Consider the following 56865-nt stretch of genomic DNA (forward strand, 5'->3'; position numbering starts at 1 on the left):
CTCGTCCGCATCGCCGCGAGATCGTGCTGCAGTTCATCGGCAGCAATCAGTAGCCGGCAAAACAAAACCGGCCGCGGAGACCGCGGCCGGTTCGTGTTGGTCGATCGCTGCTTGCGATCAGGTCGCCTTGATGTCGACGTCCTTGGTCTCGGGCAGGAAGAAGAAGCCGACCACGACGGTAATCGACGCGAAGATGATCGGGTACCAGAGGCCGGCATAGATGTCGCCGGTCGAGGCCACGATGGCGAAGGCGGTCGCCGGCAGCAGGCCGCCGAACCAGCCGTTGCCGATGTGGTAGGGCAGCGACATCGACGTGTAGCGGATGCGGGTCGGGAACAGTTCGACCAGCATCGCGGCGATCGGGCCGTAGACCATGGTGACGAAGATCACCAGGACGAACAGCAGGCCGATGACCGCGGCCACCTGCGGACGGAAGATATCGAACGGATTCGACATCTTCACGATGCCGGCGTCACCCGCCTTGGGATAGCCGGCCGCCTGCACCGCGGCGAGAACCGCCGGGTTGCTGTCCTTGGCGTTCGCGTAGGCCACGTCCTTGCCGTTGACGACGACCTTCACGCCGGACCCTGCCGCGCCGTTGCTCGTCGTGTACTTGACCGACGACTGCGACAGGAAGGCACGCGCGGTGTCGCAAGCCGAGGTGAAGACGCGGGTGCCGACCGGGTTGAACAGGTCGCCGCAGCCTGCGGGATCCGCCACCACATCGACCTTGGTCTGCTCGATCGCCTTCTCCAGCGCCGGGTTGGCGTTGCTGGTGATCATCTTGAAGATCGGGAAGAAGGTCAGCGCCGCGATCAGGCAGCCGCCGAGGATGATCGGCTTGCGGCCGATCTTGTCGGACAGGATCCCGAACACGATGAAGAAGCCGGTACCGAGCAGCAGCGACCAGGCGATCAGCAGGTTGGCGGTATAGCCGTCGACCTTCAGGATCGATTGCAGGAAGAACAGCGCGTAGAACTGGCCGGTGTACCAGACCACGCCCTGGCCCATCGTGCCGCCGAGGAGGGCGAGCAGGACGAGCTTGCCATTGGCCCAGTTGCCGAAGGATTCCGTCAACGGTGCCTTCGAGCTCTTTCCCTCGTCCTTCATCTTCTGGAAGATCGGCGATTCATTGAGGCGCAGTCGGATCCAGACCGAGACGCCGAGCAGCAGCACCGACACCAGGAAGGGAATCCGCCAGCCCCATGCCGCGAAATCGGCTTCGCCGGTCGCGGTGCGGGTGAACAGGATCACCAGCAGCGACAGGAACAGGCCCATCGTCGCGGTGGTCTGAATGAAGGAGGTGTAGTAGCCGCGCTTGCCGTTCGGCGCATGCTCGGCGACGTAGGTCGCCGCACCGCCATACTCACCGCCGAGCGCGAGGCCCTGGGCGAGACGCAGCGCGATCAGGATCACGGGCGCCGCAAAGCCGATCGTCGCCGCATTCGGCAGCAGGCCGACGATGAAGGTCGAAAGACCCATGATCAGGATGGTAACGAGGAAGGTATATTTGCGGCCGACGATGTCGCCGATGCGGCCGAACACGATCGCGCCGAACGGGCGCACCAGGAAGCCGGCTGCGAAGGCGAGCAGCGCGAAGATGTCGCGCGTTCCCGGCGGATAGGCCGAGAAGAACTGTGCACCGATGATGCCGGCGAGCGAACCGTAGAGGTAAAAATCGTACCATTCGAAGACGGTACCGAGCGAGGAGGCGAGAATGACGAAACGTTCGTCCTTCGTCATCCCTCCTGCGCCTGCTTGAGACACAGCCATTGTCGACATGTTGAGTTCGCTCCCCGAATATCGTTTCCTCGCGTCCCGGATGTCCGGAGCGTCCGGATCAACCTGGGTCTTGCCCGCAAGGTAACATCGGCGTGAAACCGGCCCCAATACGACTTTCGGCCTTGCGCACTGACACGCGCCTGACGGCCGGTATCAGGCGCCGGTGCTGAGCCGCGAAGGTTGCGGATTAACCCCTTTCCCGCAAAGGGATAATGTGTACTTGCATGCCACGGCCGCTCAGGGAAGAATTGACCTGCCGCGGCGCCGACTCGCCGGCCGGTATCGAACGACAGCAAGAGAACGATGAACGCTCCTTCGACCCATCTCGTCATTGCCGATGATCATCCCCTGTTCCGCGATGCGCTGCGGCAGGCGGTGGCGGGCGTCCTGACTTCGGCGAGGATCGACGAGGCCGGCTCGTTCGAGGATCTGACCAAGCTGCTGGAACAGACCTCCGACGTCGATCTGGTCCTGCTCGACCTCTCGATGCCGGGGATCTCAGGCTTTTCCGGCCTGATCTATCTGCGCGCGCAATATCCGGCGATCCCGGTGGTGATCGTCTCGGCCTCCGACGACGGCGCCACGATCCGCCGCTCGCTCGATTTCGGTGCCTCCGGTTTCATTCCGAAACGATTCGGCGTCGAGACCTTGCGCGACGCCATCCTCAAGGTGATGGAGGGCGACGTCTGGGTTCCCGCCGACACCGACCTCTCGGCCGCCGCCGACCCCGACATGACCAAGCTGCGCGATCGCCTGGTGACGCTGACGCCGCAGCAGGTGCGGGTGCTGATGATGCTGTCGGAAGGGCTGCTCAACAAGCAGATCGCCTATGAACTCGGTGTCTCCGAGGCAACCATCAAGGCGCATGTCTCGGCCATCCTGCAAAAGCTCGGCGTCGAGAGCCGGACGCAAGCCGTGATCGCCGCGGCGAAGATCGCCGGCGGCCAGTGGAGGGGCACCCCGACGGGGTGAGCGTCAAGCGTTGCGCGTTGCATGTATCAGCGCTTGCAATTCAGGCCGTTGTATCTTGCCGGCATATCCTCGCGGAATGGCGGCGACGGCGAACAGGCGGACCGCACCCGCGATGCCGCGCCGGCGCAGGATCTGCTGAAGCTTTTGAGGATCGGCGTCCTCGCAGTCGACCGTCGCGATCCAGATTTCGACTTCCCGGTTCGGCTCGCCAGCGTCGACGACCAGCGCCGCGGCGTCCACGGCGTCCCATTCAAGCCGCACGAGGTGTTCGATCTCGTAAACCGGCGATACCTCGCGCGAGACGGCGGAGGTAAAGTCGGCTGGTCTGGTGTCGGCAAGGCGGCCGACCACAAAGACCTCGCCGCCGGCGGAGATCCAGCCAACGTCGCCGTGATCGGTCCAGGGGTCCTCGCCACGATCCGGATTGGCCTTCACGCGGGCTCTGACGAAACCCATTTCGTCGGCAGCACAGGGCGTTCCATCCTCCCGGAACGCGGCCATTTCGAAGCCGGGGAATACAAAGCCGATCAGTCCCGGGCGCTCGAGGACCTTGCTGGCCGGCGCCTCGGCGAGCACTCCGAGTTCGGACGTGCCGTAGCGACACGCGATATTCTTGCACAGATGCACCGCCGCGCCTTCCAGCAGCGCGCGGGTGGGAATGCCACCGGCCACCACCGTCGTGCGCAGGCAGCCGAGTTGAGCGCCCGTCTTTCGCGCCACGCGAACCAGCGCCACGAGCTGCTCTGTCGCGGCGTACAGCATGTCGATGCCGAACAGCTCGATCATGCGAATTGCCTGGTACGGTGACTCGGCGAAGCAGAGTGTCTTGCGGCTGGCAAGAACGCCGCAGGCGATCCTGAAGCCGAACACCGAGCTCAGGCCCGGCATGCACAGAACCAGTCCGCATTTCGAGAAGCCCACGGTCGAACAGATCGAGCGGCCGAGCGCTCCGACGCTGTGATCGAGCACCTTGGGCGCGCCTGTCGATCCCGAGGTCAGGCTGTGACGGCAGATCCGTCGCTCGCCCGCAAAGGCCGGAGGCAGTGCGTGCGCAGGCACGGCCGACATTGCAGCGTACCAATCGTCGGTGACTTCAATGAACCCATCGTTCGGGCTGAAGACCGTTGCCGCTGCGGCATCGCCCAGCACGGCGGCGAGGGTGAGTCCTATTTTGCCCTTGTGTTCGGGCTCGATCGAAATCGCGCGAACGCCGATGCGGAACAGCGCGAGGCTCACCGTCATGTGGCGGACAGGATTGTCGATGCAGACCGCCACCAGGCCTTCGGGATTGAGCGCCCGCGCCGCGATCCTGTACGCGCAGGAGGTAATCGCGTCACCCAGCATCCCGTAGGTGATGACGCGGTCCTCCATCAAGATGGCGGAGGCTTCCGGCTGCGCACGCGTCGCGTAGAGGATGTGGTCGAACCAGTCGTGCATCGTCACGGCGTCCGATTGAATCAGGCCTGTTCGTAACCTGATCGTGCGATGGCTAGAATTTGCGATTGACCCCGAGGCGCGCGATGTTGGCGGTCAGGTCGGTTCTGGTGCTGAGGCCTTGGCTGTAGCCTAAGCCCATCCCATCCCGAATCGTTCCGCTGGAAAAGACGCTGCCGAAGTTGAGGTACAGATACTCCGCCTTCACCGTCCAGTTGTTGGCGAAGGCATATTCCGCGCCGATGCCGACGGTATAGCCGGTCTTCACGGCAGATCCGCCGTAGCTACCCGCGACGGGAGTCAATAAGGTATTTCCGTCTACATAAGTCGTGTTGGTCGCAATCCGCGTGACGGCCAATCCGCCAGTGACATAGGTCAGGAGGTTCGGCAGCACGGTGACGCCGACCCGCCCCCTGAACGTGAAGAGCCAGTCAGTGCTGGCCGTGTTGGTAACCGTAAACGGGACGCCGGGCCAACTGTCGACCAGGACGCCGCTGCCCTGCCTGGACCCTTGCAACCGAAAAGCGCCGAAGTCGCTTTCCAGACCGACCACGACACTGCTGACTTGCCAATTGTAGCCAGCCTGCAATCCGCCCGTGAAGCCGCTGGCGTCGAACGAGCCGGTGCCCGTCGCGCCAACCAGCGCTCCGTCGCCGGGGAAGCCGGTGCTGCAGAGGTAGGAGAAGCTGCCAGGAGGGGTGAAGCCGGGGACGTTGCAGTCCACGGCCGTGCTGGAGCCAAACCGGCCCCAGGCGCCGCCCAAGTTGGCGCCGACGTAGAATCCGGCCCAAGTGTAGGGTACGGGCGCCGGAGGGGCCGCCAGAGCGGGACCCGCCACCACAACAGGCAACATCGCAACGCCGCCCATCAAGCGCTTGGTTCTAAATAATGTCTTCATCGGCTTCGTCCGGCTCCACACGCCTTGGTAAATCATAGCGGAACCCGCCGATTTGCAGTAGTTCCAAAGCCGGAACTGGAGGCAGGGGCATCGCGTTCTCCGCGATGCGTACCCTTGGAGCCACACTTTCTGGCCCAAATGCTGCTTATTCCGCCGCCACCATCTGCCGGGCGCGCCATTGTCCTGAGTCGGGTCGGCAACGACGCCACCTCGGCGTCCCACGCGCCTTCGGCAGTGTGCGCATTTCCTTGAGGATCTTCGGCGTGTCCGCGGTCGGGGTCCTCGCCAGATGCGTTGCGCGGGTAACGCCTTGGCCGTGGGCACCGTCTTCGAGAAGACGGGCCCGCCGCTCGTCCGGGCTGCGGGTCTGTTTCGCCGCCACGTCAATCCCCTTTCGCAAAAAAATTCTACTTTACCGAAATTCGGAAACGGCGTATGTATCGCCCATCCCGGCTCATCCTTGAGGGGCGATCATGTCGTCGTCACGATGCGCGAGCCGGGCATGCGGTGGACGCGGCAGCGTCGGCATGAGAGGTGCGGGCAGGGCGGGTAGTCCCTGTGAGCTCGCGGCCGCATGCGAACGAGCGGCGCTGTCAAATTCGTCTCGTCGGTATTTCGATGGCTACGTGCACGATGCTGTCGGACCCTGCGGCGAAATGGCGAATGCGCGTACGGCAAAACCGTGTGGTCCTGGCCGTCGTCGCTACGGTCGAGCCCCTTGCGGAGATGCGCGCGAGCCCAACCGGGCGGACGGCATCGTCAATTCGCGGGGCGAGGGAGGCCAGAAGGAAAGTTCGGCTCCCGGGAGAGCACGGCATAAGCCGTCCGACCACTGCGCAGGGAAGGCCGAGTGATCGGCGACACCTGTATGCTGCTGTGCGGTTCTTCCTGCGTGTGCTTTCGCGCAGCGGACCGCGGGTGCCAGTCGGCACCCGGCCTTCCCTGCGCCCTCTTGGATCTGAGGGTGGAGTGACCAGGTAAAGCTCGGGCGAAATGCGCCGCGAGAATGCGAAGGCGTGTCTGCAAGTTGAAATGTCCGTCGAGATTTAGAATGTCGCCCCTTGCTCTGTCATCGTGAGGCGATCGCGATGACGCGTTCTTGACGGCTTCCCTCGAGTGCCTCGCAACGGCGTGAACTGATGCGGGCTTCCAAGGCCTAAGCAGACCGGCTAGCAGTCACGCGGTTCCATGCCGGCCTCACAACTTCTCACAAGTCCAAACGAGCCTATCGCGGCAGGCGCTGATAGGGAGTTGCGTGGGGCGAGAAGCGGAAGCGGTCCGCGCCAGGGTCGATCTGATCCCGACGACTCGCACGATCATCAACAAGGCAAAAGAGATGAAGCAGATTATCGACCAGCATCGCCGCAAGTTCTTCGGCGTCGCCGCAGGAAGCGTTGCCGCCGGACTCGGCGTGATCGACCTCGCACGCGCCGAAACGGAAGCGCCGCGACCCGCCGCATCGAATGCGTCCTTCGGCACGATCAAGCAGATCGACGCCGGCGTTCTCAATGTCGGCTATGCCGAGGCGGGTCCGTCGAACGGCCCCGTGGCGATCCTGCTGCACGGCTGGCCTTACGACATCCACGCCTTTGTCGACGTCGCGCCGATTTTGGCCAAGGCCGGCTATCGCGTGATCATCCCTCATCTGCGCGGTTACGGCACCACGCAGTTCCTCTCCAGCGAGACGCCGCGCAACGGCGAGCCCGCGGCAATGGCCGTCGACATCATCGCGCTGATGGACAAGCTCGACATCAAGAAGGCGGTTGTCGCCGGCTTCGACTGGGGCGCGCGCACCGCCGACATCATCGCCGCGCTGTGGCCGGATCGCTGTCGCGCGCTGGTGTCGGTGAGCGGCTATCTGATCTCCAGCCAGGCCGCCGGCAACGCGCCGCTGCCGCCACAGGCTGAGCTGCAATGGTGGTACCAGTTCTATTTCGCGACCGAGCGTGGCCGTGCCGGGTACGAGAAGTATACGCACGATTTCGCAAAACTGATCTGGAAGCTCGCCTCGCCGCAGTGGAAGTTCGACGACGCCACGTTCAACCGGAGCGCGGCGGCACTGGACAACAAGGATCATGTCGCGATCACGATCCACAATTATCGCTGGCGGCTCGGGCTCGCCCAGGGCGAAGCGAAGTACGAGGAGATCGAAAAGAAGCTGGCGGCGGCTCCGGTGATCAGCGTTCCCACGATCACGATGGAAGGCGACGCCAACGGTGCGCCGCATCCCGACCCCAGCGCCTATGCCAAAAGGTTCTCCGGGCGGTACGACTTTCGCCTGATCACCGGCGGCATCGGCCACAATCTGCCGCAGGAAGCACCACAGGCCTTTGCCAAGGCCGTCATCGACGCCGACGGCGCGTGATTCATTCGAGGCCTCGGTCCAGCGCGGCTGGACCGAGGACGTGTTGCGATCCCGGCATGGAGGAACGTCATGACGTCTGTCGAACCTGAAAAGAAAAGGCGATCCCGTGCCGCGGCCATCACGCTGGCCGTGCTTCTTCTCGTCGTTCTCCTGACCTGCGTGCCCTATTTGGTCTCGATCGCTCTTGCCGAAGGGCCGGCGCAAGGCAACACGGCAGACGCCTCGCCGATCTTCGGTGTCACGATTCCTGCGGGCTACAAGCAGTGGGAGCTGATCGCACCGGCCGAAGAGGCGACGCCGCTTAACGAACTTCGCGCGGTTGTCGGCAACCGGACGGCAATGGACGCCTATCAGGCCGAAAAACTTCCGTTCCCCGACGGCACCATTCTGGTCAAGCGCGCCTGGAAGCGGAAACCCTCACCGGACTTCGCATCCGCGACGATTCCCGGCGCCGCCACAACGGTCCAGGTGATGGTCAAGGATTCCAAAAAATACGCCTCCACCGGCGGCTGGGGTTTTGGACGCTTCGTCGATGGCAAGCCGGTGGACGAGGCCCAGCACCGCACCTGCTTCGCCTGCCATGACGCCCACGCCAAGGGACACGATTACGTTTTCACGCGGCTTGCGCCTTGAGCCGTGCCAGCGTCTCATTCCGCCGCCACCATCTGCTGTGTGCGCCACTGGCCGAGCAAGGCGCGCAGCGAGGCCGGCTTCACCGGCTTGTTCAGCACTGCGATCTTCTCGTCACGCGCAGCGACCTGCACGGCGGGGCTGCGATCGGCGGTGATCAGAATCGCAGGGATCGCGTCGCCGAAACGGCGGCGGATGTCGCGAATGGCGGCGATGCCGTTGCCGCGGTCGAGGTGATAGTCCACCAAAAGTCCGGTGACGCGCTTGCCGGCCGCCTCGATCGCGGCGATCGCGCCTTCGGGATCGGCGACCGCGATGACCTCGGCGTCCCAGGCCTTTAGGAGCGTGCGCATGCCGTCGAGGATCGCCGCATCGTTCTCGATGCAGACGATCAGCGCGCCCGCAATCGGCGTGCGCGCCAGCGGTGTCGCGCTGGTGACGGCGGCGGTGAGGGTGATCGCCTTCGCCGTCGGCACCGTGACCGAGAAGACCGAGCCGCGGCTCGCATTGGCGTCGATGGCGATGCCGTGGTTGAGCACCCGCGCCAGACGCTCGACGATGGAGAGGCCGAGGCCGAGGCCGCGCGCGATGCGCGCGCCCTGCTCGAGCCGGTGAAACTCCTTGAAGATCTCGCCGCGCTTGGCCGGCGGGATGCCGACGCCGGTGTCGTAGACGCAGATCTTGAGCGAGGGGCCTTGGCGGCGGCAGCCGACCAGCACGCGGCCGCGCGGGGTGTATTTGATGGCGTTGGAGATCAAATTCTGTAGCAGGCGCCGCAGCAGCAGGCGATCGGACTCGACCGGCAGCGAGCAGGGCACGAAGGCGAGCTCGAGGCCTTTGGCGCGCGCGATCGGCGCGAACTCGATCTCCAGCGACCGCATCAGATCGGCCATCTTGAAGCTCGAGATCGAGGTCGCCATTGCGCCCGCATCGAGCCGGGAGATGTCGAGCAGCGCGCCGAGAATCTCCTCGATCGCCTGGAGCGATTCATCGATGTTCTCGACCAACCGCGTTTCTTCGCCGCTGTGCTGGCGCTCGACCAGGCTCGTGACATAGAGCCGGGCCGCGTTCAGCGGCTGGAGGATGTCGTGGCTGGCCGCCGCGAGGAAACGCGTCTTGGAGATGCTGGCGTCCTCCGCCGCGCTCTTGGCCAGCGCCAGCTCCGAGTTCAGCCGCGTCAATTCCTCGGTGCGGTCGCGCACGCGTTTTTCCAGCGACGCATTGGCGCGCTCCAGCGCTTCCGCGGCTTCGAAGCTGGGCGTGACGTCGGTGAAGGTGATGACGAAACCGCCGCCGGGCATCCGGTTGGTCAGAATCTCGATCACCATATGGCGTTCCGGCAGGCGTTCGAGATAGGGCTCGCTGTCGGTGGTGTAGGCGGCGAGCCGCCGTTCCAGCATCGCCTCGCGCTCGACCGGGTCGGCGGGGTTGCTGACGTCCATAAATTCCAGGATCTCGCGAAGCGGCGTACCGAACTGGACGAAATGCGGGGGCACGTTGAGGAGATCGCCGAACTGCCGGTTGGAGCAGATCAGCTGCAGGTCGGCGTCGAACACCGCGATGCCCTGGCGCACATGGTTGAGCGCGGTCTGGAGGATCTCGCGGTTGAAATGCAACGCCGCATGGGAATCGTCGAGCAGTTTTAGCGCGGCCTTGGCGGAGACCGTGCGCTTGCGCAGCAGCAGCGACATCACGAGGCGCGAGGAGGCCGCGCCGATCGAGGAGGCGATCAGGTGCTCGGCGTGCTGCAACAGCTCGAAATCAGCGGGCGCTGCCGGTTCGATCCGCACGTTGCGCCGGGCCGAGAAGGCCTCGAACGAATGCCGGGCACGGTCAGGTCCGAGATATTGCGCGACGGTGGTCTGGATGTCCTGCACCGTGACGGTGGTGCGCCAGCGGCGGAAGCTCGGAGAGCTCGGCGCCAGTGTGTTGGGTACGAACAGATCGGCTTGCACAAGCTCGATGGACGACGGCTGCCGCGCCAGCGACAGCAGCACATAGGTGAGGATGTTCAGCGACAGCGACCAGACCACGCCATGCATCAGCGGCGGCAAATCAGCGCCGAACAGCGCCTGTGGCCGCAGCGCTTCGATCCCGAACGGACCGTGCTGAAGCAGCAGGATGCCCGCCGTTGACGAATCCATGAAGCTCGGAATGAACAGCGTGTAGAGCCACACCGCGAAGCCGACCAGCATGCCGCCGATGGCGCCGCGCGCGGTGGCTCGCCGCCACAACAGCCCACCGAAGAAGGCCGGCGCGAGCTGGGCAATGGCGGCAAAGGAAAGCAGGCCGATTGCCGCAAGCTGGGTATTGCCGAGCGCGCGATAGTAGAAATAGGCCATCACCATGATGGCGAAGATCGCAAGCCGGCGCGAGCGCAACAGGAAGTCACTGAAATCGGCGCCGCCGGTGCGTCCCTCCGGCCGCCGTTGCAGCACCAAGGGCACCACGAGGTCGTTCGAGACCATGATCGAGAGCGCGACGCATTCGACGATCACCATCGCTGTCGCCGCCGACAGGCCGCCGACGAAGACGGCGACGCTGAGCAGATCCGCGCCGCCCTCCATCGGCAGCGCCAGCACATACATGTCGGGATCGGCGGCGCCGAACGGGAAGCTGACGAGGCCGGCGAGCGCGATCGGGATCACGAACACATTGATGGCGACGAGATAGAGCGGAAACAGCCAGCGCGCGCGGCCGACCTCGGCATCCGAGGAATTCTCCACCACGCTGACGTGGAACTGGCGCGGCAGCAGCATGATCGCGCACAGCGACAGCAGCGTCATGGTGAGGAAATTGCCGATCGACGGCGAATAGTTGATCGCGCGCACCGCCTCCGGCGTTTTCATCGCGCGCTCGATCAATTCATGCGGCGAGAACATCCAGAAGGTGACGAAGATACCGGCGGTGATGAAGGCGACCAGCTTGATGATCGATTCGGTCGCAACCGCCAACATCAGGCCGTGCTGATGCTCGGTGGCGTCGGTCTGCCTTGTGCCGAACAGCACCGCAAAAGCCGCCATCGCCAGCGTCACCATCAGCGCCATGTCGCCGATGATCGGGATGTGGGAGAATGCCTGGTCCTCGCTCAGGATGGTTGCGAGCGAGGAGGCGACCGCCTTGAGCTGGAGCGCGATGTAGGGCACCGAGCCGATGATCGCGATCAGCGCCACGGTGGCCGCCACCGCCTGGCTCTTGCCGTAGCGCGCGCCGATGAAGTCGGCGATCGAGGTGATGTTGTGGGCCTTGGCGAGCTGGATCACGCGGCGGAGCACACCGGCGCCGAGCCCGATCATCAGGATCGGGCCGACATAGATCGCGAGGAAGTCGGTCGAGGTGCGGGTCGCAAAGCCGACCGAGCCGAAGAAGGTCCAGGAGGTGCAGTAGATCGCCAGCGACAGCGGATAGATCAGCCCGGACGCGCGGCCGGCCTTGGCCTGCGAGCGGCGGTCGCCGTGGCTCGCCACCAGGAACAGGAAGCCGATATAGCCGAAGGCGGCGGCGATCACGCCCCAGTCGTGCAGCATTGCGAGCGCGCTTCTCCCGGGGCGCAGGGGCGTCCTGCGCCGGATCTCATTTTTCGGGAGTAAATTTAGCGCGTTAGACCGCTGTAAGCGACTGCCATTTTCCTATCCATCCCACGAACTGGCATCGTCGTTAAACCACCCGGCAGGCTGCCCATGTTGTGTCTGTAGCGTGATCTTGCGGCCACTGACGATACTGGATATATTACTGGATATAGATGCGGGGGCCGGTGATGGGCAGCAAGTCTCAGAAGCGCGCGATTAAGAGCTATCGGTCTCGTTTGCGCACGCGAGGAATGGCCCGGTTCGAAGTCCTCGGTCTCGACGGCGACCGTGACCTGATCCGGTCGGTCGCGCGGCGTCTGGCGGAAGACGGGCCGGAAGCGTCGCGGCTCCGGGCCGCGGTCAGCCAGACAATGTCCGGTGAGCCGCCGCGGAAGGGCGGCATTCTCCGGGCACTTCGACGTTCGCCTCTTGTCGGCGCCGAACTCGCACCTGTCCGTCAGTTTGAACCCGGGCGTAAGATCGAACTGTGAGCCGCTATCTGCTCGACACCAATATCATCAGTAACGTCACCAAGCCGGTGCCTTCGGACGCGCTGCTGGCGTGGATGGGAGAGCAGGTCGACGAGGACCTGTTCATTGCCTCGCTCACGTTGGCCGAAATTCGCCGCGGTATCCTGGAAATGCCTGCGGGCCGCAAGCGTGAGCGGCTCGACGCCTGGTTTTCAGGGCCGGAAGGCCCCTCATTGCTTTTCCTTGGTCGCGTGCTGCCATTTGATGAGAAGGCGGGGCTGATATGGGCTCGCCTGATGGCTGAGGGAACGGCGCAGGGAAGACCCCGTAGCGCCCTCGACATGATGATTGCTGCGGTTGCGGAGGTTCACGGCTGTATCGTCGTCACCGACAACGTGAAGGATTTTGCCCGTATTGAGATCTTCAATCCGCTCCGGAATGCAGGATGATTGACCGTCCCCGTCAACCGAATTCGATATCTCCCCGCGAGCCGGGAGATGCGAAGAAATCCTACTCCGCCGCCAGCGACTTCTGTCGCAGTGGCAGGCCGAGACGGTCCCACACCTGCAACAGCGCTTCGGCGAGCTGATCGATCAGGCCGTCGTCGTGATAGGGCGAGGGCGTGATGCGCAGGCGTTCGGTGCCCTTGGCCACGGTCGGATAGTTGATCGGCTGAATGTAGATGCCGTGCTCTTCGAGCAGCATATCCGAGGCCTGCTTGCACTTCTCGGCATTACCGATGAACAGCGGCACGATGTGGGTCTCGTTCGACATCACCGGGAGGCCGGCGGCATTGAGGATCGCCTTGACCCTGGCGGCGCGGTCCTGGTGGCGCTCGCGCTCCCAGCTCGAGGTCTTCAGATGCTTGATCGCGGCGGTCGCGGCCGAGCAGATCGCCGGCGGCAGCGCGGTGGTGAAGATGAAGCCCGGCGCATAGGAGCGAACCGCGTCGATGATCTGGCCGTTGGCGGCGATGTAGCCGCCGAGGCAGCCGAATGCTTTCGCCAGCGTGCCTTCGAGAATGTCGATGCGATGCATGACGCCGTCACGCTCAGCAATGCCGCCGCCGCGCGGGCCGTACATGCCGACGGCATGGACCTCGTCGACATAAGTCATCGCGCCATACTTCTCGGCGAGATCGCAAATCTTGGCGAGCGGAGCGACGTCGCCGTCCATGGAATAGAGGCTCTCGCAGGCGATCAGCTTCGGCCGGTTCGGGCCGGCAGCCTTCAACAGCGCTTCCAGGTCGGCGAGATCGTTGTGGCGGAACACTTGCCGTTCGCAGCCGGACTGGCGGATGCCCTCGATCATCGAATTGTGGTTGAGCTCGTCCGACAGGATCAGGCAATTCGGAATGAGCTTTGCGATGGTCGCGATGCCGGTCTGGTTCGAGACATAGCCCGAGGTGAACAGCAGCGAGGCTTCCTTGCCGTGGAGGTCGGCGAGCTCGGCCTCGAGCTGCACCAGCGGATGATGCGTGCCGGCAATGTTGCGGGTGCCGCCTGCGCCGGTGCCGACGCGGGTTGCGGTCTCGACCATGGCGCCGACCACTTTCGGGTGCTGGCCCATGCCGAGATAATCGTTGGAGCACCAGATCACGACGTCGCGCTTGCCCTTGGGCGAGTGCCAGAGCGCATGCGGGAACCGGCCGGCGATGCGTTCGAGGTCGGCGAACACGCGGTAGCGCCGCTCGGTGTGGAGGCGATCGAGGGCGGAATTGAAGAACTGGCTGTAATCCATCGTCAAACCTGCAACGGAACTGACCAAAGGGCCGCATCTTCTTAGAGCTTTTCCAGCTCTAATGTCTATGCGCTATCCCACATTTGGACCTGCGGGGCATTTGGGCAAAATGCCCTATCGTGCGAATTGAAACTTGATCCCGATCAAGTTCGCGCGAGGTAAGATGCTGCTCTGCAACATCCGCTGAGGGGCCGCGTCGGCCTCTGCCCGTAAGCGAGGCGAGGCGAAGACGAACCTCAACTCGTCCTGAACTGAAGCACGCCGTCCTTGGTCTCGGCCGTCAGCCGGCCCTCGACGATCATGTAGTTGACGTGGGCGACCAGTTCGCCGGCGGCAAAGCCCATCTGGTGTTCGTCGAGCACGTGCTTGTTGAACACGACAGGCACCAATGCGCGCGAGGTCTGCGGCTCTTCGCGGCAGGCTTCCGCGATCAGGCGGCAGCGCTCCTCGTGGTGGTCGGCGAGCTGCTTGATGCGGGTCTTGAGCCCATAGAACGGCACGCCGTGGCCGGGCAGAACGAGGAGATCATAGGGCAGGGTGGTGGTGAGGCTCGCAAGCGAAGCCAGATATTCGCCGAGCGAATTCTGGTCGGGCTCGACCGCCCACACGCTGACGTTCGGCGAGATCTTGCTCAGCACCTGGTCGGCGGAGAGGAACAGCTTGTCGTCGGCGCAATACAGCATCACCTGGTCGAGCGCGTGGCCGCCGCCGGTGATCACCTTGAAGCGGCGCGTGCCGATCACGACCTCGTCGCCATGCGAGATGCGGTGGTAGGACGGCGGCAGCACCGACACCTGCTTGAGATAATCCTGGCCGCGGCCGAGCAGTTTTTCGGTGAGCGACTCGTCCATGCCGTGACGCCGGAAGAACAGCCGCTGTGCGTTGCGACGTTCCTCAGTGCCGCGATTCTGGTGATAGACTGATTGCAGATATTCGACCTGCGACATCACCAGCGGGCAGTTGAAGCGCTCGACGATCCAGCCGGCAAGACCGACATGATCGGGGTGCGAGTGCGTGACGATCAGGCGCGTGATGTTGACGCCCTTCAGCGGCCCCTCGAACAGTTTTGTCCAGGCCTCGATCGTCTCCTCATTGCCGAAGCCGGCGTCGACCATCGCGTAGCCGTCGCCGTCGGCGAGCAGATAGATGTTCACGTGGTTGAGGCGGAACGGCAATTTCAGCCGCGCCCACAACACGCCGGGGCGCACCTCGACGATCTCTTCGGGGCCGGGATGCTGGTCCCAGGGGTAGCGCAGGGCCTCGGCGGAGGACTGCACGGTGTCGGTTTTTGCGTTCATGTGACCGGCTTAAACCCACAGGCTGCGGCGCGCCAGCCGAAAAAGGACGGGCCGTGGTCTCCGCATGGCCGTCATACCGGGGCGTTTTTTCCGTAGCCCGGATGGAGCCAACTGACCGGCGTCCTTACGCCGCCCGCATGTTGTTGAGGAACGCGTCGATCTCCCCGCGCAGCATCTCGGCTTCGCGGCGGAGCGCGTCGGAGGCGCCGAGCACTTCGCTCGCCGCTGCGCCGGCTTCGGCCGAGGCCGTGGAGACGCCGACGATGTTGCTGGAGACCTCGCTGGTGCCGCCGGCCGCGTGCTGGATGTTGCGGGCGATCTCGCGGGTCGCCGCGCCCTGCTCCTCGACCGCGGCGGCGATCGTCGTCGTCACGTTGTCGATCTCGCCGATGATGCGGCCGATGCCCTGGATGGCGCCGACGGCGGAGGTCGTGACCGACTGCATGCTGGCGATCTGGGCGCGGATCTCTTCGGTCGCTTTCGCGGTCTGGCTCGCGAGGCTCTTCACCTCGGAGGCGACCACCGCAAAACCGCGGCCGGCTTCGCCCGCGCGCGCCGCCTCGATGGTGGCGTTGAGCGCGAGCAAATTGGTCTGCGACGCAATCGTCTGGATCAGGTCAACGACGACGCTGATGCGGCTGGCACTGTCGGCGAGGCTCTGCACCGTGGTGTCGGTGGCGCCGGCCTCATCGACCGCCTTTTTGGCGATCGCGGCCGAGGTGACGACTTGCTTGCTGATCTCTTCGATCGAGGACGACAGCTGCTCGGTGCCCGATGACACGGTCTGCACGTTGACCGAGGTCTCCTCGGCGGCGGAGGCGACCGCGTTCACCAGCGCGTTGGACTGGTCTGCGGTGGTCGACATGCTCTGCGCCGTCGACTGCATCGAATTGGCCGATTGCGCGAGATTGTCGAGCGCGTTGCGCACGGTGCCCTCGAACTCGGCAATCCTCGCCTCCATGCGCGCGGCCCGCTCGGCCTTGGAGGCGCGGTCCTTGTCCTGCTCGCTCGACATGGCACGGGACTCGATCATGCTCTCGCGGAACACTTGCAGCGTGTTCGCCATCACCGAGATCTCGTCATTGTGGTTCTTGGAGCGGTAGATCTCGGTTTCGAGGTCGCCGTTCGCCAGCAGCTGCATCGACTGCTGCAGCGCGCCGATCCGGCGCAGGATGTTGCGGCCGACATAGAGCCAGACGAACAGCGCCGAGCCGACCAGCATCAGCGCGCCCAGCGCCAGCATCGCGGTCGTCGCGAGCGAGATCTCCTGACGCGCCTGGAAGGTCGACGCATTGGTCTCCTTCTGCACGCCGTCGACGAGCTGCTGCACGCTGATGCCGAGCCCGACATTGAGCTTGCGGGTCTCGTCCAGGATGGTCTGGCCGTAGTCGAGGGCGTCGAGCTCCTTCTGGCGGATCTTGAACACGCCGGTCTTGCCCTCGCCGAAGGCGAACAGCTTTTGCACGGCGTCGCGCATCGCCTGCATCGAGGGCACCTTCGGCAGGTCCTCGAGGTTCGACTTGACGCGGTCGCGCGTCGCCTTGAATTCCTTCTCGATCACTTCCAGCGTGTCGCTGTTGTTGGCCGAGAGCGCCGCCATCATGTCGGCCGCCATCAGATTGCCGTTGGCCGAGATCGTCGAGATCTGGGCGACGGTGCGGGCAGCTTCAGTGGCATCGTCCGCGGACACGTCCGCTGCGCCCAGGATCGCGTTCAGGCGCGTCTGCGCATCCAGCATCGCTGGACCCGCGGCGCCGACGAAGGCGAGCTGGGCCTTGCGCAGCGCTTCATATTGCTTGTCGTGCAGCGCGCCGGTTTCGAGCCGTTCGCGTGCCGCCGAGACCAGGCTCTGGGTGGCTTCGTCGATGCTCTTGGCGGTGTCGCGCAGCGCGGTCGCGATCTGCTTGTCGGCGCCGAGCTCGATGATCTCGCCGAGCTTGGCCATGGCGAGCTGCTGGATGTCCTTCACGCTCTTGGTGCGTTCGCTCAGCGCCTCTTCAGAGGGCGAAGCGAGGAGGCCCGGGCCCTGCGCTGCGAGTGTTGCGCTCTGCGAAGCGAGCTGAAGGCTGGCGGAGAGGCGCGGAATGTCGCGCCCGCTCAGATCCATCATGGTCGCGCCGAGGTGGTTGAACACGAAGCCGGCGCCGGCCGCGATGACGAGCCCCATGCCGGCGATCAATGCGAAGGCGGCGAACAGGCTGCCGCGCACGCCCCATCTCGGCATCTTGAAACGAGGCTTGAGACGACCAAGAAGGCCACCAAGACGGATCGCCATCGTAATTCCCCCACGCATGATCTTTATGTTTTCGCTGCGGAGTATCCTTGGTCCCGGTTAAAAAATCGCAAGTTGCACAATTGCTTGGCTAGTTCCGCAGAGCGAAAAAAGAAAGGGCCGGCAGAGGTGCCGGCCCTTGATGGCGAAAGAGGGTTTTGGAAGCGCGATCAGTAGCGCGCGACCGTCGAGTTGGCCCAGTTGAAGCGGTAGTTGACGCCGGCCTTGATGGTGTGGTCGTCGGTGGTGAAGTTGCCCGTGCCCGCCAGCGGACCGCCGGTGAAGTGCGCGTCGCCGAAATTGTAGTACTGGTACTCGGCCTTGGCCGACCAGTTCGGGGCGAACATGTATTCGACGCCGGCGCCGACAGTGTAGCCGTTGCGGTGATCGCCGGTGATGACGAAGGCGGTCGGCACGCCGCCGACAGTCACCTTCTCGTTGTTGTCCGAATAGGCGTAGCCGCCCTTCACATAGAGCAGGCCCGGCCCCCAGGTGTAGCCGACGCGGCCGGTGATCGAGCCGAGGCCACGCTGGTCGTTGGTGTAGGCCACGCCGCCCGGGAACACCGCGCCAACGCTGCCGGAGAGCCAGGAATACTGGGCTTCGGCGCCGACCAGGAAATTCGGGTGGAACTGCCAGTCAGCACCGGCCTGCAAGCCGCCGAGGAAACGGCCGTTGCCGTTGTTGCCGGTGGAGAGGCCGCTGAAATTGTTGTCGCTGGAGAACGCGCCGCCGAGATGCGCACCGATGTAGAAACCGGTCCAGTTGTAGATCGGCGCGGCATAGGCCGGCGCGGGCGCCTTGTAGTAGTTGCGGTTGCCGAGATCGGCACCGATCGCCGGTGCGGCAGCGCCCGCCACGAGCAGCGCAACGGTCGCGAACAGAATCTTCTTCATGGTCTTGAACTCCAACACTTAGGTCCCCGGCAGGCGCGCTTTCCGCGCCGCGTTGGTTTTGCAGATAGCTCGCTTTTGACGAAAATGCTGTCACATCCGTGGCACAGCAGCAGCCAACCTAACTTATTGGGCTGTAAATGATTTTCGTACTTAATGGCGGCTTAAGAAGTGGTGAAGGAAGGCTTAATCGCGCGCGCCTCGGGTAACTTCCGCGCGCATCTCATTAACCAAGACGCCGCAGCGCTTCGTCGCGCATCTGTTCGCGGAAGGCCGCACGTTTTGCCGGACGATCTTCCTGGCGCACATCGTGACGATCGAAGACGTCGAACTTCTCCATGATCGGATAGCGTTCGCTCGCCATCGCGAGCACGCGCAGCACCTTGGTCGCAGATGGCGACGGACCGCTCACCTCCCAGCGCCGGATGGTGTCGGCGCCGCCCTTCTCCGGCAATCCGCACAGCCTCGCCATGTCGGCCGCGGTGAGCTTGCGCCCGAGGGCATCGGAGAGGTCGTTGCGGAGCTGCTTCAGTTCGGGGCCGGTCATGCTGTGCGCGTCCAGGGAAGTCACGGAAGGCAATGCACTAGCGCTGATTCGGGTCCATCCGAAGGCCGGGAGCGCGCGCTCCAATGGCGGCACCTTCGCGCGCGCACGGAGTTATGAACAGGAGGCCTATGGAAATCTGCCGATCAAGCAACAGATGCCACAACGGGAGCCGCTAGCTAAGGGATCAGACATGACAACCTTGAAACTCGCCATTGGCGCACTCATCACTGCTGGACTGCTTGCTGCGCCGTTCGCGGCTGAAGCGAAGAAGTACCGATCGAGCAGACATTATTACAACACGAGCGCGGTGGCGCCGGCCTATGGCGGTGCCGGTGTGTTGGCAGCGCAGCCCAGGGCCTCTTACGGCTCGTCCGGGCAGACGGTCGGGACGGTTACGGCGCCGTCGGTCGGAACGTACAATTGGCCGTCGGTCGGCGTGACCAATTCGGTCCCGACCTGGAGCAATACCAACCCGCGGTGAGCAACCGTTGCGGCCAGCCGTCAGCGGCAAGAACGAGTCAGGTGACCAGCATCCGCCGACATCCCGAGTTAGCGATGCCGTCTCGGATCAAGCGGACAGTGCCGCACGGATCAATGGCCTTTGGCTCAGGCGCCCCGGCCGGTCCGGTGGCCGGACGCGCATCGCCATCCTGCCAGCCGTTCGGCCGGATGCTGGTTCATCCATTCGGCGAGCTGCGGCGCGCCCATCAGGCAGGACTGCATGGAGACGTCAGCGAAGTCCGACGTGGTAACGATCTGCTCGTGACAATTCCCTGGAGAGGCGAGGCTGCAGAGCACAGCGATGATCTCGATCACGCCAAATTCCCCACGTCGCCCCCGGCCGCGCGTCCGAGCGTGGCCTTGTCCTCCTGCTCGCCGGCCGGGTCAGCCGGCGGGAAGATGCTGTCATAAATCGCGCGCGCCTCCTGAATGAGGCGAATTCGCTCGCGCTCGGATTTCGAGACAAACTGAATAACTTGGCCCATGGCGGTCTCCAAACAGATCCAAATCCATCATCAGATGATAGAGATCATTCTATGAGGATGTAGGCGACGGACTTCGGATACACAGCTGTGATGGCGGTCACGAGGGGATAAAAAGCCCGTGACCGTGCGATTGCGGAAGCGGAACCAGATACCGAGCCGACGTGCTGATTTTAGCCTGTCGGCGGGCGCTGCTTGCCGGGTTGAGCGCAGCGAACGCGTCGTTCTTCCGGAGTCGTTCGTCGAGGCATCGTGATGGCGTGCAAGTCCGCAGCACGATCGTGTCGCGGCACATATTAGCCGGGGCGGAGTTGTAGGATTGCTCGGCGGACAGTGGTTCGACTAGGCGAACGCCTGACGCAAATGAGAGACCGCGCCTGAAAGGATCAGCCATGACAAGAACGAGACGCTTCGTTGCCGCATTTATCGCTTTCGGATTTGCGGCATCGCCGCTCGCTGCAAGCGCGCAGACCTCCGCAACGGGCGCACAAACCAGCACGAACAGCACCCCGGGAGCGCCAGTCCAGCAAGGCACGATTGGAAGCTCCGGGCAAAGGGTCGGGACTGTGACGGCGCCGTCGGTCGGAACGTCCACCCAGCCCTCGGTCGGCGTGACCAACTCTGTCCCCACCTGGAATAACACCAACCCGCGGACGAAGTAGACACCGCGCTCGGCTCCCTCACGCCGCGGGCGCGCGTTCCTTGCGCCCCGGCACCGCCGCAAGCAACTCGCGCGTGTAGGCGTGCTCCGGCGCGGCGAACAGCTGCGCGGTCGGCTTCAGCTCGACGATGGCGCCGCGCTGCATCACCGCGATGCGGTCGCAGATTTGAGCTGCGACGCGCAGATCGTGGGTGATGAAGAGCATCGAGAGGCCGAGGCGCGCCTTGAGGTCTTCGAGCAGTCGTAGCACCTGGGCTTGCACGGAGACGTCGAGCGCGGAGACGGCCTCGTCGGCGACGATGATTTCGGGTTCGAGTGCGAGCGCGCGCGCGATGCCGATGCGCTGGCGCTGGCCGCCGGAGAATTCGTGCGGATAGCGCTCCAGCGCGCCGGCATCGAGGCCGACCATTTTGAGGAGATCGCGGGCGCGGTCGAATGCGACCTTCGGTGTGGTGCCGGCCGCAATCGGGCCGTCGGCGATGATGTGGCCGACCTTGCGGCGCGGATTGAGCGAGGCGAACGGATCCTGAAAAATCATCTGGATGCGATGGCGCTCGGCGCGCAGCGCCTTGCCCGAAAGTGAGGTGAGGTCGGTGTCGCCGATCCGCACCGTACCGCGGTCGGCCTCGATCAGCCGCATCACCAGCCGCGCCACCGACGATTTGCCGGAGCCGGACTCGCCGACGAGGCCGAGCGTCTCGCCCTTGAGGATATTGAAATTGACCGCGCGTGCGGCATCGACGCGGCGGTCCTCGCGAAACCAGCCGCCCGAGGTGACGTAGGTCTTGTCGAGCCCGATCACCTCGACGGCCCTGGCCTGATCGTCGAGCGGCTCGCGCGCCGGCGGGTTCATCGAGGGCACGGCGGCGAGCAGCGCCTTGGTGTAGTCGTGTTGCGGCGCGTTGAAGACGTTTGCGGCGGGGCCTTCCTCGACGACCTTGCCGTGGCGGAGCACCACGACCTGGTCGGCGATATCGGCGACCACGCCAAAGTCATGGGTGATGAACATCACCGCCATGTTGCGGTTACGCTGGAGGTTGCGGATCAGCTTGAGGATCTGCGCCTGCGTGGTGACGTCGAGCGCGGTGGTCGGCTCGTCCGCGACCAGCACCGCCGGTTCGAGCGCAAGCGCCATCGCGATCATGGCGCGCTGGCGCTGGCCGCCGGAGAGTTGGTGCGGATAGGCGCGCACGATTCGTTCAGGGTCGGGCAGGCCGACCTCGCGCGCCAGCGACAGCGCTCTCGCGCGCCGCTCCCTTGGCGTGAGCAGGCCGTGCGCCTCGAACATCTCCGCCATCTGCTCGCCGATCCGCATCAACGGATTGAGCGCGGTCATCGGCTCCTGAAAGATCATCGCGAGGCGGCGGCCGCGCAGATCGCGCCAGCTGTCGTCATCCAGCTTGAGCAGGTCGCGTCCCTCGAACTGGATCTCGCCTGACGTGACCGACACCGTGTCCGGCAACAGGCCCATCAACGCATGCGCGCACATCGACTTGCCGGAACCGGACTCGCCGACGACGCAGACGATCTTGCCGGGCCGCAAATCGAGCGAGATGCCGTCGACGGCGAAGGGACGCTCGGCACCCTCAGGCAGGGCGATCCGCAGATTCCTGATGGAGACGGCGGGCGGTGCGGTCATCATCAGCGGCCCTCCCGCGACAGCCGCGGATTGAGCGCGTCGTTGAGGCCTTCACCGATTAGGTTCAGGCCGAGCACCGAGATCAGGATGGCGACGCCGGGAAACACGGTGATCCACCAGGCCTGGCGGATCACGGTGCGGCCGGCGCCGACCATGTAGCCCCAGGAGATCAGATTGGGATCGCCGAGGCCGAGGAAGGCCAGCGAGGATTCCAGCAGGATCGCGGTTGCCACCATCAGCGAGGCCAGCACGATCACCGGCGACAGCGCATTGGGCAGAATCTCGCGCAGGATGATCCAGGTGTTGCTCTGGCCCGTAACGACGGCGGCCTGGACGTATTCGCGCGTGCGCAGCGACAGCACCTCGCCGCGGACGAGGCGGGCGACCGGCGGCCAGCTCACCACCGCGATCGAGGCCACGATCGAATAGATCGAGGGCTGGAGGATCGCGACCAGCACGATCGCAAGCGCAAAGCTCGGAATGGTCTGGAAGAATTCCGTGAAGCGCATCAAGGCATCGTCAGTCTTGCCGCCGAAATAGCCGGCCATGGCGCCGATGGGAACGCCGACGACCAGAGCGACCAGCGTCGAGACGAGGCCGACCAGCAACGAGACGCGGGCACCAAAGATCAGGCCGGCGAACACGTCGCGGCCGAGTGCGTCGGTGCCGAGCGGCACGGTCGAGAGCGTGAACGGCGGCAGGAACGGCCGCTGCACCATGCGCCAGGGCGAATTCGGAAACAGCATCGGTCCGAACACCGCGACCCCGATCGCGAGAACCAGGATGATGAGCCCGATGACGCCGCTCGGGCTCCTCAGCATCGATTTCCAGAACTGTTTCATGAGGCGAATTCGATGCGCGGGTCGACCAGGCGATAGACGAGGTCAGTGATAAGATTGAAGATCAGGACCATGATCGAGCAGGTCACGAAGACGCCGAGCAGCAGATTGTAGTCACGCTGGAGCAGCGCGTCGTACATCAGGCGCCCGATGCCGGGCCAGGCGAACACGGTCTCGGTGATGACCGCGCCGCCGATCAGCGTGCCGGCATGCACGCCGGCGAGCGTCACCACCGGCAGCAGCGCGTTGCGCAGCACGTGGCGGCGCTGGATCACGGCATCGCTAAGGCCTTTGGCGCGTGCGGTCTTGACGAAGTCGAGGCGCTTCACCTCCAGCATCGAGGCGCGCGTCATGCGGGTATAGGTCGCCATGAAAAACAGACCGAGCGTCATCGCCGGCATGATCAGGTGCGCGCCGACGTCGACAGCGTGGGCAAGGCCGGTGAGGTTGGCGCCGACCGTCTCGTAGCCGAAGCTCGGCAGCCAATCCATGGTGACCGAGAACAGCAGGATGCCCATCAGCGCCACCCAGAAGATCGGCATGGCGTAGAAGATCAGCGCGAACACGGTGATGGCCGTGTCGAGAAACGTTCCGGCAAAGCGCGCAGCGAAGGTGCCGAAGAGAACGCCGAGGATGAGCGAGATCGCGAAGGCCGTCAGCGTCAGCAGCAGCGTCGCCGGCAGCCGCTCGCCGATCAGCTTCGCGACCGGCGCCTGCTGGCGGAACGAGAAGCCGAGGTCGAGGGTGACGATGCCCTTGACGTAGATGAAGAGCTGCTCGGGCAGCGGCTTGTCGAGGCCGAATTTTTCCCGGAGCTGCTGGACGAAGACCTGGTCACTGGCGCCCGCCTCGCCCGCCATCACGGCCGCGGGGTCGCCGGGCGCAAGCCGGATCAGGAAGAAATTGAGGACGACGATCGCAAGCAGGACGATCACGCCCTTCACGATACGCTGGGCGACGAAGGAGAGCATCAGGAAGCCATAGCAGAGAGATCAGGCACGGTGCGACACCGCGGCAGGTCGTTGCCGCGGTGTCGCATGCGTCTCGTTACTTGTCGAGCCATGCGTCCTTGAAGCCGTCATTGACCCCGATCCCCGTGGTGATCAGGTTCTTGACCTTGCAGCGCATGATGGTCGGGAATTGCAGCTCGAGCATCCAGGCCACCGGCACGTCCTCGACCAGGATTTTTTGCGCCTTCTCGTAGATCTCCTTGCGCTTCGAGTCCGGCGTGGCGACCGCGCCGTCGGCGAACAGCTTGTCGATCTCCGGGTTCGAGTAACCCTCGACGTTGTTGAATACCTGGCCCTTGGCAATGGCGCTGGAGACGTAGTTGCGGCCGACGCCGAGCGCGGGATCGCCATACTGGTAGAGATAGGTGAAGGCGATGTCGTAGTCCCAATCACCGATCTTCTGGTTGCCGCCGGCGACGTCGGTGGCGATGGTCTCGATGTTCATGCCGACATCCATGAGGTTCTGCTTCACGGCTTCACCCCAGCGCTGCCAGGTCTCGCCATAGGCGAGCGGCAGCAGGCGGATCTTCTCGCCCTTGTAGCCGGCTTCCTTCAGCAGCGCCTTGGCCTTGGCGGGATCGTAAGGGTACTTCGGCACGTCGCCGGTGTAGTACTTGATGGTCGAGGCGGATGGACCCGTGGCAACCTTGCCAAGCCCGTTCCAGATCACGTCCTTGGCGAAGTCGCGGTCGATCGCATACATGATCGCCTGCCGCACCCGCTTGTCGGCGAGCGGGCCCTGGCGGTTGTTCAGCCACAGCCAGGCCAGCGGCGAGAAGAACTCCCAGCCGGCGCCGGAGACGCAGGTGTCCTTGAGCTTGGACAGGCGCGGCACGTCAAAGTTCTCGACCGAGCCGCCGGGCAGCACGTCGACCTTGCCGGTCTCATAAGCCACCGAGCGCGCGGCGGCGTCGGGGATGATCTGCCAGTAGATCTCGTCGATATAGGGCTTGCCCTTCTCGTAATAGTTCGGGTTCTTGACTAGGCGGATGAACGAGCCCTTCTGCCATTCCTTGAACATGAAAGGGCCGGTGCCGACAGGCGCGTTGTTGTAAGCGTTGGTCTTCCAGTCGGTGCCTTCATAGAGATGCTTCGGCACCATCGGCATCGAGCCGACTTCGAAGATGCCGAGGAACGGGCCGAACGGCTGCTTCAGCGTGAACACGACGGTGTAGTCGTCGGGCGCCTCGACCTTGTCGACCTGTGCGAGGTTGTTGCGGGCACGCGCATGCGTCTGCTTCAGCATCTCGATCGAGAACAGCACGTCCGCGGCGGTGAAGGGCTTGCCGTCATGCCAGGTGACGCCCTTCCTGAGCTTGAAAGTGTAGGTTTTTGCGTCCTCGCTGACGCTCCAGCTCTCGGCGAGCTCCGGCAGCGGCTCGAGCTTGGGGCTGTAGCGCAGCAGGCCCTCGAAAATGTTGCCCGACACCATCTGGGTCGGACCGTTCTGGATCATCGCAAGCATCAGGCCGGGCGGCTCGGGCTGGATCACGGCGTTGATCACGCCCCCCGTCTTCGGCTCTTGCGCCAGTGCCGGGGCCGTGAGGCCGCAAGCCAGGACGAGACCAAGCAACACTCGTTTTAACATGTCGTATCTTTCTCAAGCGAGACCAGCCGTAACCGCTTCGCACGTCATGGCGCGCAAAGCTACGGCCGGCCCATCCCAGTCCCCATCCGGTATCGAGGCTCACATAGTCCCGTTCGGCGCCGCAAGATGAAAGTCTCGACAGTGTTCGCACAAAAAATGTACAGCGCGTCCTGTTTTCACTTGATTCATTGACCCGTCACGGAGACAAGTCGGCCATGGATAATGCCACACGCTCGGAACGATCCCGCAACGCTGCGCTCGACGCGGCCATCGCGATCGTCGCGCGTGACGGGCCCGGCCGGCTGACGCTGGACGCGATCGCGCGCGAGAGCGGCCTGAGCAAGGGCGGCGTCATGCACCAGTTCCGCACCAAGGAGGCGGTGCTGAAGGCGCTCCTGGAGCGGCAGATGCTGCATTTCGAGCAGTTCTCGACGCCGTATCGCGCCAAAGCGCGCGCGGAATCCGAAAACCCCGAACTCGCCACCGAGATCGCCACGGTGCGGGAAGCCGCCAACACGCCGAATTCCGCAGCGCTCGCGCTGCTCGCGGCGATGGTCGAGAATCCGGACCTGATGGCGCTGCCGCGTGCGAGCGATGAGAAGACGATCGCAGCGATCAGGGCCGAAGCCACTGACCCGGATCTGGCAATGCTGCGCTGGGCGGCTGCGCGAGGTCTCCTCCTCGGCGAGCTGTTCGGCATGTCGCCGCTTCCCAAGGTGGAGCGCGAGCGCCTGTTCGCGCGCCTGCTCGACGACAGCCAGTGGAGGGCGCTGGAAAAGCCGGCCAAGCGGCGTGCCGCCGCGGCGTCCAAGAGCACCACGGCACGCAAGCGCGCCTGATTCACCGTTAACGAAATCCGACCATTAACTGTACAAAGCTGCGCCTGCGGCCAAATGCGTCAGGCCGCCGTTTCGGCACTTTACAAACCGCCCGGTCGGTTTTATAAATGGAAACACTGAGACGGCCCGAGCTTCTGACATGGCCCCGGACGAAGCCATGGGCCGGCAATGGTGAGCGCCGCAGTCACGTGTGGTCCCGTACGTGGCTGCGGTTCCCATAGCTTTTCCCATAAAGGCCTTTCCTGACATTGGCCTTTCCTAAAAGCCGCAAGAGGAGTCTGGAATGGATCGCTCGATCGCGCTGCGCGGTCTGGGAACGCTGGTGATTTGCGCGGCCATCGCCGGCTGCGCCTCGGTCGCGCCCGTGCCTTATTCGGGGATGGCGTCCTCGGCCTACATGGCCCCGGACAAGTCGGACACCTCCGGCCGCGTGCCCTACCGTTACTCCACGCAGGTTGACTGGCGCACGTATGACAAAATGATCCTCGATCCCGTCGTGGTCTACCGCGGCAAGGATCATCAGTTCGGTGACATGTCCGACAAGGACAAGGCGACGCTGGCCGCCTACATGCAGAACTGCTTCGCCGACCGGCTGCGCGGCCGCTTCGCGCTGGTGCGCGAGCGCGGGCCGAACACGCTGCGGATCAGGCTGACGCTCACCGGCGCCGTCACCAATACACCGGTGCTCGGGACGCTCTCGCGCTTCGACATGGCCGGCGCGGTTTACAACGGCGTGCAGGCCGCGCGCGACGGCGAGGGGACGCTGACCGGCTCGGTCGTCTACGGCGTCGAGATCTTCGACGCCACGACTACGCGGCTGCTCTCTGCCTACGTCACCAAGCAATACCCTGGCGCCTACGACATCAAGGCGACCGCCGGCGCGCTCGCGGCCTCCACGGCCGGCCTCGACAAGGGCGCCGACGCGCTGATGGCGCAATTGAACTGACGCCGCAACCCACCCAACCAAAGGTGCCGCTGATGAACATTCTGCTTCGCTTCGTGCTGCGCGTCGCGATCACCGTCGTGATGATGGTTTTGGGCGGCCGCGCCGGTGCCGTCGCGCCGACCGATCCCAGCGGCACGTGGCTGGTCGAGGACGGCCGCGCGCGCATCCGGCTCGAGCGTTGCGGTCCGTCGCGCGACCGCATCTGCGGCTTCATCGTCTGGATGAAGGAGCCGGTCGACAAGCGCGGCCAGCCCTATCGCGACAAGGAAAATGCCGATCCCGACAAGCGCGCCCGCGCGCTGCTCGGTCATCAGTTGATCATGGGTTTGCAGGCGACGCCCGAGGGACGGTTTGCCGGCGATATCTATAATGCCGAGGATGGCAAGTTCTACTCGGTCTCGATCTGGCGCGACTCCGCCGACCGCCTCAAGCTCAAGGGTTGCCTCATAAGATTCCTGTGCCAGACCCAGACTTGGCAGCAGACCCTCGACGCGTTGCCCGGCCAGCTCGTCGGCCTCACCGGCGATCTCAACGGTCCCCGCGCCGACAAGGAATGGGCGGCGGTGCCGGCGCCGAAGGCGACGCTGGTGAAAGCGAAGTAGGGGCGTCACATTGCGGCCGCTTGCCCGGCTTGCAATGCGTCGGGCGCCGTCGCCACAAATTCCGTCGCTGCGCGCGCAATGACGGCGTGGAAACAGTCGCACGCCAAATTTGATCCGGATCAAAGCCGAGTTACCATTTCTGCGATCCGATGGCGGGACCCCTGTCAACCGCGAGACGCAGTGGCGATGGACGTTCTCTCCAACCTTCACGAAGCCGATTCAGACGAAATCGCCGTGCCGGCCGAAGACGAGGCGGCGATGCGTTGCGTGCAATTGCTATCCGACGCGGGCCTGAGGCCCACGCGCCATCGTCTGGCGCTCGGGCAAATGCTGCTGCAGGGCGATCACCGCCACGTCACCGCGGAAAGTCTCTATGACGAGGCGATGGCCGCCAATTTGCGCCTGTCGCTCGCGACCGTCTACAACACGCTGAATCAGTTCACCGAGGCCGGCCTGTTGCGCCGGATCGCGGCCGATGGGGTCAAATCGTTCTTCGACACCGACACCTCCGTCCACCCGCATTTTTATATGGAAGGCGAGGACGTGCTGGTCGACGTCGCCGGCGGGCTCGCCTTCAGCAAGGTGCCGGAAGCGCTTCCTGGCCACGAGATCGCGCGGCTCGACGTCATCGTCCATCTGCGCCGGAAGCGCGTGTCGTCCTAAAGCGCGACGAGATTGGGATGGATCGTCATCGCGCTTTAGGTTGTCGGATGCGCATGGTCTTTTCGGAAAACCGCTTCGCACTTTTCCGGATCATGCTTTAGCGCAGCCCGGCCCGGCGGAATCCCTCCAGATAGTGCTCGCGATCGGCGTCACTGGCCCATGGCAGCTGCGTCGCGATCCAGTGCAGCGAGATATTGGGCTGGGTCCGGCGGAGCTCGCCCAGCGCCATCTCTGCAAGCATCCCGTCGCCGGTCATGCCGGCGGACACCGCGAGCACGCGATAGGCGCCGGTGAGGTCGCCGCGGTGGCGGATCGCCTCGCGTGCGAGCGTGATGGCCTCGTCATAGTGCCGTTCGGTGAAGCGCGCATAGCCGGCGATGCCGTAATAGATCGCCAGCGACGGATCGCGCGGTGAAAGCCGGATTGCCCTCTGTGCCGCGTCGAACGATTCCCGTGACCGCCCGGCGTAGGACAGCGCCAGCGCGTAATAACCCTGCGCCAGCGAGAAGTTCGGATTGAGTGCGAGCGCCTGCTCGAACTCGGACAGCGCGTCGGAAAGCCTGCGTGTCGAGAAGAAGACGCTGCCGAGGGCTGCGTGCGCCCAGGCATCCTCGTGGTCGTGGCGCACCGCGGCAAGGGCTGCGGCCTCCGCGATCGGCGCCGTCGTCGCAAGTTCCGCCCAGCCGAGATGCACGCCGAACATGTGGCTGGCCGCGAGCACCGACAGCGCCTGGCCGTAATTCGAATCGATGGCGATGGCGCGTTCGAGCAAGGCCTGCGCGGCTTCGTGGTCCTGCCGCGTCACCCGCCAGTAATGCGACAGCGCGCGCATCAAGAGGTCCCAGGCATCCAGGCTCGCCGGAGGCTTGCGGTCGGCGCGAAAATTCTCCGCGGCATGGATCTGCGGCTCGATTGCAGCGACGATCGCGTTGGTGATGTCGTCCTGCACGGCGAAGACGTCGATCAGCTCGCGGTCGTAGCGCTCGGCCCAGAGATGGCTGCCGGTGGTCGCATCGTTGAGCTGAGCGGTGATGCGCACCCGGTTGTCCACCTTGCGCACGCTGCCTTCGACGATGTAACGAACACCGAGTTCCTCGGCGATCTGCCTGATGTGAACCGCGCGTCCCTTGTAGGTGAAGGACGAGTTGCGGGCGATCACCATGAACCAGCGCTGCTTCGACAGCGCGGTGAGGATGTCCTCGCTGATCCCGTCGCCGAAATATTCCTGCGCGGGATCGCCGCTCATGTTCTCGAAGGCGAGCACGGCGATCGCCGGGCGGTCCGTCACCGCGCGCGCCAGGGCAGGGCTGGGGTCCGCCGGCGCAAGCGGTGTTGCCACATCTTCCCGGACGTCACCGACGAAACGAAAGCCCTTGCGCGGGATGGTTTTGATCAGCCGCTGCGTCGCGCCGTTGTCGCCGAGCGCTTTTCGTGCGGCGTTGATCCGGCTGTTCAGCGCGGAATCCGAGACGATGCGGTCGCTCCAGATCTGGCTGATCAGGTCATCCTTGCTGACCACACGGGCGCGCTGCGCGACGAGGTAAAGCAGCAGGTCGAACACCTGCGGCTGTAGCGGCACGGCGGAGCCGCCGCAGGTGAGCTCCCGCAGGTCGCCATCGAGCACGTTGTTTTCAAAGAGAAATCGCACGTTTCTGTCGTCTCAAGCAAAAATCAAAGTCGTCTCAGGCGAAAATCAACCGTCCGCGAAAGTCAGGGGACGTCCGATCCGGCATGGTGGGAAGACCAAACGGTGTCGATGCCTCGGCACAACGGAGTAGTCCATGTCCCAATTTGATCAACAGGTTCATTCCATCGGCCCGGAGGTTGCGGGCTCTCGCATTTTCAAGTTCATCGCCTTTCTGTACGGAATTGCGGCGTATCTCGTGTTTTTCGTCACTATTCTCTACGCCATCGGCTTCGTCATGGGGCTGGTGGTGCCGAAGACCATCGACACCGGAACTGACACGCCGACGGCCGAGGCCGTCATCATCAATCTTCTGCTAATGGCGCTATTTGCCGTTCAACACAGCGTGATGGCGCGACAGCAGTTCAAGGCGTGGTGGACGCAATTCGTCCCCAAGCCGGTCGAGCGCTCAACCTACGTGCTGTTCGCGAGCCTGTCATTGCTGCTCCTGTTCTGGCAGTGGCGTCCGCTGCCGTCAGTCGTATGGGATGTCGGAAATCCGGATCTCGCCGTGACGCTGGTCACGCTGTCGCTCGCAGGCTGGGTGCTGGTGTTCACCTCGACCTTCATCATCAATCACTTCGAGCTGTTCGGTTTGCACCAGGTGACCAACAATCTCGTCGGCAAGGAGGCCGCGCCACCGCGCTTCAAGACACCGCTGCTCTACAAATTCGTTCGTCATCCGATTTATCTCGGCTTCATCATCGCGTTCTGGGCGGCGCCGGTCATGACGGCAGGACATCTGTTGTTCGCGGCCGTGACCACGCTCTACATCTTCGTCGGCATCGCGCTGGAGGAGCACGATCTCGTCGATCTCTTCGGCGACGAATACCGGCAGTACAAACAACGAGTGTCGATGCTTATTCCCTGGCGTCGGTCAGTTTAGTTCGTGCGTCTTGCTGTCGCGTCCGCCGAAAGGAGGACGCGCGGCGGAACCTGGACGCGTAACTGATCTTGCCGGACTTCAGCCATCAACATTCCTCGGGGTAGAGTCCCCCTCACCCCGACGCCTCTCCCCGCATCCGCGTTTGCCGAGTTATCGGCGAACACAGGAGCGGGGAGAGGAATTTCAACCTTCATCAACGGAGACGACCAAATGAAACATGTCGGACACTGCTTCTGTGGCGCTGTCACGATCGAGGTTACGGGCGAGCCGGCGGCGATGGGCTATTGCCATTGCCGCTCCTGCCGCTCCTGGTCGGGCGGACCGGTGAACGCCTTCAGCCTGTGGAAGCCCGAAGCCGTGCGCATCACCGAGGGCGCGCAGAACGTCGAGACCTTCGCCAAGACGCCGCTCAGCCAGCGCAAATATTGCAAGAAGTGCGGCGGTCATCTCATGACCAACCATCCGCCGCTCGATCTGATCGACGTCTTCACCGCCACCATTCCCACGCTCGCATTCACGCCCGGCGTCCACGTCAATTATTCCGAGACGGTGCTGCCGATGCGCGATGGCCTGCCCAAGCTGAAGGATTTCCCCGCCGAGTTCGGCGGCAGCGGCGAGATGATGCAGGAGTAGGGTGTTTTTCCTTCTCCCCTTGCGGGAGAATGTGGCGCGAAGCGCCGGATAAGGGGTTCTCTCCACTCGCCAAACTGCACGCGAAGATAGATACCCCTCACCCGGCTTCGACGCTTCGCATCGAATCCACCCTCTCCCGCAAGGGGAGAGGGTGCGCCGTCGATGTGGCGCGCTACCTCATCCCCGCGCGCCGAAAACCTTCCAGATAATGCTCGCGATCCTCGGCCCGCAGCATCGGCAGCTCGCGGGTGAGCCAGGCGAGCGAGAGGCCGGGCTGGGTGCGGTGCAGGCCTTGCAGGGCGGACATCGCGAGTTGAGCATCACCCAGCATGCCGGCGGCAGCGGTCAGCACGCGATGGGCGCCGACGAAATCGGCGCGTTGCCGCATCGATTCCCGCGCCAGCTGGATCGAGGCCTCGTAATTGCGGCCGATGAACTGGGCATAGGCCGCCACGCCGCAATAGATCGCCGCGAGCGGATCGCGGGGGCTCAGCCGCAGCGCACGGCGCGCGGCGGCATCGCCGTCCTGCCATCTGCCTGCGTAGCACAGCGTCACGCCGTAAAAGGCGTGCGCCATCGCAAAATTCGGATTGAGCCTCAAGGTCAGCTCGAACTCCGCCAGCGAGTCGTCGAAGCGGCGGCGAAAGAGATAAGTATAGGCGAGGCCGTGATGGGCCCAGGCGTCCTCGCTATCGGCCTCCACCGCCGCAAGTGCCGCGCGTTCGGCGACCGGCACGGTCGCAGCCATGTCGGCCCAGCCCATATGTGCACCGAAAATATGACTGGTCGCGAGCAGGCCGAGCGCCTTGCCATAGGTGGGGTCGATCGTCGTCGCCTGTTCCAGTAGCCCTTGCGCGGCGGCGTTGTCCTCGCGCGTGATGCGCCAGTAATGCGACAGCGCGCGCATCACGAGGTCCCAGGCGTCGAGGCTGCCCGGCGGCTTCTGCTGGGCGCGAAAGCTCTCGGCGGCGTAGAGCTGCGGCTCGATCGCGGCGACGATCGCTTCCGTGATCTCGTCCTGCACGGCAAAGATGTCGGCAAGCTCGCGGTCGTAGCGCTCGGCCCAGAGATGGCTGCCGGTCGAGACGTCGTTGAGCTGCGCCGAGATGCGAACGCGATCCCCGCTCCGCCGCACGCTGCCTTCGAGCACGTAGCGTACGCCGAGCTCGCGCGCGACCTCGTGGATGTGCACCGCGCGGCCCTTGTAGACGAAGGAGGAGTTGCGCGCGACGACGAAGAACCAGCGCAGCTTCGACAGCGCGGTGATGATGTCCTCGCTGATGCCGTCGGAGAAATAATCCTGCTCGCGGTCGCCGCTCATATTGGTGAAGGGCAGCACGGCGATCGCGGGCCGGTCGGGCAGCGCGAGCATCGTCTGCGTCGCCTGCGCGCCGCGGCTTGGATCGGGCGCGATCGCGGCGAGCTTGGTCTCGACATCGCCGACGAAGCGAAAGCCCTTGCGCGCGATGGTGCGGATCAGCGCCTGGTTCGCGCCATTGTCGCCGATCGCCTTGCGCGCCGCGTTGATCCGACTGGTCAGGGTGGATTCGGAGACGCTGCGCCCGTGCCAGATCTTGTCGATCAGCTCGTCCTTGCTGACCACCCGGTCGCGGTTTTCCATGAGATGGACGACGAGGTCGAACACCTGCGGTTCCACGGAAACCGGAACCTGCTCGCGGCTGAGCTCGCGCCGGTCGGTGTCGAGAAGGTGATCCCGGAACAGAAACTGCACGTCGAAAACTCAGACCTCACGGCGACATCGGGCAATGATGAAATCGAAAATGGATTTCGCCTCGAAGTCTGTGAGTACGCCGATCGGTCGACCCGGTTCACCACGATCGCGTGATGGCAGGCATGCTGTTTTCGAGGGGGAATGCAACCTCGACGAGAATGTGGCGATTTAAGTCAGAATGCCGCGGCCCTTGTCATTCCGGGCTCGCGCTTCGCACGCCCCGGAATGACGGGAGTAGCGGGCTTTGTCCATTGCCGAACACGGTCGCCTGCGTAAGCTACGCCCCACACAAGAACACCAACCATAAAGAAACGCCCATGCCCGCTTTTCACGCCTCGACCACCGTGATCGACTCCATGCTGTTCCGCGATGCCTTCGGCACACCCGAGATGCGCGAGGTGTTTTCCGACGTCGGACTGGTCGGCCGTTATGCGGAGGTCGAGGTGGCACTGGCCAAGGCGGAGGCGACATGCGGCGTGATCCCGCGCGAGGCCGCCGACCAGATCGCGGCGCGGACCAATGCCGCGGCGTTCGATTTCGATCTGTTGCGGCAGGAGACCGACATCGTCGGCTATCCGATCCTGCCGCTTGTGCATCAGATGGTGAAGCAATGCGGCGAGGCCGGCCGCTACGTGCATTGGGGTGCGACCACGCAGGACATCATGGACACTGCCGTGGTGCTGCAATTGCGCGCCGCGCTCGAGATCGTCGCGCGCGACATCGCCGACTTGCGAAAAATTCTCGCAGACCTCTCCAAGCGCCATCGCGACACGCCGATGGCGGGGCGTACCCATCTTCAGCAGGCGCTGCCGGTCACCTTTGGCTACAAGACCGCGATCTGGCTCGCGATGTTCGACCGCCACGCCGAGCGTCTCGCGCAATTGAAGCCGCGCGTCCTGGTCGGGCAGTTCGCGGGCGCGGCCGGCACGCTGGCCTCGCTCGGCGACAAGGGCTTCGAGGTGCAGGAGGCGCTCTGCGCCGAGCTGAAGCTCGGCGTTCCCGCCTCGACCTGGCACGTCGCGCGCGACGGCTTCGCTGAAGCGGTAAACTTTCTTGCGCTCGTCACCGGTTCGCTCGGCAAGATCGCGCTCGACATCATGATCATGGCCTCGACCGAGTTCGCCGAGGTCTACGAGCCCTTCGTCAAGGGCCGCGGCGCCTCGTCGACCATGCCGCAGAAGCGCAACCCGATCTCCTCGGAACTGATGCTCGCGGCCTCAAAGGCGGTGCGTCAGCACGCCGGGCTGATGCTGGATGCCATGGTGCAGGATTTCGAGCGCGCCACCGGGCCCTGGCACGCCGAATGGATGGCAATCCCGGAAAGTTTCGTGCTGACTGCCGGCGCACTGCACCAGGCCAAGTTCGCGCTCGCGGGTCTCATCGTGGACGAGGCGAAGATGAACGACAATCTCGCCCTCAGCCGCGGCCTGATCGTGGCCGAAGCGGTCATGATGGGGCTGGCGCCGCAGATCGGGCGGCAGGAGGCGCATGATGTGGTCTATGACGCCTGCCGCCAGGCCAATGACAAGGGGATCAGCCTTGCCGATGCACTGTCCGCCGATCCCAGGGTATCCAGCCGCATCGACCGCGCCACAATCGAGGCGCTCACCTCACCGAAAAATTACCTCGGCCTTGCTCCCGCCATGGTCGACCGGGTGCTGAAATCGGCAACGCGTTGAAAACCAAGATGCCTGAAACTGCGTATCTTTCGTAAGCGCCAATCTTTCGCAGGGGCCAAGATGCTCGCATACTTGTGTCTCGCGATGCTAGACTTAGATTGAACGAGAGACTTTCGGCAGAGGACCCGGCATGACCGATCAACGCATCACCGCCACTCCCATCGATCCCGTGAAACTCGACCGGTTGGCCGAGGTGGCGGTGAAGGTGGGATTGGGCTTGCGGCCGGGACAGGATCTGCTCGTGACGGCGCCCGCGATCGCACTGCCGCTGGTACGCCGTATCGCCGCGCATGCCTACAAGGCCGGCGCCGGCATCGTGACGCCGATCCTCTCCGACGAGGAGATGACGCTGGCGCGCTACCGCCACGGCCACGATAGCAGTTTCGATCACGCCGCCAACTGGCTCTACGAGGGCATGGCGAAGGCGTTCTCGGACAACACCGCGCGGCTTGCCATCGTCGGTGACAATCCCATGCTGCTGTCGAACGAAGATCCGTCCAAGGTGGCGCGCGCCAGCAAGGCCAATTCCATGGCCTATCAGCCGGCGCTGGAGAAGATCGTCAATTTCGACATCAACTGGAACATCATCGCGTATCCCAGCCCGTCTTGGGCGAAGCAGGTCTTCCCGAACGATCCGGAAGACGTTGCCATCGGCAAGCTCGCGGACGCGATCTTCGCGGCGTCCCGCGTCGACCGCGACGACGCGATGGCCAATTGGGCGAGCCATAATGCGGTGCTGCGCGAGCGCACCAACTGGCTCAACGGCCAGCATTTCCGCGCGCTCCAGTACTCGGGACCGGGCACCGACCTTACCATCGGGCTTGCTGACGGCCACGAATGGGAAGGCGGCGCCTCGGTCTCAAAGAACGGCATCAGCTGCAACGCCAATATCCCGACCGAAGAAGTCTTCACCACGCCGCATTGCCGGCGGGTCTACGGCCATGTCGTGAGCTCGAAGCCGCTGTCTTATCAGGGCACGCTGATCGACAACATCGCGGTGCGTTTCGAGGACGGTAGAATCGTCGATGCCAAGGCCTCGCGCGGCGCGGAGGTGCTGAACAAGGTGCTCGACACCGATGAGGGCGCGCGGCGCCTTGGCGAAGTGGCGCTGGTGCCGCATTCCTCGCCGATCTCGCAGAGCGGGTTGTTGTTCTACAACACGCTGTTCGACGAGAACGCGGCGTCTCACATTGCGCTCGGGCAGTGCTATTCGAAGTGCTTCGTCAACGGTGCGCAGCTCACGCCGCAGCAGATCGCGGCGCAAGGCGGCAACCAGAGCCTGATCCATATCGACTGGATGATCGGCTCGGCCGAGACCGACATCGACGGCATTCTGGCCGACGGCAGCAAGGTGCCGGTGTTCCGCAAGGGCGAGTGGGCGAAGTAAGGCGTTTTGCTTGCGGTCCATCCTTCGAGACGCCCGCCGCTGGCGGGCTCCTCAGGATGAGGTCTCGTTTCGCGGCGAGATGTTAGACCCTCATGGTGAGGAGCGCCACCTTACGGCGCTCTAGCGGACGATGCTTCGCATCGCCGCGAGAACCATGAAGGCCGATCATATTCGTATCCTTAAAGCCTCTCTCACGCCGCCGCGTTGCGCAGCATCGGGTTGTTGTCGATGCTGAAGCGGTTGAACAGCGTCGTGAACGGGCTGCCGTCGGTGGCCCGGACGATGGCGTCGGAAGCAGCCACGGCGTCGTAGAGCGCACCGACCGGATCGTCCGGCTCGGGCAGGTCGAGTCTGCCACGGATTTCCTCGCGAGCCTCGTTGATGTCGTCCTCGTCGTCGAGTGTTGCCTCCAGCGCATCCGCCGCGCGCCGCATCTCCTGGAGATCGCCGCCGGCGGAGAATTTGAGGATGTCGAGCCAGTACGGGCGGGCAACGACGAGCTGGACGAACGCCTCGAAACTCTCCGCGATAATCCCGGCGCGGCCCTCCGATGAGACGTAGAGCACATTCCGCGACGGCAGCAGCACGAAGGCGCCGCCGGAGCCGTCACTGCCGATCTGCCGGGGGCTGTCGAGGCCGTCGATGGTGAACCAGGGTTCCTCGTCGGCTGCGAAGGTGACATCGAGGCTGCCGAGCCAGGCGACGATCTCGCCTTGGGCTGTCAGAACCTCCGGGGTGAGGGGCATCGGTCGGGCTCCTTCAATGATCAATTCCGCGCAATTTGTCGCACCCCGGGAAAGAGGGGTTCATGTGCGCGAATTCGCAGGGAAATCGTGACGTTAACCGCTTCGCACTTGCAACTTGCGGCTGATTGTCGGCGCCTGCGTAAGAAAGAATTAAAAACCGGCTACTAGCGTTCCAACATCTTTCGAAACAATCCGGGCCAAGACCCGGCCAGTCATATTATATCCCTGGGGAAGTAGATGTCGCGCGCATTGATTGAAATCGGTAGTTGTAACGTGGACCTCGAGCTGCGGCCGATCGAGCCGTCCTGGATCATCGAGGGCAACCCGGTGTCGCGCTCGCACATCCTGTCCACCAGCTCCGACGGCACCGCCTCTACCATCATCTGGCACTGCACCGAAGGCCGTTTCAACTGGTACTACGACATCGACGAGACGATCATGATCATGGAAGGATCGATCGTGCTCGAAAGCGACGGCATGAAGCCGAAGCGCTACGGCCCCGGCGATGTCATCTTCTTCCGCGACGGCGCGCATGCCAAATGGCATGTCGAAGGCCACGTCAAGAAGATCGCCTTCTGCCGCAAGACCAATCCCGTGATGATCGGTTTCCTGATCCGCGTCGTCAACAAGTTCAAGCGGATGTTCGTCCCCGCCGGCGAGCGCCGTCCGGCCTCGCTGTTGGGCGCCGGCTAGTCATTTCCAGGTTTCAAGGACGCTTCCCAGCGGCCACGACGAAGAGGGGTCGGGATTAACATCCCGGCCCCTCTTCTTGTCAGGACGGCAGATCGAGCCGGTAGAATTCGGTCGCGGTCTGCGAGAACAGCGCCGTCTTCTCGGTCTCGCTCAGGGGTGCCGCGATGCGTTTGAAGGCGTTGAAGATCACCTGGTAGCTGCACTGCCCTTTGTCCGGCGGAAAATTGCTCTCGAACATCGCGCGTTTGGGCCCGAACGCTTCGATGCAGGTCTCGACATAGGGCCGCCACGCCGCGGCAAGCTCCTCGGAGGACGGTGGCGTCTCGCGCAGGTGGAAGTCGTAGCCGAGCAGGCACATCGCGAGGCCGCCGAGCTTCACCACCACGTTCTCGCACTTCGCGATCTCCTGGATCGAGGCGCGCCATTGCGGAAACACCTCCTCGCGTCGTCCGGCAAAGCGGCCAACGCCGGCCGGGCCGCCGCAATGGTCGAGCACGATTTTGGTGTCGGGGAAGGCGCGCGCGAGCTCGGCCAGCTCGCCGATCTGCGGATGGAATAACCAGGCATCGAAGCTGAGGTTCAGCGGCGCGAGGCAGGCAAAGCCCTTGCGGAATGCCGGATCCTGCAACAGCCCCTTCGGCCGGTTCGCATACATGCCGGCGACGGCGGGGTCCTGGTCCCAGGCCGAAGAATGCCGGATGCCGCGGAAGCGGCCGTTGCCCGCCGCGATCTCGGCTTCAAGCACTGGTTTCGCCGCATCGCCCAGCAGCAGATTGGCGTGGCTGATGATGCCGGCGCAGATCGCGGTCTTGCCGTAACCGCCGCTCGCGCTCATCGCGGCAACGCCGTTGGCGAACTCGACTTCGCCGACGGGCCGGAACGCCTCGGGCCCGTGCGCGCGATACATCGAGCGGCAGTCGACATAGACAGTGGCGATGATGTTGTGGCCGCTGGCGATATCGGCGGCCATCTCCTCGATCAGATAGCGGTGTCCGCGATTCCAGAGATGGTGATGGGGATCGACGATCGGCCGCGCCGGGTCGATGATCTCCTCCTGATATTGCGCGAGCCAGTCCTCGCGCGGCTCGACGAATAGCCCGCTCGTGTTGGCAGGCAGACCGCTTGCAGCCATCGGCGTTCGCTCCCTCTATGTTTTTTTGTGGCGGGAGCCTAGCACCTCAGTTCCTCAGGCAGCAGCGCGCATGACGCAACCGCGCCCGTCATCGCGAGCACAGCGGTGCTGTCGTCAGCCCTTCCGTCGCTTTGCCCTCACGTCGACCACCAGCCGCCAATCAACTGCGGCGGCTGGCTTGACCTCGCCGAGCCAGTGGAAGGAATTCTCGCGGATCTCCGTAAAACTCCAGCGCGTTAGCTCACCAGCTTCGGTCGTGCCTTCCTGCATGATGTCCTCGCCGCGCGCGCGGCCGATCTGCTGACGGAATACGCAGCGACCGGGATCGAACCAGGAAATCCGCCACGCGGACATGGAGGGGTCATAGACCCGCAGCGTCGTGCCGTACCAATTGCCGGCGATCGGAAAGGCCGGGGCGCCAACAGGGCGGGGGACGATCCAGACGTCCTGGACGGCGCGTCCCTCCAGCACCCAGCCGAAATGGATCTCGCCGGGCGCGATGTGTTTCGTTCCGTCGGGGCTGTGCGCGGTGATCTCGGCGTCCCAGTCACCGACGAAGCGGCCGTAGAGCTGAAGCGCCGCCGCGTGCTCGGGGTTCGGTCCATCCGCGTGCAACAATCTCGCAAAGTCGGTCATGGCGGTCTCCTATTGCGAGGAGATCAGCACGACTGGCGCGCAGCCGACTTGGAGAAAATTGCGCGTCAGACGCCGTCGAGGATGATCACCGTTGGCTTCGCCGGCAACGCGTCCCGCGACATCCGGAACGAACGTTCGCTGCGCCGGTCGATCTCGAACTGCTGGCCGATCAGCCGCATGAACTCGTCGAGCGGGGTGGCGAAGCGGTGCATCGGCAGCACCACCGAGGCGCGCAGCCGCTTGGTGATCTCGGAGACCCCGTCCAGTGACATGGTGTAGGTGCCGTCGATCGGCACCATCACGATGTCGAGCCGTCCGATCTGGGCAAAATGGCTGTCGTCGAGCTTGTGGTGGAGATGGCCGAGATGGCCGATGCAGAGGCCGGCAACCTCGAAGATGAAGATCGAATTGCCGTCGCGGATCATGTCGGTGCCGGAATCATCGCCGAAATAGCGGCGGATGTCGGTGGTGACATTGCGGATGAAGGTGTCTCCGATTCGCTCCGAAACGATCGCCGGCTTGCCGTCCTCGCCCCAGCCATGCAGCACATGAGGAATGCGCTTGTCGGGAAATAGAGAGTAGTGCGTGCTGTGCGCCCGGTTCATGGTGACGACGTCGGGCAGCCGTCCGACCTGATAGGCGCCGCTATAGTCGGTGGCGATGCGCAAGCCCCCGGGCGTGTCGATGAAATAGGTGGAGTGGCCGGCATAGGTGATCTGGACTTCGGCCGCCGCTGCGGCTTGCCGGAAGGCGACGGACATGGTGCGCGGTGCGGCGTTGGCCATCGCCAGGCATTCGCTGCGCTGTGGCTGCTGGGCGAGGGCAGGCGCAGCTAGCCAGCCGAGAAACGCAAAAGCCGTTAGCAACAGTCGAAACATGCAGAACCTTCCGCCGCTCAATCGACGATCTGCTCAGTGTATCTATGAATTATCTTCGCGTCATGTGGTGCCGGCAAGCCGCGCCAATCCGCTGCTTGCCGCGATCAGTTTCACGGCTTTCTTGTCGAAGGACACGAAAGTATCGGCTCCAAGCCAGTTACCTTCGTGGGCGATGACGCCATCGGCGAAATCGCCCCCGGCATCGAGGAGCGCCAGTCCGGCCTCGGCTGCCGGCCGGTCGACGACTGCATTGGAGGCATTGATCAGGTGCCGGATCGAAGCCGCGATATTCACCGCGGAGGTCTTGTAGCCTCGTGAGAGGACCCAGACCAATTCACACAATGCAGAGATCGAGATGGCTACGACGTCCGCCTTCTTGAGGAGCGCTTCGGCCGCCTTGCTCTGTTCGGCGTTATCCCCAACCAGAACCCGTATTAGGACGTTGGTGTCGGGCGTTATCTTCATCGCTTGCCAGCCCAGCTATCAGCAATGATCTCATTCATCTCTTCGATCGACAGTGTTCGACCGTTCGTTTTTCCTTTCAGGAAACCGAAGGCATCGGAAATCTTTCCGGTTGGCCGGGCTGCCTTTACCTCAACTCGTCCCCCGGGAAGCTTCTCTATCGAGATCTTGTCGCCTGGATGCACACCGAGGTGCTCCAGAAGATCCTTCCGCAAAGTAACCTGGCCTTTAGCCGTGACGGTGAGTGTGCCCATGGGATACTCGATGGCTGATGCCATCTATAGGTAAGGCAATTTAGCCTTACTTTCAAGTGGGCGACACCGAGCCAAGATCTCACTCCCGCCTTGGGCTAAACTTCCAGGTCATCGCCACCAGGCCCGCAGTAATCAGGCCGCTGATGAGGCCGGCCAGCGGCAGCGCGAGCAGCAGCGCCGCGCTGGCGGCCCAGCCGATCGATGAGAAGGCTTCGGCAAAGGTCGCAAGCCGCGACGAGGTCTGGCGGCGCCGGAATTGGCTGCGCCGGGCCTGCACCCGGAACCAGAGCTGGATCGCGGTCGCGGAGGCCGCGCTGATGATGACGGCACCGGCGCTCACCGCGGCCTGGAACGGCGAAGCGAAGGCGAGCGCTGCGACCAGCGGACAGAAGATGGCAGAGATTGCGATCAGCACCACCTCGATCTTGGCGCGGATGGCCCCGGAGGGCGTCAGCGGCGCGGTGGCGACCAGATCAGGCGCGTCCTCGCCCGAGATCGTCAGCCAGGCGAGCCCGCCCGCGAGTTGCCCCGCGGCCATCACGATCACGGGCGTGATCAGTGTCAGCGCCGCCGAGCTGTCGGCAAAGCTGCGCCACAGCAACAGCGCCGGCGGCACCAGATAGAGCAGCTGCATCAGGGTCTGCGAGATCAGCCAGGGATCGCGCCAGAGCAGCGAAAATTCCTTGCGCCGCAGCGCCTGCTGCCGCGATCCGCCGCGGAACGGGCGCTCCTTCGCGCGCTTGCTGCCCGATTTGCCATAAGCGGCGGCGTCGATCGCAGTGTCGGCAAAGCGGCCCGAGAACATCGCCATCACGCTTCCGAGCAGCACCAGACCCAGCGCCAGAAGAAGCAGTAGCGCTTCGCTGTCGCCCATGGTCGCCCGCGCGGGCCACCACCAGATGCTGTCGACATCGGGGGCGTGGTCGGCGAAGGCACCGGAGGTCAGAATGGTGAAGCGCGACAGCGTGCCATAGGACATGATCGCGGCGACCTGGAGCGCGATCACGAAGCCCGCGCCGATGATGGCGGCGAGGATCTGTGCGACGAAGCGCGTGCGCGCCGGGCCGATCAGCCGGAACAGCAGGATGGTGACCGCAATCGCGACCGCTGCGGCCGACAGCCCCATCGCGACGACGACGCCGAACGCGGCGAGCCAGCGCGGCCCGCCGCCGATCACCAGCACGTCGATGAAGGGCGTCGAGAACAGCAGCGCCAGCACCGTGACGGTGAGCGCGATCGCGGCGATGCGGACCGAGAACAGATTGGCCAATGTCGCGGGCGAGGACATGATCAGGTCGAGATCGGCGCGGGCGTAAAACACCCGCGTCACCGATTCGATCGCCTGCGACAGCATCAAGGTCCAGGCGAGAAAGATCGTCGCCGAGATCACGATTAGCGACGATTTGTCGAGCGGCAGTTGCAGATCGGCGAAGCGGCCGATCACCGCCCAGGCCGGCACGTGCAGCAGCGCTGCGAAGAACAGCAGGCCGATCATTGCGGCGCGCGCTCGCTTGCGCCGTCCGCCGGTCATCATGGCGAACCATTCCCGCCAGGCGAGCCGAAGCTCGTGGCGCGCGAACCAGGACAGCGCGGTCGCCGAGCTCATGCGGCTTCCTGGAGCGTCACCAGCGCGATGAAGAGATCTTCCAGGCTGGTGTCGGCATGGCCGTTCTGCTGGCGCAGCTCGGTGAGCGTCCCCTCGGCAACGAGGCGGCCCGAGGCGATCACGCCGATGCGGTCGGCCATGCGTTCGGCGACCTCGAGAATATGCGTGGTCATGATGATGGTGCAGCCGGCCTGCACGCGCTCGCTCAGCAGGCCCTTCACGTGGCGCGCGGAGACGGCATCGAGGCCCGTCAGCGGTTCGTCGAGAATGATAAGGCGGGGATCGTGCACCAGCGCGCCAGCCAGCGCGACCTTCTGGCGCATGCCCTTCGAAAATCCCTCGCAGCGTTCGTGCCGGTGCGGCTCGAGCCCGAGCGAGGTCAATAGCTCCTGCGCGACCGGTTCCGAGGCCGATGGCGCGATGCCCCAGAGGCCGGCGACGAATTCGAGATATTCGAGCGGGGTGAGCTTGTCATAGATCATGGGCTCGTCGGAGACCCACGCCATCACCTGCTTGGCGGCGACGGGGTTTTCGAGCGCATCGATGCCGAAGATCGAGACCGCGCCGGCATCGGGCCGCAGCAGGCCTGCAACCATGCGCAAAGTGGTGGTCTTGCCGGCGCCGTTGGGGCCGACGAGAGCGTAGAATTCGCCGGCATGAATGGTGAGATCGAGGCTATCGACCGCCAGACGGTCAAAACGCTTCGTTAACCCTCGGACTTCGAGCGCCGAGTTGTCCAGCTTCATGACGGCCACACCATCAGGTTTTGCATCGCCCGCGACCATGATCCCTAGATGTTTCGGCACCGTGAATCGCGCTGCCGCAAATTCCGGCATCCTCGTTGGACTAAAGGCAAGTCACCGTTTGTTGACAGCGCTGGACGGTTCAGGCTGAATTAGCGCCGGGACGAATGCGCTTCCGCAGCGGAATGACTGCGTAGCGGCTGGACACAAGATGCGACAAGGCGGTCGAAGAACCGCTGGTTGTATCGGGAGGATACGCGGCGATGCTGGATTTCGTTCAGCAGCTGGTCAGCGGTGTTGCGCTCGGCTGCGTCTACGGCCTGATCGCGCTCGGCTTCGTGCTGGTCTACAAGGCCACCGAGGTCGTCAATTTCGCCCAGGGCGATCTGATGATGCTGGGCGGCTTCTTCGCCTTCACCTTCATCGGCATGATGGGCCTGAACTACTGGGTGGGCTTTGCCGCTGCGGTGGCCGCCATGGCCCTGTTCGGCATGCTGGCGGAACGCGTGGTGGTGCGGCCGATCCTCGGCTATCCGCAATTCTCCATCATCATGGCCACGATCGGCCTCGGCTATTTCCTGCGCTCGGTCGCCGGTATGGTCTGGGGCACCGACGACTTCAAGATCGACACGCCGTTCAGCCAGGGCGTGCTGCGGATCGGCTCGCTGGTGCTGGCCCATGACAAGCTCTCGGTGATCGCGGCGACGGTCATCCTGTGTGCGCTGTTGTGGCTGTTCTTCAACAAGACCACGCTCGGCACCGCGATGCGCGCCAGCTCCGAGAACATGCTGGCGGCCTATTACATGGGCATTCCGGTCAAGCGCGTGGTGTCGATCGTCTGGGCGATCAGCGCGGCGGTCGCGACCTGCGCCGGCGTGCTGCTGGCGCCGATCACCTTCATCCATTCCAATGTCGGCCTCGTGCTCGGTCTGAAAGCGTTTCCCGCCGCGGTGCTCGGTGGCTTCGGCTCGATCCCCGGCGCGGTGGTCGGCGGCGTGCTGATCGGGGTGATCGAGAGCATGGCCGGCTTCTATCTGGCCGAGGGTTGGAAGGATGTCGCGCCCTACATCGTGCTGCTCGCCGTGCTCTTGCTCAAGCCCGAAGGCCTGTTCGGCCTTCACGTCCGCAAGAAGGTCTGAACGCCATGCGCTTCCTGTTCAAGACCGACTATGAGGACGACATCAGGCTGTTTCCGCATTCGGGCTATATCGTCTCTTACGGTCTTCTGCTGGCCGTGCTGCTGATCGCGCCTTACGTGCTGTCGAGCTATCTGATGAGCCAGCTCGTCTTCGTCTGCATCTATGCGACCGTCGGCGTGGCGCTGCTAATCCTGACCGGTTTTACGGGCCAGGCTTCACTCGGGCATGCGGCGTTTCTCGCGATCGGTGCGTACACAGCGGCGTATCTCCAGAAATACAATGTGCCGTTCCCGGTCTACTTCCTCGCGGCAGGGGCCCTGACCGGGCTGATCGGCGCGCTGGTCGGCTTTCCGGCGCTGCGGCTGCAGGGCATCTATCTTGTCATCGCCACCATCTCCTTCGCCTTCATCGTCGAGGAGATTTTGGCGCGCTGGGAGAGCGTTACCAATGGCAATGAGGGCATGCGGGTCAAGGCGGTCTCGCTGCTCGGCGTTACGGTCTCACGCGACAGCCCGACCTTCTATTTCATCTGTCTGGCCGTGCTGGTGCTGACCATCGTCGGTACGCTCAATCTCTTGCGATCGCCGACAGGGCGCGCCTTCGTCGCGATCCGCGACAGCGAGACCGCGGCGCGCAGCATGGGCATCAACGTCGCGCTCTACAAAGTGAAGTCGTTTGCGATCTCGGCGGCGATCACCGGCTTTGCCGGCGTGCTGTTCGCGCATAAGCTCTCGTTCATTTCGCCGGAGATGTTCACGCTCCAGCTTTCGATCGAGTTCATCATCGTGATTTTGATCGGCGGCACCTTCAGCCTGCACGGCGCGGTGCTGGGCGCGATCTTCATCGTGATGATCGACCCATTCCTGACCTACCTCAAGGACGACATGCCCGGCATCATCGCAGGCGTTGCCGCAACATTCGGCGCCGGCTCGGCGACTGCGGGGAACATCCAGTCCAAAGTCGCGGCCTTCGCCTCGCTAAACGGCCTGAAAGGCGCGATCTACGGCATCATCATCATGCTGTTCGTGCTGTTCGAGCCACTTGGCATCTACGGCCGCTGGCTCAAGATAAAACTCTTCTTCCAGCTGTTCCCGCTCTACAAGCGCGCCACCTTCAAGCGGCAGAAGATCTACGTGAAGTCGGAGCGCAACCGGTGAGCTATTTCCGCGCCGAGAATCTTTCGTTGCATTTCGGGGGCCTGAAGGCCGTCGACGCGGTTTCGTTCGCGGTCGAGAGGGGCGAGATTCTCTCGATCATCGGGCCGAACGGCGCCGGCAAGAGCTCGATCTTCAATTTGATCTCGCGCATCTACCGGCCGACCTCGGGCCGCATCTTCTTCGAAGACCAGGACATCACCGAGCAGCCGCCCTACGACATCGCGCGGTTAGGCATTGCCCGTACCTTCCAGAACATCGAGCTGTTCGAGAATGCGACCGTGCTCTCAAATCTCCTGGTCGGCCGGCACCGGCATTCGACCACGCAGCTCTGGCAGGAATTGCTGTTCCTGCCGAGCGTGCGCGCGAACGAGAAGGTGCACCGCCGTCGTGTCGAGCAAGTCATCGAGTTCCTCGATCTCGAGCCCTATCGCGACAAGCTGATCTCCGGTCTTCCCTACGGCGTGCGCAAGGTGATCGAGCTCGCGCGCGCGCTCTGTTCCGAGCCAAAACTGATCCTTCTCGACGAGCCGTCGTCCGGCCTCAATGTCGAGGAGACCGACGACATGTCGTTCTGGATCCGCGACATGAAGAGTGAGCTCGGTGTCACCGTGCTGATGGTCGAGCACGACATGTCGCTGGTGAACCGCGTCTCCGATCGCGTCATCGCGCTGAATTACGGCCGCGTCCTTGCGATGGGCTCGCCCGCCGAGGTGCAGCGGCACCCCGACGTCGTCGCCGCGTATCTGGGAGCGTAAGCGATGGATGCGACCGTGACGCCCGATGTCATCTTAAAACTCTCCAACATCGAGAGCTATTACGGGCCGATCATGGCGATCCGGGGCATCTCGCTGGAGGTGCCGCGCGGCCGCATCGTCACGCTGCTGGGCGCCAACGGCGCCGGCAAGACCACGGTGCTGAAGACGATCTCCGGTATTCTCGATCCGCAAAAAGGCGCAATCGAGTTCATGGGCAAGCCGATCCAGCGCATGGAGGCCGATCGCATCGTGCGGCTCGGTCTCAGCCATGTGCCGGAGGGGCGCGAAGTGTTCCCGTTCCTCTCGGTGCGCGAGAATCTGATGATGGGCGCCTATCCACGTAGGGATCGCGACGGCGTCGCGGAGGATCTGGAGCGTGTCTATGGCTATTTCCCGCGCCTGAGGGAGCGCATCAACCAGCCGGCCGGACAGCTCTCCGGCGGCGAGCAGCAGATGCTCGCGATCGGCCGCGCGCTGATGAATCGGCCGACGCTGCTGCTGCTCGACGAGCCCTCGCTCGGCCTGTCGCCGATCCTGGTGAAGGAGATTTTCACGATCATCCGCCGCGTCAACGAGGAGCAGGGCATGTCGATCCTGCTGGTTGAGCAAAATGCGAAGGTGGCGCTGGAGACGGCGCATTACGGCTATGTGCTCGAGATCGGCCGCATCGTCATGAACGACAGCTGCGACCGCTTGATGCATTCGAAGGACATCCAGGAGTTCTACCTTGGCGCCAAGGAACAAGGCGCTAGAGGCGAGCGGCGCTGGAAAAAGAAGAAGACTTGGCGTTGAAGTGCCGTGGCGTTGAAGAAGAACTGGCGTTAAATGGGACGGCCTGTCCGCAAGACATAGACCGCCGGCAAGGCAGGCAGCGGAGGGGAGAGCGACAAGGAGGGAATGCGCATGGCCCGACCGGCGGTGCTGACAGTCGCTGATACGATCGCGAGGAGCTTTCTGTGCGCCGCGGAGACGCGAGGCGACAGGCCGGCGATCCGCGAGAAGAAATTCGGGATCTGGCAGCCGACGAGCTGGCGCGAATGGCTGGAGATTTCGAAAGAGATCGCCTACGCACTTCGCGCAATCGGCTTCGGGCCCGGCGACGTCGTCTCCATCATTGCCAATGCCGTGCCCGAATGGGTCTACGCCGATATGGGCATATTGTGCGCCGGCGGCGTCTCCTCCGGAATCTATCCGACCGATTCGTCGTCCCAGGTCGAATATCTCGTCAACGATTCCCGGACGAAAGTGATCTTCGCCGAGGACGAGGAGCAGCTCGACAAGATCCTTGCCTGCCGCGACCGATGTCCCTCGCTGCAAAAGATCATCGTGTTCGACATGGAAGGCCTCAGCGGCCTCGTTGACGACATGGTGATGTCGCTCGACGAGTTCCGCGCGCTCGGCCGCAACCACATGGTCGGGCGCGAAGCGTTGTGGCTGGAGATGATCGACAGCCGCAGCGCAGGCGATCTGGCGGTGCTCGTTTACACATCGGGCACGACAGGCCCGCCCAAGGGAGCGATGCATGCCAACCGCAGCGTCACGCACCAAATGCGGCACGCCAGCGATTTCATCCCGGCGCAAGAGGACGAAGACCGGCTGATCTTCCTGCCGCTCTGCCACGTCGCCGAACGCATCGGCGGCTATTACATCTCGGTCGCGCTCGGCTCGGTGATGAATTTTGCCGAAAGCCCGGAGACAGTGCCGGACAATCTGCGCGAGGTGCAGCCGACCATCTTCCTCGCGGTGCCACGCATCTGGGAAAAATTCTATTCCGCCATCACCATCGCGCTGAAGGATGCGACGCCGTTCCAGCAATGGGTCTACCGCCGCGCTATCGATGTCGGCTACCGCATGGTCGAGTGCAGGATCGAGGGCAGGGCGCCGCCGCTGTCGCTGCGCCTCGCCAACCACTTCGCTTACCGGCTCGCGTTCCGCAACATCCGCCGTATGATCGGGCTCGATCGCTGCCGCATCGCTTTCACGGGGGCTGCGCCAATCGCGCCGGAGCTGATCCGCTGGTATCTCGCGCTCGGCATCGACATGCACGAGCTCTACGGCCAGACCGAGAATTGCGGGGTTGCCACCATGATGCCGGCCGAGCGCATCAAGCTCGGCTCGGTCGGCACCGCCGTGCCCTGGGGCGAGGTCGCGCTGTCACCCGATGGCGAAATCCTGATCAGGGGCGACTTCCTGTTCATGGGCTATCTGAACCAGCCGGAGAAGACCGCCGAGACCATCGACCATCGCGGCTGGCTGCACACCGGCGATGTCGGCACCATCGACAACGAGGGTTTCGTTCGCATCACCGACCGGATGAAGGACATCATCATCACCTCCGGCGGCAAGAACATCACGCCCTCCGAGATCGAGAACCAGCTCAAATTCTCGCCCTACATTTCCGACGCCGTCGTGATCGGCGACAAGCGGCCGTACCTCACCTGCCTCGTCATGATCGACCAGGAGAATGTCGAGAAGTTCGCGCAGGATCACGACATCCCCTTCACCAATTATGCGAGCTTGTGCCGGGCAACCGAGATCCAGGACCTGATCTGGCGCGAGATCGAAGGCGTCAACGGCAATTTCGCCCGCGTCGAAACCATCAAGCGGTTCTATTTGATCGAACGCCAGCTTACGCCGGAGGACGAGGAGCTGACGCCGACCATGAAGCTGAAGCGCGGCTTCGTGAACAAGCGTTACGCTACCGAGATCGACGCGATGTATCGCGAGCGGGCGGTGGCCTGAGCAATCTTCTTGGAAAACAGCGAAGCAGCGATGGCCCCGCCCTTCGCGCACAACACGGGCCTTTAGGAGAGGAGACGTCAATGTCGATATCGTTGAGGGCGCTCGGCCTTGCGATGGGCGCGGTAGCGCTCACCAGCCTGCCGGCTTCTGCGCAAACCAAAGTCACCAATGAAGGTATTTCTGTAAACGAGATCGTCATCGGCACCCATCAGGACCTGTCGGGCCCGATCAAGGTCTGGGGCGTGCCGGTTTCCAACGGCATGAAGATGGCGGTCGAGGAGATCAACGCCACCGGCGGCATCCAGGGCCGCAAGATCAAGATGATCCTCGAGGACAATGGCTACGATCCGAAGAAGGGCGTGCTGGCCTCGCAGAAGATGGTCGAGCGCGACAAGATTTTTGTCATGATCGGCTCGATGGGCTCGGCGCCGACTCTCGCCGCGCAGGATATCCTGTTCGATGCCGGCGTGCTGCAGCTGTTTCCGCTGACGGCGGCTGAGTTCACCTACAAGTTCGATCCGGCTAAGCCGCAGGAGCGGTTGAAGTTCAACAATCTGCTGCCTTACGTCGACAGCACGCGCGCCGCGCTCAAATATATGATGGTGTCGAAGAACTTTCAGAAGCCCTGCATCATGCATCAGGACGATGAGTACGGCAAAAACGTGCTTGATGGCTTCACCCAGCAGCTCGCGGCCATGAAGGTGCAGGCGGCCTCGGTGACGAGCTACAAGCGCGGTGCTTCCGACTTCAGTGCGCAGGTCGCCAAGATGAAGTCTGATGGCTGCGATATCGTGGTGCTCGGCACCGTGATCCGCGAAACCATCGGCGCCATGACGGAGGCAAAGAAGCTCGGTTGGGACGTCACCTTCCTTGGTGCCTCGCCAACCAACGTGCTGGAAGTGCCGACGTTGGGCAAGGAGGCGGTTGAAGGGCTCTATGCAGCGAGCCTGTTCGAGATCCCCTATGAGGACACGGCCAAGGGCAAGGTGAAGGACTGGATTGTCAACTACAAGAAGATGTTCGGCACCGAAGCCAATACGCAGGCCATCATCGGCTACAACGCAGTCATGACGTTTGCGTTCTACGCCGACAAGGCGGGCAAGGATCTGACCGGACAGAAGATGCTGGACTCGCTGGAATCGGGCGAGAAATTCCTCGACATCTTCTCCTCACCCGCGACGAAGTTCTCCAAGACCGACCACCTCGCCAACACCATAACCCAGGTGCAGCAGGTCAAGGGCGGCCGCTGGGTTCTGGTGAAGGACAATCTGATGTTTTGATCTGGTGTTTCTCGCCGCACGAACGGTGCACCCTCGCCCCTTGTGGGAGAGGGTGGATCGCCGCATAGCGGCGAGCCGGGTGAGGGGTCTCTATCTTCACGAGCAGTCTAGCGAGTGGAGACAACCCCTCATCCGGCGCTTCGCGCCACTCCCACAAGGGGAGAAGGAAGAAAGAGAGGGGAGACATCCTACGATCCCCCGCCTGCGGTGCCCGAGTTCACGGGCGCCAGTTCGTCTTCCCGGCATCGCCAGCCATCTGCGGTTTTGACGAAGGCAAAGGTCCGCTGGATTCTCAGGCGGCGCGTGACGTTGAAGGCCTCGCCGGAGCGTTCTCTATTGCCGGCGCCCGGCCGCGGAAGGCCGGTCCTGGGGTCCCAGCAGGTGCCGGTGCAGTTCGACGCGACCTTGCTGCAGGTGGTGAACGGCGCCAGCACGACCATCTCGATCTCGCCCGTGACCTGCGCCTCCTGGTCGGTCACTTGGCTGTCGAGCGCGTAGACGCGGTTGATGCGCAGGAAATTGCCGCAGGAATTGGCCGCGTGGATGCGCGCGGCGCAAAAATCGACGGCGTCGGTGTCGGGGATGCGGGCCGCGACCTGCCGGCCGAACACTTTCTTCGGATCCCCTTTTGCGGCGGCGATCTCGCCGGTCTTGTGCTTCAGATAGTCGCCGAGACAATCTTCCGCGGGCCCGAGCTCCTGAAGCGGCACGTTCTCCTTGCCGACGAGATTGCATTTGCGATCGCGCTCTCGCGTCCACCTTCCGTATTCGGCGAAGGCAAAGCGTGCCGCGGTCGGGTCGAGCTTGCCGATCAGGCCGAGCACCTGGCTGTTGAGCTCCGTTTCGGCCAGCGCCAGCGACGGGTCCGCGCAGATCACCGCGCCCGCCGCGGTGTTGGCCGCCAGACAATCGAAATCCGGATCGCGCAGGATCGCGGCGCGCTCCTCGGTGACCTTGAGCAGGCACGCCCTCACCCGATCGAAATCGTCGGTGCGGATCGCGGTCTGGCCGACGATGCCGCAGCCGAGATTGCGCTGGCGGGTCCAGATTGCGTTCTCCTCGATTCCGGGCAGGCGGTCGGGCAGGCGGGAGAGCCGCGCTTCGATCGCGGTGCTGAGCTTGTCGGCGGCGGTGCTCAGCTCGGTGTCACCACAGAACAATTGATTGCCGGGATCGCGGATCTGCTGGCAGTTGTTTTTTGCGAACTGCGGCAGTCTGTCGGCGATGGAGCGGTCGGACGGGCCGGATTGCGCGGACGCAGGCGTCGCCGGGAGCGCCAGCAGCGCAAGTACAGTCAGCACGATGAACCGCATTCCAGTCGCCCCCGTATCGAAGGCGCCATGCTAGCGTTCCGGATCGTGTGGTGGAATGGGTTTGTGGTGGATGAATGTAGCCCGGATGGAGCGAGGCGCGATCCGGGCCACAAGATCAATCGGCGGCGACCATAGAGAACCGCACGGGCTCGTCGACATATTTCATTACGGCGGACTGATAGAGCACGAACAACGGCTGGTAGCTCCGCGCGTCGTCGTCCTCGACCATCGCCATGCGGCGGTTGTCGAGCATCAGCCAGTGGCCGTCGAGCTTTGCTGCAGCAACGGCATGGTCTTCGCCGGCCCTGACGTCGCGCACCACGACGATGCGGAGGTCCTCAGCGGCGATGCCGGCGAGCCGCAGTGCGGCCAGCTTGGCGATGGCATAGTCTTCACAGTCGCCGGCGCCGCGGGCGAAGGTCGCAAGCGGCGAGCTCCAGACGTCGTCGATGCCGTCATCGGCGGCGCGAATGGCGAGGTTGATGGCACGGTTGGTCTCGCCGAGCTTCGCGCGGCCGTCACGGTTGCGGGCCTGGTCGACGATGGCGAGCAGTTTCAGCGCCGCGGGCGACACGCAATTGTCGCGATCGCCGTCGCACAGCGCGAGCTGCACCATGTCGTCGTCGAGCTTCTGCTTCAGCGTCAACCATTTCTGCTGGAGACTGCCGGACGAGATGGCAAAGGCGAACACGCCGAACGGCTCGGCGGATTTGCGCACGAGGACGCCGGCGCCGGGTGACAGCAGCGTGCCTGCGCGAAGATCGGCGGCCGACCCAAACAGGATCAATCCGCACAGGACAATGATTGCGCGCCAGGCGCGCGAGCGAGTAGCGGTCTCCATCTGACATCCCCTTCCGGCTTCGCCAGGTCCCCCTCGACCTCGTCGTGCCGGGCTTTGTTGCTTTCGCTGAGATAGTGCGAGACGGGCTGTTTTGTTCTGCTTAACGCGCCCGGCAGGGGTCCCAAAACCGTGGGACACGCTGAAACGGGGCTGCCCAAATTGCGTAAAATTTTACGATTCGCGGGCTAAGAGGGGCCCGGTTGCCGCGAAATGGAACCAATTGCAGGCACAAGTTGTGGGAGAGCCGATTCTGCGTCCTATGGCTAACGGCCCGCTATTTCACGGGTTCTGTTAGTTGGCTCACAGATTTAACTCCGTATTTGCCGCAGGATGTTGCGGGGCACCACGAAGGAAAGATAACACAAATATCCGCTGCCCGATTTGTGCGTCTGATTACTTTGGATGACTGGAAATGCGCGAAAATGAGCCGAATTCGACTTCAATGTATTCAAATAACTACTTCGGCTTCTCTACGAAGGCACCTCGCTCCTGGGGCTCCCATCGCCAAGTGATGCGAAATCACACAAGCAATAGATGGTTTCGCTAAGGACTTGGTAATGCTAAGCAAGCTTAGGCGGTCGATACTTACTTAAATTTTAACTCCTTTTACGGTGCCCGGTTGAATTACGCTGGCAAATTTGACGCCGCGATTTCCTTGGACGGCCAGGGTTCCCGCTCGCCCGCCGATCTCCATGTCGATTCCTTTACCGCCAAAGCGCACGGTCACGTGCCCGAAGGCGCGGTCGTTGTTGCCGACCCGAACCTGATCTTTCACGGCGAGTACAAACGCGCCGGCGCCGACCTCGTGGTCTCCCACGACGGTCACGAGCTCGTCGTTCACGACTACTTCAGGGGTGACAAGCGCGCGGCGATCGCCTCGCCCGATGGTGCCCACCTCACCGGCGATATCGTCAACGCGCTCACGGGTCATGTGCAATATGCGCAGGCTGCTGGCGGCATTGCCGCGGCCCAGGTGATCGGCCACGTCACCAAACTCTCCGGCAGCGCGACCGCGGTCCGCAACGGCGTCTCGGTCATCCTGAACAACGGCGACAATGTCGAGAAGGGCGACGTGGTCTCGACCGGCGGCGACTCGACGCTCGGCATCACGTTTATCGACGGCACCGTGTTCGGCCTGTCCTCCAACGCGCGGATGGTGCTGAACGAGATGGTCTACGACCCCAACGGGTCGAACAATTCCTCGCTGCTCAGCCTGGTCGCGGGCACCATCACCTTCGTCGCCGGCGAGACCGCCAAGCACGGCGATATGAAGATCGACACGCCGGTCGCCACCATGGGCATCCGCGGCACGGCGGTGTTGAACCAGATCAACTTCGTCGTTCCCGCCGGCGGCGGCGATCCGCAGCCGCAGGTGAGCTTCCAGGTGCTGGTCGAGCCGAACGGTACGACCGGCTCCTACATCCTGTTCGACAAGGTCACGCTGCTGCCGATCGCGACGGTCAACCAGGCCGGCCAGATGATCCAGATCAGCGGCGGCAACGTCTCGATCACCAATGCGCTGATGTCGCCGGACATTCAGAAGCTGATCACCGACGTGTTCACGCTGAAGTTCACCGACAACAACACCAACACCAAGCTGACGACGAACTTCACCGACACCATCACGCAGGACGGCAACATCGTCTTCATCAAGACGGACACCGGTGCCACCGCGACCGCGACCTTCACCAACACCTCCAACAATGGCGGCGGTCCGGGGCAGGGTGGGACGGGCACGGGGGGCGACCGCTTTCCCGGCGCACCCTTCGCGAGCGTCCTCGATGCCAACGGCAATGTGGTGACTGGGTTCAAGGTGACCGAGCACGCAAACGCAACTGGCGACCGCGCGGACACCACCGGCGACGCCGTGCCTCCTGATACGATCATCTTCCGGGTCAACTTCGTCGACCAAAACCTGGGCGACCGGCCGACAGTGTCGGTGGACCTCGATGCATCGAAATACACCTATACGGACTCCGGCCATCACGACGTCACCGCCTCACTCACTGCTCTCCAGAAGCAGGACATAGCGGCGACGCAGATCAAGATCAGTGTCGTCGCCGACGGCGGCAACAACAACAACGGTTCGGCGACCCTGACCTACACGGTCCCCGACCACGCCTTCGATTTCCTGGGGGCCGGCGAAACGCTAACGCTGACCTACATTGTCAGCGTGGATAATAATTTCGGGGTCAATCCCGAAACCGCGCACATCCCCATCACCATCACGATCACCGGCACCAACGACAAGCCGGTGATCACCACCAGCGTTCCCACCATCACCTTTGAAGGCGGCACCAGCGTGCCGGGTGGCCCGCTCACCAGCGACGCGCCGACGTCGGGGACGTTGATTTTCAAGGATGTCGATCTCACCGACACGCACACGGTGTCCGTCGCGTTGACAAGCGCGAGCCTGCCTGGTGGCACCGTGCCGCCGGGGCCGCTCGCGCTGTTCCAGAGCGCAATGTCGGCTGCGATCGCGGCGGGCGCCGACAGCAAGGGTACCGGCACAGGCACCATCAACTGGTCGCTGGCCGATCTGCCGGTGTATCTCGCCGACTTCATCCCGAAGGATGGGGTGTTGACGCTGGTCTACACCGTGACGCTCACGGACTCGCAGGGCGCCATTTCGCAGCAGACCATCACCGTCACGATCACCGGCACCGACGCGCCCGCGGTGGTGTGGATCGCGACCGACAAGGCCGGCGCGCCCCCCGGCGGCTTCTGGAAGGACGCGGCCAACTGGGAAACCGGCACGGTCCCGACCATCAATGACGACGTCATCGTCATCACCGATCAGCTGCACGGCCTGACCCCGTCCTATCCGGTGACGATCGACGCGGCCGCCTATGCCAAGTCGATCACGATGAACGACTTTGGCGGCCCGCCGCCGGAAGTGATCAACAAGAGCTTGCTGACGATATCAGGCGCGCTCAGCATGAGCGCGGACTCGAAATTCACGAACTCGGGTACCGGCGTGATGAATGTCGGCGGCAAGGCCGAGATTCTGGGCACGAGCGTGCTCACCAATGCCGGCTGGTTGACGCTCGCGGGCGGCGGCGATTTCGCCAAAGGCACCGCGATCACCAATTCCGGCACGATCGAGCTGTCGGGTGGCACGCTGACAACGCTGGCCGAGATCCATAATGCCGGCGGTCTGCTGAGGGCCGATGCCGGCACGACCCTGATCGTCGATACTGCGACTGTCGACGGCGGCACCGTCGCCATTCTGGGCACGCTGGAGCTCGATGGCACCAGCCTGATCGAGAACGGCACGCTGAACACTTCCGGCACGGTCAAAGTCGAGGGCACGGTCGAGTTCGCCCACGAGACCGTGTCCAATACGACCAGCGGCACGATCAAGGTGCTGGCAAACGGCTGGCTGACCATCGATCAGGGCTCCAGCGTCACGAATAACGGCGCGGTCACCGTCGACGCCAGCGGCAAGCTGACCGTCAACGGCGCAACGATCGACGGTGCCTTTCGCGGAGTGCCCTCACTCAATGCCGGGACGAGCGATTCCTCCGGCGGTACTGACGTCATATCGACCACCTTGTCGGGCGTCGGTACGGTCACGAATAACGGCGAGCTTGATCTCACCGGCAATGCGATTCTGAGCGACGGCTTTCTCAAGAACAACGCCACCCTGAAGGTCAGCGGCACCGGCAATGCGCTGGATTACGAGACCGTCACCAATACCGGCTCCATCGAAGTGCTGGCGGGCGCTGCGCTTGCGATCGACAAGAGCTCGACGGTTGCCAATTCAAGCGGCCACGTGATCGTCGATGACGCTGGCACTTTGACCTTGGACCTCGCCACGATCAGCGGCGGCGCCATCCAGGGCGCC

General features: G+C 63.8%; 52 protein-coding genes (2 of these 52 cut by a window edge). 25 read left to right on the plus strand and 27 right to left on the minus strand.

Features of this window, described 5'->3' with window-relative positions; all coding sequences use genetic code 11:
- Positions 1 to 53 carry the 3' end of a secondary thiamine-phosphate synthase enzyme YjbQ gene (locus BMW89_RS13360; RefSeq protein WP_092026954.1) on the plus strand. Its footprint begins 421 nt before the window's first position, so only the last 53 of its 474 coding nucleotides appear in the window; its start codon lies beyond the left edge, outside the window; the stop codon is at positions 51 to 53.
- Positions 54 to 117: 64 nt separating this feature from the next.
- Here the strand turns inward: BMW89_RS13360 and BMW89_RS13365 are convergent, their stop codons facing one another.
- Positions 118 to 1743 (minus strand): MFS transporter, encoded by a 1626-nt coding sequence (locus BMW89_RS13365; RefSeq protein ID WP_177196029.1) that lies wholly within the window; start codon positions 1741 to 1743, stop codon positions 118 to 120.
- Positions 1744 to 2085: 342 nt separating this feature from the next.
- Here BMW89_RS13365 and BMW89_RS13370 point away from each other — a divergent pair, with 342 nt between their 5' ends.
- The gene (locus BMW89_RS13370) at positions 2086 to 2754 is read left to right on the plus strand and encodes a response regulator (RefSeq protein ID WP_092026960.1); all 669 of its coding nucleotides are present in this window, start codon (positions 2086 to 2088) and stop codon (positions 2752 to 2754) included.
- 3 nt (positions 2755 to 2757) lie between these two features.
- Here BMW89_RS13370 and BMW89_RS13375 read toward each other — a convergent pair whose 3' ends face one another.
- Positions 2758 to 4191 (minus strand): AMP-binding protein, encoded by a 1434-nt coding sequence (locus tag BMW89_RS13375; RefSeq protein WP_092026961.1) that lies wholly within the window; start codon positions 4189 to 4191, stop codon positions 2758 to 2760.
- Between the two features lie 52 nt (positions 4192 to 4243).
- A complete protein-coding gene (locus BMW89_RS13380) occupies positions 4244 to 5086 on the minus strand; it encodes an outer membrane protein (RefSeq protein ID WP_177196031.1) in 843 nt (280 codons plus the stop codon).
- Positions 5087 to 6422: 1336 nt separating this feature from the next.
- Here BMW89_RS13380 and BMW89_RS13390 point away from each other — a divergent pair.
- Both BMW89_RS13390 and BMW89_RS13395 read left to right on the plus strand, forming a co-directional pair.
- Entirely contained in the window at positions 6423 to 7451 is a 1029-nt protein-coding gene (locus tag BMW89_RS13390) for an alpha/beta fold hydrolase (protein WP_092027322.1), read from the plus strand.
- Between the two features lie 69 nt (positions 7452 to 7520).
- Positions 7521 to 8084 (plus strand): cytochrome P460 family protein, encoded by a 564-nt coding sequence (locus BMW89_RS13395; protein ID WP_092026965.1) that lies wholly within the window; start codon positions 7521 to 7523, stop codon positions 8082 to 8084.
- 14 nt (positions 8085 to 8098) lie between these two features.
- Here the strand turns inward: BMW89_RS13395 and BMW89_RS13400 are convergent, their stop codons facing one another.
- Positions 8099 to 11608, minus strand: a complete 3510-nt coding sequence (locus BMW89_RS13400) for a PAS domain-containing hybrid sensor histidine kinase/response regulator (RefSeq protein WP_092026967.1) — start codon at positions 11606 to 11608, stop codon at positions 8099 to 8101.
- A gap of 230 nt (positions 11609 to 11838) precedes the next feature.
- On the opposite strand from BMW89_RS13400, the gene BMW89_RS13405 reads away from it, so the two are divergent.
- Positions 11839 to 12141, plus strand: a complete 303-nt coding sequence (locus BMW89_RS13405) for a hypothetical protein (RefSeq protein ID WP_092026969.1) — start codon at positions 11839 to 11841, stop codon at positions 12139 to 12141.
- Positions 12138 to 12569 (plus strand): type II toxin-antitoxin system VapC family toxin, encoded by a 432-nt coding sequence (locus BMW89_RS13410; protein WP_092026971.1) that lies wholly within the window; start codon positions 12138 to 12140, stop codon positions 12567 to 12569. Before BMW89_RS13405 ends, BMW89_RS13410 begins: the two co-directional genes overlap by 4 nt.
- A gap of 61 nt (positions 12570 to 12630) precedes the next feature.
- Here the strand turns inward: BMW89_RS13410 and hemA are convergent, their stop codons facing one another.
- From hemA to BMW89_RS13435, 5 genes are all read right to left on the minus strand, one after another.
- Positions 12631 to 13860, minus strand: coding sequence for a 5-aminolevulinate synthase (hemA, locus tag BMW89_RS13415; RefSeq protein WP_092026973.1), 1230 nt, complete (start codon positions 13858 to 13860; stop codon positions 12631 to 12633).
- Positions 13861 to 14096: 236 nt separating this feature from the next.
- On the minus strand, positions 14097 to 15158 hold the full coding sequence (locus BMW89_RS13420; protein ID WP_092026975.1) for an MBL fold metallo-hydrolase: 1062 nt from the start codon (positions 15156 to 15158) through the stop codon (positions 14097 to 14099).
- 124 nt (positions 15159 to 15282) lie between these two features.
- Complete coding sequence (locus tag BMW89_RS13425) at positions 15283 to 17433, minus strand: methyl-accepting chemotaxis protein (protein WP_092026977.1); 2151 nt, start codon at positions 17431 to 17433, stop codon at positions 15283 to 15285.
- Positions 17434 to 17600: 167 nt separating this feature from the next.
- On the minus strand, positions 17601 to 18326 hold the full coding sequence (locus BMW89_RS13430; RefSeq protein WP_092026979.1) for an outer membrane protein: 726 nt from the start codon (positions 18324 to 18326) through the stop codon (positions 17601 to 17603).
- Positions 18327 to 18549: 223 nt separating this feature from the next.
- On the minus strand, positions 18550 to 18870 hold the full coding sequence (locus tag BMW89_RS13435) for a hypothetical protein (RefSeq protein WP_092026982.1): 321 nt from the start codon (positions 18868 to 18870) through the stop codon (positions 18550 to 18552).
- Positions 18871 to 19060: 190 nt separating this feature from the next.
- Between BMW89_RS13435 and BMW89_RS13440 the strand changes: the two genes are divergently transcribed.
- The gene (locus tag BMW89_RS13440) at positions 19061 to 19351 is read left to right on the plus strand and encodes a hypothetical protein (protein WP_092026983.1); all 291 of its coding nucleotides are present in this window, start codon (positions 19061 to 19063) and stop codon (positions 19349 to 19351) included.
- A gap of 125 nt (positions 19352 to 19476) precedes the next feature.
- On the opposite strand, the gene BMW89_RS13445 is transcribed toward BMW89_RS13440, so the two are convergent.
- Together BMW89_RS13445 and BMW89_RS37885 are read right to left on the minus strand one after the other, a co-directional pair.
- Entirely contained in the window at positions 19477 to 19686 is a 210-nt protein-coding gene (locus BMW89_RS13445; protein ID WP_092026985.1) for a hypothetical protein, read from the minus strand.
- On the minus strand, positions 19683 to 19856 hold the full coding sequence (locus BMW89_RS37885; protein WP_177196032.1) for a hypothetical protein: 174 nt from the start codon (positions 19854 to 19856) through the stop codon (positions 19683 to 19685). Before BMW89_RS37885 ends, BMW89_RS13445 begins: the two co-directional genes overlap by 4 nt.
- Before the next feature lie 389 nt (positions 19857 to 20245).
- Here BMW89_RS37885 and BMW89_RS38365 point away from each other — a divergent pair, with 389 nt between their 5' ends.
- Positions 20246 to 20515 (plus strand): hypothetical protein, encoded by a 270-nt coding sequence (locus BMW89_RS38365; protein WP_092026987.1) that lies wholly within the window; start codon positions 20246 to 20248, stop codon positions 20513 to 20515.
- A gap of 18 nt (positions 20516 to 20533) precedes the next feature.
- On the opposite strand, the gene BMW89_RS13455 is transcribed toward BMW89_RS38365, so the two are convergent.
- From BMW89_RS13455 to BMW89_RS13470, 4 genes are all read right to left on the minus strand, one after another.
- Positions 20534 to 22153 carry an ABC transporter ATP-binding protein gene (locus tag BMW89_RS13455; RefSeq protein ID WP_092027324.1) on the minus strand — a complete coding sequence of 540 codons (1620 nt, stop codon included), beginning with the start codon at positions 22151 to 22153 and terminating at the stop codon, positions 20534 to 20536.
- Between the two features lie 2 nt (positions 22154 to 22155).
- Entirely contained in the window at positions 22156 to 22995 is an 840-nt protein-coding gene (locus tag BMW89_RS13460; RefSeq protein WP_092026989.1) for an ABC transporter permease, read from the minus strand.
- Positions 22992 to 23963: an ABC transporter permease gene (locus BMW89_RS13465; RefSeq protein WP_092026991.1), complete on the minus strand. Its 972-nt coding sequence runs from the start codon at positions 23961 to 23963 to the stop codon at positions 22992 to 22994. Before BMW89_RS13465 ends, BMW89_RS13460 begins: the two co-directional genes overlap by 4 nt.
- Before the next feature lie 76 nt (positions 23964 to 24039).
- Positions 24040 to 25590, minus strand: coding sequence for an ABC transporter substrate-binding protein (locus BMW89_RS13470; RefSeq protein WP_092026993.1), 1551 nt, complete (start codon positions 25588 to 25590; stop codon positions 24040 to 24042).
- A gap of 215 nt (positions 25591 to 25805) precedes the next feature.
- On the opposite strand from BMW89_RS13470, the gene BMW89_RS13475 reads away from it, so the two are divergent.
- From BMW89_RS13475 to irr, 4 genes are all read left to right on the plus strand, one after another.
- The gene (locus BMW89_RS13475; protein WP_092026995.1) at positions 25806 to 26429 is read left to right on the plus strand and encodes a TetR/AcrR family transcriptional regulator; all 624 of its coding nucleotides are present in this window, start codon (positions 25806 to 25808) and stop codon (positions 26427 to 26429) included.
- A 283-nt stretch (positions 26430 to 26712) separates the two neighbouring features.
- Entirely contained in the window at positions 26713 to 27375 is a 663-nt protein-coding gene (locus BMW89_RS13480) for a DUF3313 domain-containing protein (protein ID WP_092026997.1), read from the plus strand.
- Between the two features lie 32 nt (positions 27376 to 27407).
- Positions 27408 to 27977 (plus strand): DUF2147 domain-containing protein, encoded by a 570-nt coding sequence (locus BMW89_RS13485; RefSeq protein ID WP_092027326.1) that lies wholly within the window; start codon positions 27408 to 27410, stop codon positions 27975 to 27977.
- 186 nt (positions 27978 to 28163) lie between these two features.
- Positions 28164 to 28640 carry a Fur family transcriptional regulator Irr gene (irr, locus tag BMW89_RS13490; protein WP_092027328.1) on the plus strand — a complete coding sequence of 159 codons (477 nt, stop codon included), beginning with the start codon at positions 28164 to 28166 and terminating at the stop codon, positions 28638 to 28640.
- A 97-nt stretch (positions 28641 to 28737) separates the two neighbouring features.
- On the opposite strand, the gene BMW89_RS13495 is transcribed toward irr, so the two are convergent.
- Positions 28738 to 30288: a winged helix-turn-helix domain-containing tetratricopeptide repeat protein gene (locus BMW89_RS13495; protein WP_092026999.1), complete on the minus strand. Its 1551-nt coding sequence runs from the start codon at positions 30286 to 30288 to the stop codon at positions 28738 to 28740.
- A gap of 133 nt (positions 30289 to 30421) precedes the next feature.
- On the opposite strand from BMW89_RS13495, the gene mddA reads away from it, so the two are divergent.
- Complete coding sequence (gene mddA, locus BMW89_RS13500; protein WP_092027001.1) at positions 30422 to 31210, plus strand: methanethiol S-methyltransferase; 789 nt, start codon at positions 30422 to 30424, stop codon at positions 31208 to 31210.
- A 210-nt stretch (positions 31211 to 31420) separates the two neighbouring features.
- Positions 31421 to 31843 carry a GFA family protein gene (locus tag BMW89_RS13505; RefSeq protein WP_092027003.1) on the plus strand — a complete coding sequence of 141 codons (423 nt, stop codon included), beginning with the start codon at positions 31421 to 31423 and terminating at the stop codon, positions 31841 to 31843.
- Positions 31844 to 32015: 172 nt separating this feature from the next.
- Here BMW89_RS13505 and BMW89_RS13510 read toward each other — a convergent pair whose 3' ends face one another.
- Entirely contained in the window at positions 32016 to 33575 is a 1560-nt protein-coding gene (locus tag BMW89_RS13510; protein WP_092027005.1) for a winged helix-turn-helix domain-containing protein, read from the minus strand.
- Here BMW89_RS13510 and BMW89_RS37890 point away from each other — a divergent pair.
- The 3 genes from BMW89_RS37890 (at position 33468) to BMW89_RS13520 (ending at position 36641) form a co-directional block, all read left to right on the plus strand.
- Positions 33468 to 33689: a hypothetical protein gene (locus BMW89_RS37890; RefSeq protein WP_177195995.1), complete on the plus strand. Its 222-nt coding sequence runs from the start codon at positions 33468 to 33470 to the stop codon at positions 33687 to 33689. The genes BMW89_RS13510 and BMW89_RS37890 overlap by 108 nt on opposite strands.
- Before the next feature lie 203 nt (positions 33690 to 33892).
- Positions 33893 to 35254 carry a 3-carboxy-cis,cis-muconate cycloisomerase gene (gene pcaB, locus BMW89_RS13515; protein ID WP_092027007.1) on the plus strand — a complete coding sequence of 454 codons (1362 nt, stop codon included), beginning with the start codon at positions 33893 to 33895 and terminating at the stop codon, positions 35252 to 35254.
- Between the two features lie 130 nt (positions 35255 to 35384).
- Positions 35385 to 36641, plus strand: coding sequence for an aminopeptidase (locus BMW89_RS13520; RefSeq protein WP_092027008.1), 1257 nt, complete (start codon positions 35385 to 35387; stop codon positions 36639 to 36641).
- 191 nt (positions 36642 to 36832) lie between these two features.
- On the opposite strand, the gene BMW89_RS13525 is transcribed toward BMW89_RS13520, so the two are convergent.
- Complete coding sequence (locus tag BMW89_RS13525) at positions 36833 to 37387, minus strand: hypothetical protein (RefSeq protein ID WP_092027010.1); 555 nt, start codon at positions 37385 to 37387, stop codon at positions 36833 to 36835.
- Between the two features lie 237 nt (positions 37388 to 37624).
- Here BMW89_RS13525 and BMW89_RS13530 point away from each other — a divergent pair, with 237 nt between their 5' ends.
- Positions 37625 to 38080 carry a cupin domain-containing protein gene (locus BMW89_RS13530; protein WP_092027012.1) on the plus strand — a complete coding sequence of 152 codons (456 nt, stop codon included), beginning with the start codon at positions 37625 to 37627 and terminating at the stop codon, positions 38078 to 38080.
- Positions 38081 to 38159: 79 nt separating this feature from the next.
- Here BMW89_RS13530 and BMW89_RS13535 read toward each other — a convergent pair whose 3' ends face one another.
- The 7 genes from BMW89_RS13535 to BMW89_RS13565 all read right to left on the minus strand — a co-directional run bounded on the left by BMW89_RS13535 (position 38160) and on the right by BMW89_RS13565 (position 43884).
- Positions 38160 to 39212, minus strand: coding sequence for an amidohydrolase family protein (locus BMW89_RS13535; RefSeq protein WP_092027014.1), 1053 nt, complete (start codon positions 39210 to 39212; stop codon positions 38160 to 38162).
- A gap of 114 nt (positions 39213 to 39326) precedes the next feature.
- Complete coding sequence (locus tag BMW89_RS13540) at positions 39327 to 39848, minus strand: hypothetical protein (RefSeq protein WP_092027016.1); 522 nt, start codon at positions 39846 to 39848, stop codon at positions 39327 to 39329.
- A gap of 65 nt (positions 39849 to 39913) precedes the next feature.
- Positions 39914 to 40726: an MBL fold metallo-hydrolase gene (locus BMW89_RS13545; protein WP_092027018.1), complete on the minus strand. Its 813-nt coding sequence runs from the start codon at positions 40724 to 40726 to the stop codon at positions 39914 to 39916.
- A gap of 60 nt (positions 40727 to 40786) precedes the next feature.
- Positions 40787 to 41191, minus strand: a complete 405-nt coding sequence (locus BMW89_RS13550) for a type II toxin-antitoxin system VapC family toxin (protein WP_092027020.1) — start codon at positions 41189 to 41191, stop codon at positions 40787 to 40789.
- Positions 41188 to 41442, minus strand: a complete 255-nt coding sequence (locus tag BMW89_RS13555) for an AbrB/MazE/SpoVT family DNA-binding domain-containing protein (protein WP_092027330.1) — start codon at positions 41440 to 41442, stop codon at positions 41188 to 41190. The genes BMW89_RS13550 and BMW89_RS13555 overlap by 4 nt, the downstream gene beginning before the upstream one ends.
- A gap of 79 nt (positions 41443 to 41521) precedes the next feature.
- Positions 41522 to 43048 carry a permease gene (locus tag BMW89_RS13560; RefSeq protein WP_092027022.1) on the minus strand — a complete coding sequence of 509 codons (1527 nt, stop codon included), beginning with the start codon at positions 43046 to 43048 and terminating at the stop codon, positions 41522 to 41524.
- Positions 43045 to 43884, minus strand: coding sequence for an ABC transporter ATP-binding protein (locus BMW89_RS13565; protein ID WP_092027024.1), 840 nt, complete (start codon positions 43882 to 43884; stop codon positions 43045 to 43047). The genes BMW89_RS13560 and BMW89_RS13565 overlap by 4 nt, the downstream gene beginning before the upstream one ends.
- A 170-nt stretch (positions 43885 to 44054) precedes the next feature.
- Between BMW89_RS13565 and BMW89_RS13570 the strand changes: the two genes are divergently transcribed.
- From BMW89_RS13570 to BMW89_RS13595, 6 genes are all read left to right on the plus strand, one after another.
- Entirely contained in the window at positions 44055 to 44930 is an 876-nt protein-coding gene (locus tag BMW89_RS13570) for a branched-chain amino acid ABC transporter permease (RefSeq protein ID WP_092027026.1), read from the plus strand.
- 5 nt (positions 44931 to 44935) lie between these two features.
- Entirely contained in the window at positions 44936 to 46087 is a 1152-nt protein-coding gene (locus BMW89_RS13575) for a branched-chain amino acid ABC transporter permease (protein WP_092027028.1), read from the plus strand.
- Positions 46084 to 46842, plus strand: coding sequence for an ABC transporter ATP-binding protein (locus BMW89_RS13580; protein WP_092027030.1), 759 nt, complete (start codon positions 46084 to 46086; stop codon positions 46840 to 46842). The genes BMW89_RS13575 and BMW89_RS13580 overlap by 4 nt, the downstream gene beginning before the upstream one ends.
- A 3-nt stretch (positions 46843 to 46845) precedes the next feature.
- Positions 46846 to 47634, plus strand: a complete 789-nt coding sequence (locus BMW89_RS13585; protein ID WP_092027032.1) for an ABC transporter ATP-binding protein — start codon at positions 46846 to 46848, stop codon at positions 47632 to 47634.
- 111 nt (positions 47635 to 47745) lie between these two features.
- Positions 47746 to 49584, plus strand: a complete 1839-nt coding sequence (locus tag BMW89_RS13590; protein ID WP_092027034.1) for an AMP-dependent synthetase/ligase — start codon at positions 47746 to 47748, stop codon at positions 49582 to 49584.
- 80 nt (positions 49585 to 49664) lie between these two features.
- Positions 49665 to 50864 carry an ABC transporter substrate-binding protein gene (locus BMW89_RS13595; RefSeq protein ID WP_092027036.1) on the plus strand — a complete coding sequence of 400 codons (1200 nt, stop codon included), beginning with the start codon at positions 49665 to 49667 and terminating at the stop codon, positions 50862 to 50864.
- Between the two features lie 188 nt (positions 50865 to 51052).
- Here the strand turns inward: BMW89_RS13595 and BMW89_RS13600 are convergent, their stop codons facing one another.
- Positions 51053 to 52177: a lysozyme inhibitor LprI family protein gene (locus BMW89_RS13600; protein ID WP_092027038.1), complete on the minus strand. Its 1125-nt coding sequence runs from the start codon at positions 52175 to 52177 to the stop codon at positions 51053 to 51055.
- Positions 52178 to 52292: 115 nt separating this feature from the next.
- Complete coding sequence (locus BMW89_RS13605; protein WP_092027040.1) at positions 52293 to 53018, minus strand: transglutaminase-like cysteine peptidase; 726 nt, start codon at positions 53016 to 53018, stop codon at positions 52293 to 52295.
- Between the two features lie 619 nt (positions 53019 to 53637).
- On the opposite strand from BMW89_RS13605, the gene BMW89_RS13610 reads away from it, so the two are divergent.
- A protein-coding gene (locus BMW89_RS13610) for a VCBS domain-containing protein (RefSeq protein WP_092027042.1) crosses the window boundary here: on the plus strand, positions 53638 to 56865 show its start. It continues 4767 nt past the right edge of the window; 3228 of the gene's 7995 nt are visible here — the first part of the coding sequence; the start codon lies at positions 53638 to 53640; its stop codon lies beyond the right edge, outside the window.

The sequence above is a fragment of the Bradyrhizobium sp. OK095 genome, from assembly GCF_900109945.1.
In the GTDB taxonomy this organism is placed as follows: domain Bacteria; phylum Pseudomonadota; class Alphaproteobacteria; order Rhizobiales; family Xanthobacteraceae; genus Bradyrhizobium.

Excerpts from the sequence above, each read along its gene's own strand:
- BMW89_RS13365 (WP_177196029.1), bottom strand. The coding sequence starts at position 1,743 with ATGACGAAGGACGAACGTTTCGTCATTCTCGCCTCCTCGCTCGGTACC.
- BMW89_RS13370 (WP_092026960.1), top strand. The coding sequence starts at position 2,086 with ATGAACGCTCCTTCGACCCATCTCGTCATTGCCGATGATCATCCCCTG.
- BMW89_RS13375 (WP_092026961.1), bottom strand. The coding sequence starts at position 4,191 with ATGCACGACTGGTTCGACCACATCCTCTACGCGACGCGTGCGCAGCCG.
- BMW89_RS13380 (WP_177196031.1), bottom strand. The coding sequence starts at position 5,086 with ATGAAGACATTATTTAGAACCAAGCGCTTGATGGGCGGCGTTGCGATG.
- BMW89_RS13390 (WP_092027322.1), top strand. The coding sequence starts at position 6,423 with ATGAAGCAGATTATCGACCAGCATCGCCGCAAGTTCTTCGGCGTCGCC.
- BMW89_RS13395 (WP_092026965.1), top strand. The coding sequence starts at position 7,521 with ATGACGTCTGTCGAACCTGAAAAGAAAAGGCGATCCCGTGCCGCGGCC.
- BMW89_RS13400 (WP_092026967.1), bottom strand. The coding sequence starts at position 11,608 with ATGCTGCACGACTGGGGCGTGATCGCCGCCGCCTTCGGCTATATCGGC.
- BMW89_RS13405 (WP_092026969.1), top strand. The coding sequence starts at position 11,839 with ATGGGCAGCAAGTCTCAGAAGCGCGCGATTAAGAGCTATCGGTCTCGT.
- hemA (WP_092026973.1), bottom strand. The coding sequence starts at position 13,860 with ATGGATTACAGCCAGTTCTTCAATTCCGCCCTCGATCGCCTCCACACC.
- BMW89_RS13420 (WP_092026975.1), bottom strand. The coding sequence starts at position 15,158 with ATGAACGCAAAAACCGACACCGTGCAGTCCTCCGCCGAGGCCCTGCGC.
- BMW89_RS13425 (WP_092026977.1), bottom strand. The coding sequence starts at position 17,433 with ATGGCGATCCGTCTTGGTGGCCTTCTTGGTCGTCTCAAGCCTCGTTTC.
- BMW89_RS13430 (WP_092026979.1), bottom strand. The coding sequence starts at position 18,326 with ATGAAGAAGATTCTGTTCGCGACCGTTGCGCTGCTCGTGGCGGGCGCT.
- BMW89_RS13435 (WP_092026982.1), bottom strand. The coding sequence starts at position 18,870 with ATGACCGGCCCCGAACTGAAGCAGCTCCGCAACGACCTCTCCGATGCC.
- BMW89_RS13440 (WP_092026983.1), top strand. The coding sequence starts at position 19,061 with ATGACAACCTTGAAACTCGCCATTGGCGCACTCATCACTGCTGGACTG.
- BMW89_RS37885 (WP_177196032.1), bottom strand. The coding sequence starts at position 19,856 with ATGGGCCAAGTTATTCAGTTTGTCTCGAAATCCGAGCGCGAGCGAATT.
- BMW89_RS38365 (WP_092026987.1), top strand. The coding sequence starts at position 20,246 with ATGACAAGAACGAGACGCTTCGTTGCCGCATTTATCGCTTTCGGATTT.
- BMW89_RS13455 (WP_092027324.1), bottom strand. The coding sequence starts at position 22,153 with ATGACCGCACCGCCCGCCGTCTCCATCAGGAATCTGCGGATCGCCCTG.
- BMW89_RS13460 (WP_092026989.1), bottom strand. The coding sequence starts at position 22,995 with ATGAAACAGTTCTGGAAATCGATGCTGAGGAGCCCGAGCGGCGTCATC.
- BMW89_RS13465 (WP_092026991.1), bottom strand. The coding sequence starts at position 23,963 with ATGCTCTCCTTCGTCGCCCAGCGTATCGTGAAGGGCGTGATCGTCCTG.
- BMW89_RS13470 (WP_092026993.1), bottom strand. The coding sequence starts at position 25,590 with ATGTTAAAACGAGTGTTGCTTGGTCTCGTCCTGGCTTGCGGCCTCACG.
- BMW89_RS13475 (WP_092026995.1), top strand. The coding sequence starts at position 25,806 with ATGGATAATGCCACACGCTCGGAACGATCCCGCAACGCTGCGCTCGAC.
- BMW89_RS13480 (WP_092026997.1), top strand. The coding sequence starts at position 26,713 with ATGGATCGCTCGATCGCGCTGCGCGGTCTGGGAACGCTGGTGATTTGC.
- BMW89_RS13485 (WP_092027326.1), top strand. The coding sequence starts at position 27,408 with ATGAACATTCTGCTTCGCTTCGTGCTGCGCGTCGCGATCACCGTCGTG.
- irr (WP_092027328.1), top strand. The coding sequence starts at position 28,164 with ATGGACGTTCTCTCCAACCTTCACGAAGCCGATTCAGACGAAATCGCC.
- mddA (WP_092027001.1), top strand. The coding sequence starts at position 30,422 with ATGTCCCAATTTGATCAACAGGTTCATTCCATCGGCCCGGAGGTTGCG.
- BMW89_RS13505 (WP_092027003.1), top strand. The coding sequence starts at position 31,421 with ATGAAACATGTCGGACACTGCTTCTGTGGCGCTGTCACGATCGAGGTT.
- BMW89_RS37890 (WP_177195995.1), top strand. The coding sequence starts at position 33,468 with ATGGACGACGAGGTCGAACACCTGCGGTTCCACGGAAACCGGAACCTG.
- pcaB (WP_092027007.1), top strand. The coding sequence starts at position 33,893 with ATGCCCGCTTTTCACGCCTCGACCACCGTGATCGACTCCATGCTGTTC.
- BMW89_RS13520 (WP_092027008.1), top strand. The coding sequence starts at position 35,385 with ATGACCGATCAACGCATCACCGCCACTCCCATCGATCCCGTGAAACTC.
- BMW89_RS13525 (WP_092027010.1), bottom strand. The coding sequence starts at position 37,387 with ATGCCCCTCACCCCGGAGGTTCTGACAGCCCAAGGCGAGATCGTCGCC.
- BMW89_RS13530 (WP_092027012.1), top strand. The coding sequence starts at position 37,625 with ATGTCGCGCGCATTGATTGAAATCGGTAGTTGTAACGTGGACCTCGAG.
- BMW89_RS13535 (WP_092027014.1), bottom strand. The coding sequence starts at position 39,212 with ATGGCTGCAAGCGGTCTGCCTGCCAACACGAGCGGGCTATTCGTCGAG.
- BMW89_RS13540 (WP_092027016.1), bottom strand. The coding sequence starts at position 39,848 with ATGACCGACTTTGCGAGATTGTTGCACGCGGATGGACCGAACCCCGAG.
- BMW89_RS13545 (WP_092027018.1), bottom strand. The coding sequence starts at position 40,726 with ATGTTTCGACTGTTGCTAACGGCTTTTGCGTTTCTCGGCTGGCTAGCT.
- BMW89_RS13550 (WP_092027020.1), bottom strand. The coding sequence starts at position 41,191 with ATGAAGATAACGCCCGACACCAACGTCCTAATACGGGTTCTGGTTGGG.
- BMW89_RS13555 (WP_092027330.1), bottom strand. The coding sequence starts at position 41,442 with ATGGGCACACTCACCGTCACGGCTAAAGGCCAGGTTACTTTGCGGAAG.
- BMW89_RS13560 (WP_092027022.1), bottom strand. The coding sequence starts at position 43,048 with ATGAGCTCGGCGACCGCGCTGTCCTGGTTCGCGCGCCACGAGCTTCGG.
- BMW89_RS13565 (WP_092027024.1), bottom strand. The coding sequence starts at position 43,884 with ATGCCGGAATTTGCGGCAGCGCGATTCACGGTGCCGAAACATCTAGGG.
- BMW89_RS13570 (WP_092027026.1), top strand. The coding sequence starts at position 44,055 with ATGCTGGATTTCGTTCAGCAGCTGGTCAGCGGTGTTGCGCTCGGCTGC.
- BMW89_RS13575 (WP_092027028.1), top strand. The coding sequence starts at position 44,936 with ATGCGCTTCCTGTTCAAGACCGACTATGAGGACGACATCAGGCTGTTT.
- BMW89_RS13585 (WP_092027032.1), top strand. The coding sequence starts at position 46,846 with ATGGATGCGACCGTGACGCCCGATGTCATCTTAAAACTCTCCAACATC.
- BMW89_RS13590 (WP_092027034.1), top strand. The coding sequence starts at position 47,746 with ATGGCCCGACCGGCGGTGCTGACAGTCGCTGATACGATCGCGAGGAGC.
- BMW89_RS13595 (WP_092027036.1), top strand. The coding sequence starts at position 49,665 with ATGTCGATATCGTTGAGGGCGCTCGGCCTTGCGATGGGCGCGGTAGCG.
- BMW89_RS13600 (WP_092027038.1), bottom strand. The coding sequence starts at position 52,177 with ATGCGGTTCATCGTGCTGACTGTACTTGCGCTGCTGGCGCTCCCGGCG.
- BMW89_RS13605 (WP_092027040.1), bottom strand. The coding sequence starts at position 53,018 with ATGGAGACCGCTACTCGCTCGCGCGCCTGGCGCGCAATCATTGTCCTG.